Source organism: Microbacterium sp., from assembly GCF_046295495.1.
GTDB lineage: Bacteria > Actinomycetota > Actinomycetes > Actinomycetales > Microbacteriaceae > Microbacterium.
On record NZ_JBKBNC010000010.1, the window covers coordinates 1 to 56,058 of the forward strand.

At 69.5% G+C, this 56,058-nt stretch carries 52 protein-coding genes and 1 tRNA gene (1 of these 53 only partly in view); 27 read left to right on the plus strand and 26 right to left on the minus strand.

All coding sequences use genetic code 11. From position 1 onward, the window contains the following. Positions 1–322 precede the first annotated feature (322 nt). From nrdF to nrdH, 4 genes are read right to left on the minus strand one after another with little or no spacing between them, the layout of a single operon-like run. A complete protein-coding gene (gene nrdF / locus ACK4LS_RS05750) occupies positions 323–1,297 on the minus strand; it encodes a class 1b ribonucleoside-diphosphate reductase subunit beta (RefSeq protein ID WP_409714514.1) in 975 nt (324 codons plus the stop codon). Between the two features lie 38 nt (positions 1,298–1,335). Then, positions 1,336–3,492 (minus strand): class 1b ribonucleoside-diphosphate reductase subunit alpha, encoded by a 2,157-nt coding sequence (gene nrdE, locus ACK4LS_RS05755; RefSeq protein ID WP_409714517.1) that lies wholly within the window; start codon positions 3,490–3,492, stop codon positions 1,336–1,338. Next, positions 3,474–3,914 carry a class Ib ribonucleoside-diphosphate reductase assembly flavoprotein NrdI gene (gene nrdI / locus ACK4LS_RS05760; RefSeq protein WP_409714520.1) on the minus strand — a complete coding sequence of 147 codons (441 nt, stop codon included), beginning with the start codon at positions 3,912–3,914 and terminating at the stop codon, positions 3,474–3,476. The genes nrdE and nrdI overlap by 19 nt, the downstream gene beginning before the upstream one ends. A gap of 28 nt (positions 3,915–3,942) precedes the next feature. Continuing rightward, positions 3,943–4,176, minus strand: a complete 234-nt coding sequence (gene nrdH / locus ACK4LS_RS05765; protein ID WP_055838040.1) for a glutaredoxin-like protein NrdH — start codon at positions 4,174–4,176, stop codon at positions 3,943–3,945. A 385-nt stretch (positions 4,177–4,561) separates the two neighbouring features. Here nrdH and ACK4LS_RS05770 point away from each other — a divergent pair, with 385 nt between their 5' ends. Further along, a complete protein-coding gene (locus ACK4LS_RS05770; RefSeq protein WP_409714525.1) occupies positions 4,562–5,767 on the plus strand; it encodes an MFS transporter in 1,206 nt (401 codons plus the stop codon). Between the two features lie 85 nt (positions 5,768–5,852). On the opposite strand, the gene ACK4LS_RS05775 is transcribed toward ACK4LS_RS05770, so the two are convergent. Then, positions 5,853–6,257, minus strand: a complete 405-nt coding sequence (locus ACK4LS_RS05775; protein WP_409714528.1) for a pilus assembly protein CpaE — start codon at positions 6,255–6,257, stop codon at positions 5,853–5,855. Between the two features lie 176 nt (positions 6,258–6,433). Between ACK4LS_RS05775 and ACK4LS_RS05780 the strand changes: the two genes are divergently transcribed. From ACK4LS_RS05780 to ACK4LS_RS05800, 5 genes are all read left to right on the plus strand, one after another. Continuing rightward, the gene (locus ACK4LS_RS05780) at positions 6,434–7,594 is read left to right on the plus strand and encodes an acyl-CoA dehydrogenase family protein (RefSeq protein WP_409714531.1); all 1,161 of its coding nucleotides are present in this window, start codon (positions 6,434–6,436) and stop codon (positions 7,592–7,594) included. Continuing rightward, positions 7,594–8,868 carry a DUF445 domain-containing protein gene (locus ACK4LS_RS05785; protein ID WP_409714534.1) on the plus strand — a complete coding sequence of 425 codons (1,275 nt, stop codon included), beginning with the start codon at positions 7,594–7,596 and terminating at the stop codon, positions 8,866–8,868. Before ACK4LS_RS05780 ends, ACK4LS_RS05785 begins: the two co-directional genes overlap by 1 nt. Before the next feature lie 123 nt (positions 8,869–8,991). Beyond that, complete coding sequence (locus ACK4LS_RS05790) at positions 8,992–9,342, plus strand: gamma-glutamylcyclotransferase family protein (protein WP_409714537.1); 351 nt, start codon at positions 8,992–8,994, stop codon at positions 9,340–9,342. Then, complete coding sequence (locus tag ACK4LS_RS05795) at positions 9,339–10,412, plus strand: arginase family protein (protein WP_409714540.1); 1,074 nt, start codon at positions 9,339–9,341, stop codon at positions 10,410–10,412. Before ACK4LS_RS05790 ends, ACK4LS_RS05795 begins: the two co-directional genes overlap by 4 nt. An 8-nt stretch (positions 10,413–10,420) precedes the next feature. After that, the gene (locus tag ACK4LS_RS05800; RefSeq protein WP_409714543.1) at positions 10,421–10,873 is read left to right on the plus strand and encodes a SixA phosphatase family protein; all 453 of its coding nucleotides are present in this window, start codon (positions 10,421–10,423) and stop codon (positions 10,871–10,873) included. 60 nt (positions 10,874–10,933) lie between these two features. Here ACK4LS_RS05800 and hutI read toward each other — a convergent pair whose 3' ends face one another. Genes hutI through hutH form a run of 3 tightly spaced genes read right to left on the minus strand, consistent with a single transcriptional unit; the run spans position 10,934 to position 15,578 of the window. Beyond that, a complete protein-coding gene (gene hutI, locus ACK4LS_RS05805; protein WP_409714546.1) occupies positions 10,934–12,235 on the minus strand; it encodes an imidazolonepropionase in 1,302 nt (433 codons plus the stop codon). Further along, a complete protein-coding gene (locus ACK4LS_RS05810; RefSeq protein WP_409714549.1) occupies positions 12,232–14,037 on the minus strand; it encodes a urocanate hydratase in 1,806 nt (601 codons plus the stop codon). The genes hutI and ACK4LS_RS05810 overlap by 4 nt, the downstream gene beginning before the upstream one ends. After that, a complete protein-coding gene (hutH, locus tag ACK4LS_RS05815) occupies positions 14,034–15,578 on the minus strand; it encodes a histidine ammonia-lyase (protein WP_409714552.1) in 1,545 nt (514 codons plus the stop codon). The genes ACK4LS_RS05810 and hutH overlap by 4 nt, the downstream gene beginning before the upstream one ends. Positions 15,579–15,639: 61 nt before the next feature. Here hutH and ACK4LS_RS05820 point away from each other — a divergent pair, with 61 nt between their 5' ends. Next, complete coding sequence (locus ACK4LS_RS05820; protein ID WP_409714555.1) at positions 15,640–16,413, plus strand: IclR family transcriptional regulator; 774 nt, start codon at positions 15,640–15,642, stop codon at positions 16,411–16,413. Between the two features lie 19 nt (positions 16,414–16,432). Here the strand turns inward: ACK4LS_RS05820 and ACK4LS_RS05825 are convergent, their stop codons facing one another. Further along, positions 16,433–17,431: a LacI family DNA-binding transcriptional regulator gene (locus ACK4LS_RS05825; protein WP_409714558.1), complete on the minus strand. Its 999-nt coding sequence runs from the start codon at positions 17,429–17,431 to the stop codon at positions 16,433–16,435. 249 nt (positions 17,432–17,680) lie between these two features. On the opposite strand from ACK4LS_RS05825, the gene ACK4LS_RS05830 reads away from it, so the two are divergent. From ACK4LS_RS05830 to ACK4LS_RS05845, 4 genes are all read left to right on the plus strand, one after another. Continuing rightward, positions 17,681–18,931 carry an extracellular solute-binding protein gene (locus tag ACK4LS_RS05830; RefSeq protein WP_409714561.1) on the plus strand — a complete coding sequence of 417 codons (1,251 nt, stop codon included), beginning with the start codon at positions 17,681–17,683 and terminating at the stop codon, positions 18,929–18,931. 2 nt (positions 18,932–18,933) lie between these two features. Next, on the plus strand, positions 18,934–20,049 hold the full coding sequence (locus ACK4LS_RS05835; protein ID WP_409714564.1) for a carbohydrate ABC transporter permease: 1,116 nt from the start codon (positions 18,934–18,936) through the stop codon (positions 20,047–20,049). Between the two features lie 77 nt (positions 20,050–20,126). After that, positions 20,127–20,960 (plus strand): carbohydrate ABC transporter permease, encoded by an 834-nt coding sequence (locus ACK4LS_RS05840; protein ID WP_409714733.1) that lies wholly within the window; start codon positions 20,127–20,129, stop codon positions 20,958–20,960. Then, on the plus strand, positions 20,957–22,915 hold the full coding sequence (locus ACK4LS_RS05845) for a glycogen debranching N-terminal domain-containing protein (protein WP_409714567.1): 1,959 nt from the start codon (positions 20,957–20,959) through the stop codon (positions 22,913–22,915). Before ACK4LS_RS05840 ends, ACK4LS_RS05845 begins: the two co-directional genes overlap by 4 nt. 157 nt (positions 22,916–23,072) lie before the next feature. On the opposite strand, the gene ACK4LS_RS05850 is transcribed toward ACK4LS_RS05845, so the two are convergent. After that, positions 23,073–23,549 (minus strand): YbaK/EbsC family protein, encoded by a 477-nt coding sequence (locus tag ACK4LS_RS05850; RefSeq protein ID WP_409714570.1) that lies wholly within the window; start codon positions 23,547–23,549, stop codon positions 23,073–23,075. 237 nt (positions 23,550–23,786) lie between these two features. Here ACK4LS_RS05850 and ACK4LS_RS05855 point away from each other — a divergent pair, with 237 nt between their 5' ends. Further along, on the plus strand, positions 23,787–24,860 hold the full coding sequence (locus ACK4LS_RS05855; protein ID WP_409714573.1) for a Glu/Leu/Phe/Val dehydrogenase dimerization domain-containing protein: 1,074 nt from the start codon (positions 23,787–23,789) through the stop codon (positions 24,858–24,860). Between the two features lie 62 nt (positions 24,861–24,922). Here ACK4LS_RS05855 and ACK4LS_RS05860 read toward each other — a convergent pair whose 3' ends face one another. The 3 genes from ACK4LS_RS05860 to ACK4LS_RS05870 form a co-directional block, all read right to left on the minus strand. Beyond that, entirely contained in the window at positions 24,923–25,261 is a 339-nt protein-coding gene (locus ACK4LS_RS05860) for a histone-like nucleoid-structuring protein Lsr2 (protein WP_409714576.1), read from the minus strand. A 93-nt stretch (positions 25,262–25,354) separates the two neighbouring features. Then, positions 25,355–26,077 (minus strand): acetolactate decarboxylase, encoded by a 723-nt coding sequence (locus ACK4LS_RS05865; RefSeq protein WP_409714579.1) that lies wholly within the window; start codon positions 26,075–26,077, stop codon positions 25,355–25,357. A gap of 28 nt (positions 26,078–26,105) precedes the next feature. Next, positions 26,106–26,456, minus strand: a complete 351-nt coding sequence (locus tag ACK4LS_RS05870) for a histone-like nucleoid-structuring protein Lsr2 (RefSeq protein ID WP_409714582.1) — start codon at positions 26,454–26,456, stop codon at positions 26,106–26,108. Between the two features lie 168 nt (positions 26,457–26,624). Between ACK4LS_RS05870 and ACK4LS_RS05875 the strand changes: the two genes are divergently transcribed. From ACK4LS_RS05875 to ACK4LS_RS05920, 10 genes are all read left to right on the plus strand, one after another. Next, the gene (locus ACK4LS_RS05875) at positions 26,625–28,124 is read left to right on the plus strand and encodes an amino acid permease (protein WP_409714585.1); all 1,500 of its coding nucleotides are present in this window, start codon (positions 26,625–26,627) and stop codon (positions 28,122–28,124) included. A 72-nt stretch (positions 28,125–28,196) separates the two neighbouring features. Then, positions 28,197–28,565 carry a hypothetical protein gene (locus ACK4LS_RS05880; protein WP_409714588.1) on the plus strand — a complete coding sequence of 123 codons (369 nt, stop codon included), beginning with the start codon at positions 28,197–28,199 and terminating at the stop codon, positions 28,563–28,565. Between the two features lie 63 nt (positions 28,566–28,628). After that, positions 28,629–29,714, plus strand: coding sequence for a hypothetical protein (locus ACK4LS_RS05885; protein ID WP_409714591.1), 1,086 nt, complete (start codon positions 28,629–28,631; stop codon positions 29,712–29,714). Further along, positions 29,711–30,628, plus strand: coding sequence for an ABC transporter ATP-binding protein (locus ACK4LS_RS05890; RefSeq protein WP_409714593.1), 918 nt, complete (start codon positions 29,711–29,713; stop codon positions 30,626–30,628). The genes ACK4LS_RS05885 and ACK4LS_RS05890 overlap by 4 nt, the downstream gene beginning before the upstream one ends. Then, positions 30,628–31,920: an ABC transporter permease gene (locus ACK4LS_RS05895; protein ID WP_409714596.1), complete on the plus strand. Its 1,293-nt coding sequence runs from the start codon at positions 30,628–30,630 to the stop codon at positions 31,918–31,920. Before ACK4LS_RS05890 ends, ACK4LS_RS05895 begins: the two co-directional genes overlap by 1 nt. Before the next feature lie 177 nt (positions 31,921–32,097). After that, entirely contained in the window at positions 32,098–32,841 is a 744-nt protein-coding gene (locus tag ACK4LS_RS05900) for an ABC transporter ATP-binding protein (protein WP_409714736.1), read from the plus strand. 44 nt (positions 32,842–32,885) lie between these two features. Continuing rightward, positions 32,886–34,409, plus strand: coding sequence for a hypothetical protein (locus tag ACK4LS_RS05905; protein ID WP_409714599.1), 1,524 nt, complete (start codon positions 32,886–32,888; stop codon positions 34,407–34,409). Positions 34,410–34,622: 213 nt separating this feature from the next. Next, on the plus strand, positions 34,623–35,057 hold the full coding sequence (locus ACK4LS_RS05910) for a VOC family protein (protein ID WP_409714602.1): 435 nt from the start codon (positions 34,623–34,625) through the stop codon (positions 35,055–35,057). Positions 35,058–35,128: 71 nt separating this feature from the next. Then, positions 35,129–35,566 (plus strand): helix-turn-helix domain-containing protein, encoded by a 438-nt coding sequence (locus ACK4LS_RS05915; protein ID WP_409714605.1) that lies wholly within the window; start codon positions 35,129–35,131, stop codon positions 35,564–35,566. A 183-nt stretch (positions 35,567–35,749) separates the two neighbouring features. After that, positions 35,750–39,688, plus strand: coding sequence for a helix-turn-helix domain-containing protein (locus ACK4LS_RS05920; RefSeq protein ID WP_409714609.1), 3,939 nt, complete (start codon positions 35,750–35,752; stop codon positions 39,686–39,688). A gap of 234 nt (positions 39,689–39,922) precedes the next feature. Here ACK4LS_RS05920 and ACK4LS_RS05925 read toward each other — a convergent pair whose 3' ends face one another. The 6 genes from ACK4LS_RS05925 to ACK4LS_RS05950 all read right to left on the minus strand — a co-directional run bounded on the left by ACK4LS_RS05925 (position 39,923) and on the right by ACK4LS_RS05950 (position 44,493). Continuing rightward, the gene (locus ACK4LS_RS05925; RefSeq protein ID WP_409714612.1) at positions 39,923–40,969 is read right to left on the minus strand and encodes a hypothetical protein; all 1,047 of its coding nucleotides are present in this window, start codon (positions 40,967–40,969) and stop codon (positions 39,923–39,925) included. 452 nt (positions 40,970–41,421) lie between these two features. Next, positions 41,422–42,069, minus strand: coding sequence for a hypothetical protein (locus ACK4LS_RS05930; RefSeq protein WP_409714615.1), 648 nt, complete (start codon positions 42,067–42,069; stop codon positions 41,422–41,424). Further along, complete coding sequence (locus ACK4LS_RS05935) at positions 42,059–42,214, minus strand: hypothetical protein (protein ID WP_409714618.1); 156 nt, start codon at positions 42,212–42,214, stop codon at positions 42,059–42,061. The genes ACK4LS_RS05930 and ACK4LS_RS05935 overlap by 11 nt, the downstream gene beginning before the upstream one ends. Before the next feature lie 74 nt (positions 42,215–42,288). Continuing rightward, a complete protein-coding gene (locus ACK4LS_RS05940; protein ID WP_409714621.1) occupies positions 42,289–43,287 on the minus strand; it encodes an ImmA/IrrE family metallo-endopeptidase in 999 nt (332 codons plus the stop codon). A gap of 14 nt (positions 43,288–43,301) precedes the next feature. Further along, positions 43,302–43,967, minus strand: a complete 666-nt coding sequence (locus tag ACK4LS_RS05945) for a hypothetical protein (RefSeq protein WP_409714624.1) — start codon at positions 43,965–43,967, stop codon at positions 43,302–43,304. A 4-nt stretch (positions 43,968–43,971) separates the two neighbouring features. Beyond that, a complete protein-coding gene (locus ACK4LS_RS05950) occupies positions 43,972–44,493 on the minus strand; it encodes a sigma-70 family RNA polymerase sigma factor (protein ID WP_409714627.1) in 522 nt (173 codons plus the stop codon). Positions 44,494–45,184: 691 nt separating this feature from the next. Here ACK4LS_RS05950 and ACK4LS_RS05955 point away from each other — a divergent pair. Next, positions 45,185–45,307: a hypothetical protein gene (locus ACK4LS_RS05955; protein ID WP_409714630.1), complete on the plus strand. Its 123-nt coding sequence runs from the start codon at positions 45,185–45,187 to the stop codon at positions 45,305–45,307. A 419-nt stretch (positions 45,308–45,726) separates the two neighbouring features. Here the strand turns inward: ACK4LS_RS05955 and ACK4LS_RS05960 are convergent. The 4 genes from ACK4LS_RS05960 to galU form a co-directional block, all read right to left on the minus strand. Continuing rightward, positions 45,727–45,799 (minus strand) — tRNA-Ala (locus tag ACK4LS_RS05960). A gap of 221 nt (positions 45,800–46,020) precedes the next feature. Then, positions 46,021–47,091: a large exoprotein gene (locus tag ACK4LS_RS05965; protein WP_409714633.1), complete on the minus strand. Its 1,071-nt coding sequence runs from the start codon at positions 47,089–47,091 to the stop codon at positions 46,021–46,023. Between the two features lie 81 nt (positions 47,092–47,172). Then, positions 47,173–47,796: a GNAT family N-acetyltransferase gene (locus tag ACK4LS_RS05970; protein WP_409714635.1), complete on the minus strand. Its 624-nt coding sequence runs from the start codon at positions 47,794–47,796 to the stop codon at positions 47,173–47,175. 14 nt (positions 47,797–47,810) lie between these two features. Further along, a complete protein-coding gene (gene galU / locus ACK4LS_RS05975; protein WP_409714638.1) occupies positions 47,811–48,701 on the minus strand; it encodes a UTP--glucose-1-phosphate uridylyltransferase GalU in 891 nt (296 codons plus the stop codon). 63 nt (positions 48,702–48,764) lie between these two features. Here galU and ACK4LS_RS05980 point away from each other — a divergent pair, with 63 nt between their 5' ends. From ACK4LS_RS05980 to mscL, 3 genes are read left to right on the plus strand one after another with little or no spacing between them, the layout of a single operon-like run. Then, positions 48,765–49,361, plus strand: coding sequence for a 5-formyltetrahydrofolate cyclo-ligase (locus tag ACK4LS_RS05980; RefSeq protein ID WP_409714641.1), 597 nt, complete (start codon positions 48,765–48,767; stop codon positions 49,359–49,361). 16 nt (positions 49,362–49,377) lie between these two features. Beyond that, positions 49,378–49,647, plus strand: coding sequence for an FmdB family zinc ribbon protein (locus ACK4LS_RS05985; RefSeq protein WP_409714644.1), 270 nt, complete (start codon positions 49,378–49,380; stop codon positions 49,645–49,647). Between the two features lie 46 nt (positions 49,648–49,693). After that, positions 49,694–50,113, plus strand: coding sequence for a large conductance mechanosensitive channel protein MscL (gene mscL, locus ACK4LS_RS05990; protein WP_409714647.1), 420 nt, complete (start codon positions 49,694–49,696; stop codon positions 50,111–50,113). Between the two features lie 165 nt (positions 50,114–50,278). On the opposite strand, the gene ACK4LS_RS05995 is transcribed toward mscL, so the two are convergent. Together ACK4LS_RS05995 and ACK4LS_RS06000 are read right to left on the minus strand one after the other, a co-directional pair. Beyond that, positions 50,279–50,509, minus strand: coding sequence for a hypothetical protein (locus ACK4LS_RS05995; protein ID WP_409714650.1), 231 nt, complete (start codon positions 50,507–50,509; stop codon positions 50,279–50,281). Positions 50,510–50,515: 6 nt separating this feature from the next. Next, positions 50,516–54,196: an AAA family ATPase gene (locus tag ACK4LS_RS06000; protein WP_409714738.1), complete on the minus strand. Its 3,681-nt coding sequence runs from the start codon at positions 54,194–54,196 to the stop codon at positions 50,516–50,518. Positions 54,197–54,421: 225 nt separating this feature from the next. On the opposite strand from ACK4LS_RS06000, the gene ACK4LS_RS06005 reads away from it, so the two are divergent. After that, complete coding sequence (locus ACK4LS_RS06005; protein WP_409714653.1) at positions 54,422–54,955, plus strand: methylated-DNA--[protein]-cysteine S-methyltransferase; 534 nt, start codon at positions 54,422–54,424, stop codon at positions 54,953–54,955. An 84-nt stretch (positions 54,956–55,039) separates the two neighbouring features. Here ACK4LS_RS06005 and ACK4LS_RS06010 read toward each other — a convergent pair whose 3' ends face one another. Further along, positions 55,040–56,058, minus strand: the 3' portion of a protein-coding gene (locus tag ACK4LS_RS06010) for a cation acetate symporter (RefSeq protein ID WP_409714656.1). It continues 598 nt past the right edge of the window; 1,019 of the gene's 1,617 nt are visible here — the last part of the coding sequence; its start codon lies off the right edge, out of view — the gene reads right to left on this strand; the stop codon is at positions 55,040–55,042.

A 56,058-nucleotide genomic window follows, 5' to 3' on the forward strand; every position in this document is an offset into this window, starting at 1 on the left:
CGGGTTGGCGCGACGCGCGAGCGGGCGTGACGAGTGGGGCGGCACGGGGCCTCGGACCGGCGGGGCGCACGAGCAGACGCGATGTTGCAGGCCGGCGCGACGCTTCGGACCGGCGGAACGCTGCGGGCCGGCGGAACGCGTCGGACCGACGCGGCGAGCGACCCGATGCGATGCTCCGGGCCGGACTCCGGAGAAATCGCGCCGCGGACGGCGAAGACCGCGGTTTCACCGTTCCGGGCCGCGAGATGTCCGGAGTCCGGCACGGCGCACACAGCGAAAAGCCCCGCACGGTCATCCGTGCGGGGCCTTCAGCGTGACCGGATCAGAAGTCCCAGTCGTCGTCTTCCGTCGCCTCGGCCTTGCCGATGACGTACGACGAGCCCGAGCCACTGAAGAAGTCGTGGTTCTCGTCGGCATTGGGCGAGAGCGCCGACAGGATCGCCGGGTTCACGTTCGTCAGCGACGACGGGAACATCGCCTCGTAGCCGAGGTTCATCAGCGCCTTGTTGGCGTTGTAGTGCAGGAACTTCTTGACGTCCTCGCTCAGGCCGACCGAGTCGTAGAGGCTCTGGGTGTAGCCCACCTCGTTGTCGTAGAGCTCGTACATCAGCGAGAACGTGTAGTCCTTGATGTCCTGGCGACGCTCCTCGCTGACGGTCTCCAGTCCACGCTGGAACTTGTAGCCGATGTAGTAGCCGTGCACGGCCTCGTCGCGGATGATGAGGCGGATCAGGTCGGCCGTGTTGGTGAGCTTCGCCCGGCTCGACCAGTGCATCGGCAAGTAGAAGCCCGAGTAGAAGAGGAACGACTCCAGCAGGGTCGAGGCGACCTTGCGCTTGAGCGGGTCGTCGCCACGGTAGTAGTCCATGACGATGCGCGCCTTCTTCTGAAGGAACTCGTTCTCGGTCGACCAGCGGAAGGCCTCGTCGATCTCCTTCGTCGAGCACAGCGTCGAGAAGATCGACGAGTAGCTCTTGGCGTGCACCGACTCCATGAACGCGATGTTCGTGTAGACGGCCTCCTCGTGCGGGGTGATCGCGTCGGGGATGAGCGAGACCGCGCCGACCGTGCCCTGGATCGTGTCGAGGAGCGTGAGCCCCGTGAACACGCGCATGGTGAGGGTCTGCTCCTCGGGGGTGAGCGTGTTCCACGACTGGATGTCGTTCGACAGCGGCACCTTCTCGGGGAGCCAGAAGTTGTTCACCAGACGGTTCCAGACCTCGAGGTCTTTGTCGTCTTGGATGCGGTTCCAGTTGATGGCCTGCACGTGGTTCAGCAGCTGCAGCTTCTCAGCCATGGCGTTCCTGCGTCCTCTATCGGTGGATGGTCAGCGGCTCAGAGCATGCACGAGACGCACTCGGTCATGTCGGTGCCCTCGAGCGCCAGCTGACGCAGACGGATGTAGTAGATGGTCTTGATGCCCTTGCGCCACGCGTAGATCTGGGCCTTGTTGATGTCGCGGGTGGTGACGGTGTCCTTGAAGAACAGCGTCAGCGACAGGCCCTGGTCGACGTGCTGCGTCGCGGCGGCGTACGTGTCGATGACCTTCTCGTAGCCGATCTCATACGCGTCCTGGTAGTACTCCAGGTTCTCGTTCGTCATGAACGGCGCCGGGTAGTAGACGCGACCGAGCTTGCCTTCCTTGCGGATCTCGATCTTCGAGGCGATCGGGTGGATCGAGCTCGTGGAGTTGTTGATGTACGAGATCGAGCCGGTCGGGGGCACGGCCTGCAGGTTCTGGTTGTAGATACCGTGCGCCTGCACCGAGGCCTTGAGCTCGCGCCAGTCGTCCTGCGTGGGGATCTGGATGCCGGCGAACAGCTCCTTCGCCTTCGCGGTCTCGGGTGCCCACACCTGGTCGGTGTACTTGTCGAAGAACTCGCCCGAGGCGTACGTGGAGTTCTCGAAGCCGTCGAAGGCGGTGCCGCGCTCGATCGCGAGGCGGTTCGAGGCCCGCAGCGCGTGGAAGAGCACCGTGTAGAAGTAGATGTTCGTGAAGTCGATGCCCTCGTCGGAGCCGTAGTAGACGTGCTCCCGGGCGAGGTAGCCGTGCAGGTTCATCTGGCCGAGGCCGATCGCGTGGGAGCGGTCGTTGCCGTCTTCGATCGAACGCACGGAGGCGATGTGGCTCTGGTCGCTGACCGCGGTGAGCGCACGGATCGCGGTCTCGACGGTGAGGCCGAGGTCGCGACCGTCCATCGCCAGAGCGATGTTCATCGACCCGAGGTTGCAGGAGATGTCCTTGCCGATGGCGTCATACGAGAGGTCCTCGTTGTACGTCGTGGGCGTGTTGACCTGGAGGATCTCCGAGCACAGGTTCGACATGTTGATGCGGCCGGCGATCGGGTTGGCCTTGTTCACCGTGTCCTCGAACATGATGTACGGGTAGCCCGACTCGAACTGGATCTCGGCGAGGGTCTGGAAGAACTCGCGCGCGTTGATCTTCGTCTTCTTGATGCGCGGGTCATCGACCATCTCGCGGTACTTCTCGGTGACCGAGATGTCGCCGAACGGCTTCTTGTAGACCTTCTCGACGTCGTACGGGGAGAAGAGGTACATGTCCTCGCCGTTCTTGGCGAGCTCGAACGTGATGTCGGGGATGACGACACCCAGCGACAGGGTCTTGATGCGGATCTTCTCGTCGGCGTTCTCGCGCTTGGTGTCGAGGAAGCGCAGGATGTCGGGGTGGTGCGCGTTGAGGTACACCGCGCCGGCGCCCTGACGGGCACCCAGCTGGTTGGCGTAGCTGAAGCTGTCTTCGAGGAGCTTCATCACGGGGATGATGCCCGAGGACTGGTTCTCGATCTGCTTGATCGGCGCACCCGCCTCGCGGATGTTCGACAGCAGCAGGGCGACGCCGCCGCCGCGCTTGGACAGCTGCAGGGCGGAGTTGATGCCGCGGGCGATCGACTCCATGTTGTCTTCGATGCGCAGCAGGAAGCACGACACGAGCTCGCCGCGCTGGGCCTTGCCCGCGTTGAGGAAGGTGGGGGTCGCGGGCTGGAAGCGACCCGAGATGATCTCGTCGACGAGCTGCACGGCGAGGCGCTGATCGCCGTCGGCGAGCGCGAGGGCCGTCATGACGACGCGGTCCTCGAAGCGCTCCAGGTATCGCTTGCCGTCGAAGGTCTTCAGCGTGTAGCTCGTGTAGTACTTGAACGCGCCGAGGAAGGTCTCGAAGCGGAACTTGGCGCCGTAGGCACGGTCGTTCAACTCCTGGATGAACTCCATCGAGTACTTCGCGAGCACGGTGGGCTCGTAGTACTCCTTCTCGACGAGGTAGTCGAGGCGCTCCTTGAGCGAGTGGAAGAACACGGTGTTCTGGTTGACGTGCTGCAGGAAGTACTCCCGCGCGGCGCGCTTGTCGGCGTCGAACTGGATCTTGCCGTCGGCGTCGTACAGATTCAGCATCGCGTTGAGGGCGTGATAATCCAGCCCTTCGAAACGCGCCTCTGTCTTGAAGTCCACGTCGGTCAGCTCAACTTCCACCATCGTTCCAATCCCTCGGTGACCCGCTCGACGTCGTCGGGGGTGCCGAAAACTTCCAGCCGGTATAGGTGCGGCACCGCGCACTTGCGCGCGACGATGTCGCCGGCGAGGCAGAACGCATCGCCGAAGTTCGTGTTACCCGCGGAGATGACCCCGCGGATATTGCGTCGGTTCCGCTCCTCGTTGAGGAACCGGATGACCTGCTTGGGGACCGCGCCCTTCTCGACGCCCCGGCCGGCACCCCCGCCGTATGTGGGGGTGACCAGCACGAAGGGCTCATCGACGTGCAGGGGCGGATCGGTCGGCCGGAGCGGAATACGCACGGCCCGCTTGCCGAGCTTCTCGATGAAACGTGCCGTGTTGCCCGACACGCTCGAGAAATAGACCAGCAGCGGAGCCTCGGTCGCCGACATGACAGCGCTCATGACGGGGGTCGAAGAGCGTGTCGCCGGATCAGGCGAGGCGCGACGCGAGCTCGTCGATCTTGTCGGGGCGGAAGCCCGACCAGTGGTCTTCGTCGGTGATGACGACGGGTGCCTGCAGGTACCCGAGCGACTTGACCTGCTCGAGCGCCGACGGGTCTTCGGACAGGTCGAGCACGTTGTACTCGATGCCCTTCGAGTCGAGTGCGCGATAGGTCGCGGTGCACTGGACGCAAGACGGCTTGGTGTAGACCGTGATCGCCATGTCGTTCTCTCTCTCCCCTGGAAAATCGTCGTCCGGACGGGCTGCGCTCGCCGGGACCTCAATACTACATATGGGTGCGGACATCGGAAGGCACCACAAGGGGTAGTAGTTACATCCGTGTGATTTTCCACCGTCTCTCCCCAGGTACAACACAGGTTGTCCACGATTTCATCCACAGATCGACCCCCTTTCGGCGTGGTGTTAACAAGCGCGATTCCGCGGTTGTCGCGGCAGCCGTCGCCTTCTGTCCACAGATCGGAAGCTAGACGGGGGTTCCGACATTGCACAGGCCGGGCAAAACACCCGTCGGCGTGTCGCGGCGTGTCGCTTCGACCGCGTCCACTCCCGCTCACCGCATGTCCGAGGTCGGCTGTAGCGTTGTGCGGTGGCCGGCTACCGCGAACTCCTCAGAACCCCTGGCGTGGGGCGCATCATCGCCGCGCAGCTGACGGCGCGCTTTCCCAATGGCATGACGAGTCTCGCCGTGCTCCTGCACATCGAGCACGTCACGGGCTCGTACGGCGCGGCCGGTCTCGTCCTCGCGGCCACCAGCATCGGGCAGGCCGTCGCCGGTCCGGTCACGAGCCGCTGGATGGGCCGCTGGGGCATGCGTCGCGTCCTCACGGTGACGCTGCTCGTGTGCGCCGCGGCGATCGCCACCCTCGCCCTCATCGAGATGCCGCTCCCGCTCTACATGACGCTCGGACTCGTCGCCGGGCTCTCGACACCGCCGGTCCAATCGGCCGTGCGCACCATCTACCCCAAGATGGTGCCCTCGAAACAGCTCACGCCCCTGTACTCGCTCGACGCCTCGCTGCAGGAGATCATCTGGGTGCTCGCACCCGTGCTCATCACGCTCGTGGCCACGCAGATCGGCACCGTCCCGGGCCTCCTGCTGGTGGTCGTCATCCTCATCGGCGGCGGCGCGTGGTTCATCCTGAGCCCCGAGGTCGGCCGCGTGCGCATCCCCCGCAGCCGTCGCGGCCTCGGCCGCGTGCTCAGCAAACCACCGGTCGTCCTGGCCACCGCCACGGGGTTCCTCCTCATCGGCGCATGCGCCGCGGTCGAGGCGGGTGTGGTCGCCACCTTCGACCACGGTGGGCTCGAGGCCGGGCTCGTCCTCGCCGTGTTCGCCGTCGGCAGCCTCGCGGGCGGACTGTCGTTCGGGCACATCCCCATCGGACCGTGGGCCATGGCGCGCCGTTTCGCGATCGTCGCCCTCGGACTCTCGCTCACCATCGTCTCGCTCAACGCGTGGTGGCTCGGCGCCACCCTCCTGGTCGCGGGCGCCGGTATCGCGCCCGCCCTCGCGGTGATGTTCGCGATGACCTCGGCGAGCGTCCGCTTCAGCGAGACCGCCGAGGCCTACGGCTGGATCGGCACCGGCCAGCTGATCGGCGCGGCCGCGGGGTCGGCCGTGGCAGGCTTCCTCGTCGACGGGGTCGGCCCCACGGGTGCCTACGTCGCCGCCGCGGGCTTCGCCGTGGCCGGGTTCATCGTCTCAGCCGTCTTCGTGCGCGGCTTCCCCGACCTCCGGCACCGCGACGCCAGCCCCATCCCCGATACCGAGCCGGTCCCGACCATCACCTGAGCGGATGCCGGGCGTGCCGGCATCCCCTCCACGGATGCGTCGCCGGACCGCCGCCGTGACAGCGGGCGAGCCGGCGGCGGTGCCGTCAGTGGGTGCGGCGGAGCAGCTCCAGCACGGCGAGCGCGTACGCGTCGGCGGGCGCGGGGTGGTCGAACACCAGCGTCGCCCCGCCCACCGCGATCTCCACCTCGTACGTGTCGGACAGACGCCGGAGCGAGCGGAACGTCGCGCGAAGGAGCTCGCGCAGCTGCGACTCCGACGGCAGCCACAGCGCGTCCTCGGTCGCGACGGAATCCAGCGCCCACTCCGTCGTGCCGTTGAACGCGAGGATGCGCCCGGTCGGATAGTCACGCGGTTCGACCGTCATGTCGCTCACCGTGAACACGTCCGCCTCGAACTCGGGCTCGTCGAGCTGGAAGCGGTCGCCGGAAATCGGATGCCACACCAGGCCGGCCTCACGCAACGCCAGCGCCATCTCGGTCGAGATCATGGCATCCATTCTGGGGGCGATCCGGAGCCGACGGCCCTGTTGCGGTCATTCGAGGGGGGAGGGGGCGCGCACGAGGCTCGCGCACCACTCCTCCACAACGTCGACCCCCTGCCGGTTCGCGGCCCCGCTGTCACCCCCGGCCCGCGATGTCGGTGGTGCCGAGCAGAATGGATGCCATGACCTCGTTCGATCCGGCTCGGTATCTGCCCGACGATCTCCTCGCGCGCATCCGCGACCGGGCGGCCGTGCACGACCGCGAGAACACGTTCCCGCACGACGACCTCGACGACCTGCGCGCGGCGGGGTATCTCGCCATCCTCGTTCCGACGGAGCGGGGCGGGGCGGGGCTCACCCTCGCCGAGGCATCCGTGTTGCAGCAGCGGCTGGCGGGGGCGGCACCGGCGACGGCGCTCGCGGTGAACATGCATCTCGTCTGGACGGGCGTGGCGAAGGTGCTGCGCGACCGTGGCATCGACGACCTCGCCTTCGTCGAGGCGGGCGCCGCGGCGGGAGAGGTGTTCGCGTTCGGCGTCAGCGAAGCGGGTAACGACCTCGTGCTGTTCGGCAGCGACACCGCGGCCGAACCCGATGGCGAGGGCGGGTACCGCTTCACCGGTACGAAGATCTTCACGTCGCTCTCCCCCGCGTGGGACCACCTGGGCGTCCACGGCCTCGACACCACCTCGGCCGACGCGCCCAAGATGGTGTTCGCCTTCGTCGACCGCGACGAGACGGTCGTCTCGCGCGACGACTGGGACACCCTCGGCATGCGCGGCACCCAGAGCCGCACCACCGAGCTGCGCGGCGCGCACGCCCGGGCTGATCGCGTCGTGCGCCGACTCGATCCCGGTCCGCAGCCCGACCCGTTCGTGTTCGGCATCTTCGCGGTGTTCGAGATCCTGCTGGCGTCGGTCTACACCGGCATCGCGCGACGGGCGATCGACCTCGCCGTCGAGGCGGCGACCTCGCGTCGATCGAAGAAGACGGGCGCCACGTACGCCGACGACCCCGACATCCGCTGGCGTGTGGCCGACATGGCCCTCGCGTACGACGCCCTGCCCCCGCAACTGGCGGCTCTGGCGCACGACGTCGACGCGGCGACCGACCACGGCGGCCGCTGGTTCTCGCTGCTCGCCGGCGTGAAACACCGCGCCGTCACGATGGCCAAGGCTGTGGTCGACGACGCGATCCTCGTCGGCGGCGGGTCGGCGTACTTCTCGCGCAACGAGCTGAGCCGTCTTTACCGCGACGTGTTGGCCGGGATGTTCCACCCCTCCGACCCCGAGTCCGCCCACTCCACCGTCGCGGCCGCCTGGCTCGGACCGGTGAGCTCCTGATGGCGCGCACCCCCACGGCCACGCTCAGCCCGGCCGATCAAGAGCGGCGCCGCGCGCTGCGGGTCATGAAAGGCGTGGCGCTCGGCGCGCTGCTCGGCATGGCGCTCGTCTTCGCCGTCTCGTTCTCGTTGCAGCGCGAGGTCGAGTGGCTGCAGTACGTCCGGGCTGCCGCCGAGGGCGGCATGGTGGGTGCGCTGGCTGACTGGTTCGCGGTGACGGCGCTGTTCCGGCACCCGCTCGGCCTTCCCATCCCGCACACCGCGATCATCCCGAGACGCAAAGACGAGATCGGTCGCCAGCTGGGCGAGTTCGTCGAGACGAACTTCCTCGAGAGCGACGTGGTGCGCACGAAGCTCGAGTCGACGCCGCTGTCGGCCCGCGCGGGTGCCTGGCTCGCCGAGCCCGCACACGCCGAACGCGTGGCGGCCGAGGGCGCGACACTCGCCGCGAGCGTGCTCACCGCGCTCGACGATGACGACGTGCAGGGCCTCATCGAAGACCTCGCGCGCGAGCACCTGCTCTCCCCCGACTGGGGCCCCTCCCTCGGCGGATGGCTCCAGCGCGTGGTCGGCTCGGGCGCGCATCACGGCGCCGTCGACCTCGCGCTCGACAACATCGCCGTCTGGCTGGGCAACAATCGCGACACCTTCCAGGGGCTCGTCTCCCGACGCCTGCCGGCGTGGGTCCCGAGCATGGCCACGCGCCTCGTCGACGACACCGTGTACCGCGAGGCCGTGCAGTTCGTCGACGCCGTCCGCGCGGATCCCCGGCACCAGGCGCGCGGCGCGATCGACGGCTACCTCGTGCGACTGGCCGACAATCTGCAGCACGACCCCGCCACCATGGTGCGTCTGGAAGAGGCCAAGGCGGCCGTGTTCGACAGCCCCCGCGTGCGCCAGCTCGCGGCCGACGCGTGGAACACCGCAAAGGCCGGGCTGCTGCGCTCCCTCGCCGATCCCGACAGTGCTCTGCGTCGCCGTGCGTCCACGGCCCTCTCGGAGGTGGGTGAGCGTCTGCAGCACGACGAGACCCTGCAGAAGCGCGTCGACGGCTGGATCACCGATGCCGCCGTCTTCGTCGTGGGCCGCTACCGCCACGAGATCGCCTCGATCATCACCGACACGGTCGAGAGGTGGGATGCCGAGGAGACCACCGAGAAGATCGAGCTCATGGTCGGGCGCGACCTGCAGTACATCCGCCTCAACGGCACGATCGTCGGCGCCCTCGCGGGCCTCGTGATCTTCACGGTGGCGCACTTCGTGTGGGGGGCGTGAGGCGGCTGTGACACGCGCGGCGACCTCCACGCGCATCGGGTCGTGGTTCGGGACGCGCCGCCCGCCCCGGAACGATTCGCGTCGCACCGCCCCACGACCCGTCGGGGTCGATAGCCTGGGCCCGTGAGCGACGGTTCAGGGCCGGAGTCCCTCTTCACCTACGGGACGCTCCAGCTGCCCGACGTGCAGCTGGACACCTTCGGCCGCCGCGTCGAGGGAGAGGAAGACGCCCTCCCGGGTCACCGCCTGGAATGGATCGACGTGGGCGACGAACGGGTCGCGCAGCTGTCCGGCCTCAACGAGCACCCCATCCTCCGCCGCACCGACGACCCTCGCGACCGCGTGTTCGGCCGCGTGCTGACCCTCACCCCGGAAGAGCTCGACGCGGCCGACGAATACGAGGTGGCCCTGTATCGCCGCACGTCGGTCGTGCTCGCGAGCGGTCGGCGCGCCTGGGTCTACGTGGCCGTATGAACGCCCTGTCCGTCGATCCGCTGTGGCCCCGCGCCGGCGACTGGCCGCCGCCGAGCGACCGCCCCGATGCCGTGCTGCTGGGTGTCCCGGCGTGGCGCACCTCCCTGTCGCCGACCGGTGCCGACACGACGCCGGCGACCGTGCGGGAGGCGCTGCGCCGCTTCTCGCCGACGCTCCTCGGACCGCCCCCTCGCGATCTGAACGACATCCTGCGGATCGCCGACGCCGGCGACGTCAGCGAGCCCGACGGTCGAGAGGGGGAAGCGCGCGTGCGCTCCGCCGTCGCCGCCCTCGATGCGGCACGCCTCGTCATCGCCCTCGGCGGCGACAACTCCGCGACCTATGCCGTCGCCCAGGGCCGCGGTGCCCGCGGGCTGGTGACGCTCGACGCCCACTTCGACCTGCGCGACGGAGAATCCAACGGCTCCCCCGTGCGCCGGCTCATCGCCGACGGCCTCGACCCACGTCGCATCGTACAGATCGGCATCGCCGACTTCGCCAACTCCGCCGTCTACGCACGGCGTGCCCTCGACGCGGGCATTACCGTCATCACGCTCGACGAGGTACGCAGGCGGGGAATCGACGACGTCGTGGCGCAGGCGCTGTCCATCGCGGGCGGCGGCGACGCGGGCGGCGGTCACGCGGGCGACGGTCACGCGGGCGACGGTCACGCGGGCGACGACGAAGTGCCCGACGACGGCGACCGCACCGGGGCCGGCGACGACGGTGCCGGCAGAGCCCCCAGCCCCGACACCCGCACCCGCACCCGCACCCGCACCGACGACAGCGGCCTCACCCCCCGCGCAGCGGACGGCGGTGGCATCCACGTCGACATCGACGTCGACGTCTGCGATCGGGCTGTCGCCCCCGGATGCCCCGCGAGCGTCCCGGGCGGGCTCGCCGCCTGGGAGCTGCGCGCCCTCGTGCGCGGGCTCGCCCGAGACCCCGGCGTGCGCAGCGCCGACATCGTCGAGGTGGATGCCACGGCAGACACCGCCGACGCCCGCACGGTGCGACTCGCCGCCCTGTGCGTTCTGGAGCTCCTGGCAGGATTGGCGGAAAGACGATGATCCAACTCGTGCTCGCGCGACACGCGAAATCGGACTGGGCCGACGAGGGCCTCGACGACCACGACCGCCCGCTCAACGCCCGCGGCCGCCGCGATGCGCCCGCGATGGCGCGCACCGTGCTGCGCGCCGGCGTGCGACCCGAGGTGGTGCTCGCGAGCACGGCCCGCCGGGCGCGGGAGACCGCGGAGGCGTTCGCGCGCGCTTTCGACGCCGACGTCACCGAACAGCCCGAGCTCTACCTCGCGGAACCCGCGACCCTGCTCGCCGCCGCCCGCGCCGCGGGGGTCGACGAGGTCATGGTGGTCGCGCACGACCCGGGGATGAGCGCGCTCGTGTCGCGTCTGGCCGACCGCGACGAGCGCATGGTCACGTGCGCCGTGGCCGTCTTCACGTGGAACGACGGCACGTGGGACGACGTGGATGCCGTGCCGCCCGACGAGTTCGAGCTCTACACGCCCTGACCGGCGGCGCGTACGCGGCCGCTCCGGCATCCCGCCGCGCTCCCCGCTGCTCGCTGCGGGTCACGCCCCCGTCGCCACTCCGACCTCGACGCCGTCCTTCCACACCCGGTCCACGAGCGGGACGCCGGGTCGATAGGCCAGGTGCGCGCGCGTCGGGGCGTCGAGCAGCACGAGGTCGGCACGGGCTCCCGCGGCGACGACGCCGATGTCGGTGCGCCGGAGGGCGCGCGCGCCGCCCGCGGTCGCGGCCCACACCGCCTCCGCCGTCGTCATGCCCATCTCGCGCACGGCGAGCGCGATCACGAGCGGCATCGAGCTGGTGAAGCTCGACCCCGGGTTGCAGTCGCTCGCGAGTGCCACGGTGACGCCCGCGTCGAGAAGTCGCCGCGCGTCGGGATACGGCTGGCGCGTCGAGAACTCCACGCCCGGCAGCAGTGTCGCAACCGTCTCAGAGCCCGCGAGCGAGCGCACGTCGTCGTCGGAGAGGTACGTGCAGTGGTCGACGGCCGCTGCGCCCAGCTCGACGGCGAGGGCCACCCCCTCCCCGTAGCCGAGCTGGTTGCCGTGCACCCGGATGCCGAGGCCCGCCGCGCGACCCGCCTCGAGCACACGCCTCCCCTGGTCGGCGGTGAACGCGCCGTCCTCGCAGAACACGTCGATCCATCGCGAGAACGGAGCGACGGCCGCGAGCATCTCACCCGCGACCATGTCGACGTACGCGTCGGCACGCCCCGCGAACGCGGGCGGGACGACGTGCGCGCCGAGGAAGGTGACCTCCTCGGTGACCTCGGCCGCAAGTCGTGCGAGGCGCGTCTCGGACTCCACGTCGAGCCCGTACCCGGTCTTCACCTCGAGGGTCGTGGTGCCCTGCCCCCGGCACTCGGCGACGAGTGCGGCCACCCCCGCCCGCAGCTCCTCATCGGAGGCCGCGCGCGTCGCCGCCACGGTCGTGCGTATGCCCCCGGCGGCATACCGCTCCCCCGCCATCCGCGCCTCGAACTCGGCCGCGCGATCCCCGGCGAAGACCAGGTGCGTATGACTGTCGACGAAGCCCGGCAGAACAGCCCGCCCGCCGGCGTCGACGACGACGGGGGCGTCTCTCATCGACGCGTGATCCGTCGGCGCGTCACCCGCTCGCACGTTCCCGCCGGGAGCGGCATCCATCGAGCCGACCCACGCCACGCGCCCCTCCCGCACGAGCACCGCCGCATCGCGGAGGGTGCCGCAGGGGTCGCCGTCGGCGGTGCCGCGCGTCGCGTCGCCCCTCGCGTCGCGCGTCGCCCCGCCTCGAACGGCGGAGACCCCGCCGCCGGCGACGTTCGTCGTCAGCTCGCCGATGTTGGTCAGCAGCAAGGTGCTCACGGCATCGGCACCGTCAGTCCGCGCTCGGCGGCGACCTCGCGGGCACGCTCGTACCCGGCATCCACGTGGCGCATGACGCCGGTTCCCGGGTCGTTCACGAGCACGCGCGCGAGCTTCTCGGCGGCGAGGGTGGAGCCGTCGGCGACGCACACCTGACCCGCGTGGATGCTCCGGCCGATGCCGACGCCCCCGCCGTGGTGGATCGACACCCACGACGCCCCGCTCGCGGTGTTCAGCAGGGCGTTGAGCAGCGGCCAGTCGGCGATCGCGTCGGAGCCGTCGGCCATCGCCTCGGTCTCGCGGTAGGGCGAGGCGACGCTTCCCGCGTCGAGGTGGTCGCGCCCGATCACGATCGGCCCCGAGAGCTCGCCCGCGGCGACCATCTCGTTGAACCGCAGGCCGGCGAGATGACGCTCTCGGTAGCCGAGCCAGCAGATGCGGGCGGGGAGCCCCTCGAACCGCACCGTCGAACCGGCCTTGTCGAGCCACCGGTGCAGGGCGGTGTCGTGGGGGAACAGCTCCGCGACCGCCCGGTCGGTCTTGGCGATGTCGTCGGGGTCGCCCGAGAGCGCCACCCAGCGGAACGGCCCCTTGCCCTCGGCGAACAGCGGACGGATGTAGGCCGGCACGAAGCCCGGAAACGCGAAGGCGCGATCGTAGCCGCCGAGTTCCGCCTCGCGACGGATCGAGTTGCCGTAGTCGAACACCGCCGCCCCGGCATCCTGGAACTCCACCATCGCGCGCACGTGCGTCGCCATGCTCTCGCGCGAGCGGCGCGTGAACTCCTCCGGGTCTCGCGCGGCCGCGGCGGCCCACTCGTCGACCGTGACGCCGACGGGGAGGTACGACAGCGGATCGTGCGCGCTCGTCTGATCGGTGACGACGTCGATCGGGATGCCGCGCTCCCGCAGCTCCGGGAAGACCTCGGCCGCGTTGCCCTCCACGCCCACCGACAGCGCCTCACCCGCCTCGCGTGCGGCGGTGACCCGCGCGATCGCGGCGTCGAGGTCGTCGGCGACCTCGTCGAGGTAGCCGTGCGCGACGCGGCGATCGAGCCGCGACCGGTCGACGTCGACGATGAGCACCGCCCCGCCGTTCATCGTCACGGCGAGCGGCTGCGCACCGCCCATGCCGCCGCAGCCGGCGGTGAGGGTGAGGGTGCCGGCGAGCGACTCGCGTCCGAGCGAACGGGCGACCGCGGCGAAGGTCTCGTACGTGCCCTGGAGGATCCCCTGCGTTCCGATGTAGATCCACGAGCCGGCGGTCATCTGGCCGTACATCGTCAGTCCCAGCTCTTCGAGGCGGCGGAACTCGGGCCACGTCGCCCAGTCCCCGACCAGGTTGGAGTTGGCGATGAGCACGCGCGGCGCCCACTCGTGCGTCCGGAAGACGCCCACCGGCTTGCCCGACTGCACGAGCAGCGTCTCGTCGGGCTCGAGCTCGTCGAGCGTGCGCACGATCGCCTCGTACGCCGCCCACGACCGGGCCGCCTTCCCCGTCCCGCCGTACACGACGAGGTCGTCGGGGCGCTCGGCGACCTCGGGGTCGAGGTTGTTCATGAGCATGCGCTTCGCAGCCTCGGCGCCCCAGCTCTTGGCCGTGCGCTGAGCGCCGCGGGCAGCGCGGACGACGCGGGGTCCCGGCGCGGGCGGGACGGATGCCGCGGGGGCGGGCGCGGCGGTGGATGCCGCGGCGCCGTGCGCGGGCGGGGTGGTTGCCGCGGATGTGGGGGCGGCGGGAGCCGGCGTCGAGACGGCGGCCTCCGCTCCCCGGCCGTGATCCTGCGTCGTGGCGTCGGTCATGCGCGATCTCCTTCGATCGGGGTGAGGGCGGCCGCAGCGACGGCCCCCGAGAGCACGAGGTCGGTGACGGCCTCGATCTCGGGCGAGACGAACCGGTCGGGGCCGGGGCCCTCGACGCGGGTGCGCACCAGCGCGCGGACCGCGCCGGTGGCCCGCGCGGGCTCGAGCGGGGCGCGCAGGTCGAGGGCGCGGCATCCGGTCAACACCTCGATCGCGAGCACGCGCGCGAGCCCGTCGATCGCGCGGCGGAGCTTGCGGGCGCCGGCCCAGCCCATCGAGACGTGGTCTTCCTGCATGGCGCTCGAGGGGATCGAGTCCACCGACGCGGGGGCGGCGAGGCGCTTCAGCTCCGACACGATGCCGGCCGCGGCGTACTGCGCGATCATGAGCCCCGAGTCGACCCCCACCTCGGCGGCGAGGAACGGGGGCAGGCCGTTGCTGCGGGCCGCGTCGAGGGCGCGGTCGGTCCGCCGCTCCGACATGGATGCCACGTCGGCCACGGCGATCGCGAGGAAGTCCAGCACGTAGGCGACGGGCGCGCCGTGGAAGTTGCCGTTCGACTCGACGCGTCCATCGACGGTGACGACCGGGTTGTCCACCGCCGAGGAGAGTTCGCGCTCGGCGACCTGCGCCGCGTGGTCCAGCGTGTCGCGCGCCGCGCCGTGCACCTGCGGGGCGCAGCGCAGCGAGTACGCGTCCTGCACCCGCGTGCACTCGGGACCGCGATGACTCGCGACGATCGGCGAGCCGGCCAGCAGCGCGCGCAGGTTCGCGGCCGAGGCCGCCTGCCCGAGCTGCGGACGCAGGGCCATCAGGTCGGCCGCGAAGACCGCGTCGGTGCCGAGCTGCGACTCGATCGAGATCGCGGCCGAGACGTCGGCGGTCGTCAGCAGGAGCTCGAGGTCGTGCAGGGCGAGCAGCAGCATCCCGAGCATGCCGTCGGTGCCGTTGATGAGGGCGAGTCCCTCTTTCTCCCGGAGGGCGACCGGGGCGATCCCGGCGGCGGCGAGGGCGTCGGCGGCGGCTCGCGCTCGGCCCTCGGCGTCGCGCACCTCGCCCTCCCCCATCACCGCGAGTGCCACGTGCGAGAGCGGCGCGAGGTCGCCCGAGCAGCCGAGCGAGCCGTACTCGCGGACGACCGGCGTGATCCCGGCGTTCAGCAGCGCGGCGTAGGTCTCGACGACCACGGGGCGCACCCCGGTGCGACCGGTCGCCAGGGTCTGCAGGCGCAGCAGCATGAGCGCGCGTACGACCTCGCGCTCGACCTCGTCGCCGGTTCCCGCGGCGTGCGAGCGGATGAGGCTCGCCTGCAGCTGCGCACGGCGGTCCTCGGCGATGAAGGTCGTGGCGAGGGCGCCGAAGCCGGTCGAGATCCCGTAGTGCGGCTGCGGGTCGTCGGCGAGTCCCTCGATGAGCGTGCGCGTGTCGGCCACCCGCCGCAGGGCGTCGGCGTCCACGCTCACCTGGGCGCCGTGGCGGGCGACGTCGACGACCTCCCGCGGGGTGAGGGGGGTGGATCCGATGGTGACGCTCGCGTTCATACGCCGATTCCACCGCGCCGGGGTGCCCGCCACGACCGGCGCGTGGCATCCTGTGTCTGTCATGCCAGACATTCCGCGACCGCAGGTGCCCGCCGCCGATCAGACGCTGCGGATCCTGTCGCTGCTCGCGCGCCAGCCCGGCCCGGTCGCCGCGCAGACGATCGCGTCGGCGCTCGGCATCCCGCGCTCGAGCACGTACCACCTGCTCGCGACGCTGGAGCAGCACGGCTACGTCGTGCACCTCCCCGGCGATCGGCGCTGGGGCCTGGGCACCGCGGCCTTCGAACTCGGCGGCGGCTACGCGCGGCAGCAGCCCCTCGCGCGACTCGGGCGACCTCTGCTCGCCGCGCTGTCGGACCGGGTCGGCGAGAGCGCGCACCTGGCCGTCCTCGCCGGGCGCGACGTGCTCTACATCGTGGAGGAACGCGCTCCGCGCCGCCCCGCGCTCGTCACCGACGTGGGCGTGCGCCTTCCCGCCCACCTCACGGCGACGGGTCGAGCGATGCTGGCGGCCCTGCCCCGCGAGCAGGTGCGCGCGCTCTTCCCGGATGCCACGACCCTCACCGAGCGCCACGGCCTGGGCCCCACGACCCCTCGCGCGCTGCGCGAGCTGCTGCGGGACGTGCGGGCGCGGGGCCACGCGAGCGAGAACGGCGAGGTCACACCCGGTTTCCGCTCCGTCGCCGCCGCCGTGCTCGATCACACCGGATGGCCGGCTGCGGCCGTGGCGATCACCTGGCCGGTCGAAGGCCCCGAGCGCGATGCCGTTCTCCTCGCCGCGGCCGCCGCCGACACCGCTCGCGAGCTCGCCCGCCGCATCGGCCGCCACGCCTGAGCCGCTCGCGCCGAGGCGCTCACCGCACGACGAGCCGCGGCTCCACCAGCACGTGGGCCGCCCCCGCCGTGGCCGCACGCGGCGCGACGACCGTGCCGTTCTCGCCCATCAACAGGTCCAGGGCACCGGATGCCACCCGCTCGGGCAGCTGCTCCACGCTCGACAGGCCCAGCGCCTCGACGGCCGGGGTGTTGTCGAAGCCGATCACGGGGAGGTCGGGGCGGCCGGCGAGGGTCACGGCGAGGTGGGCGCCGATGGCGAGGGAGTCGCTCGCGCAGACGATGCCCGTCACACCGGGATCGGCGACGAGCCCCGCGGCGACGACGTCGCGGGCGGCCGCGACGTTCTCCTCCACGACCCAGCGGGGACCCGAAGCGACGCTCTCGCGCCATCCGCGCTCGCGTTCGTCGCCGGTGCCCGACCCCGAGGGCCAACCCAGGAAGGCAATGCGCGACGAACCCCGGTCGAGCAGATGCCGCGTCGCGGCGCGCGTCCCGGCGGCGCCGTCGACGTCGACCCACAGGTGCGCGGGCGCTTCCACGTCGTCCTCGCCCCACGGCCGCCCGAACGACACGAACGGCAGTCCCCGGTCCATCAGCCAGCCGGTGCGCGGGTCGCCGTGGAACGTGCCGGTGACCACGACGGCATCCACTTCTCCCCCCTCGAGCAGATCCCCGAGCCGGGCGATCTCCTCCTCGAGCGTGCGCGCGGCGTACAGCAGCACGCGCATGTCGCGCTCCCCCGCGCGCTCGGTGAGGGCGTGCACGAACCGGTCGAGCACCACGCCCGAGATGCCCCCCGCGTAGGGATCGAGATGGATGCCGATGGTCGAGCTGCGCCGGGTGCGCAGGCGCCGGGCGGCCGCGTGCGGGCGGTAGCCGAGCTCGGCGATCGCGGCCTCGACGCGCAGGCGCGTGGCATCTCGCACGATGTCGGGGGTGTTCACGACGTTCGACACGGTCTGCCGCGAGACGCCCGCGATGCGGGCGACGTCGTCGACGGTCGGCGCCTTCGCCATGTCTGTCCTCCCCCGCGGTCGCTCGGCCCACCCTTCGGGGCCGACCGGTCCGGGGTCGTCCCGGCAGCATCCGACCCCGGACGCTCCCCGGCGCGCGCCCCGGCCAGACCGTCAGCCTAGGGCGCGCGACAACGGCTTGACACGGCGGCCCGCCGTTCCTTACCGTTGTCGAACCGTCATTTGAACGTTCAAAAGATGGCCCTCCGGCACCGCGGAGGGGTCGCATGCCTCATCGAAGGAGAGAGACACATGACACGGCACATCCCCACCGGCCGCACGCGCACCTGGCTCGGAGCGGGCGCGCTCCTGGCCACCGGCGCCCTCACCCTCACCGCCTGCGGGTCGGGCTTCGACGACGACGCGGGCGGAGGCGACGCCGGCGGCGACGGCTCGCTCAGCATCCTCATCGGCTCCTCGGGCGACGCCGAGACGGCGGCCGTCACCGACGCGGTCGCCGCCTGGAGCGAGCAGTCCGGCGTCGAGGCCGACGTGCAGACCGCGAACGACCTCCCCCAGCAGCTGTCGCAGGGCTTCGCGGCCGGCTCCCCGCCCGATCTGTTCTACCTCGCCCCCGAGGCCCTCGCCGGCTACGCCGCGAACGGCTCCATCGCGCCTTACGGCGACGACCTGGCCAACAAAGACGACTTCTACCCCTCGCTCGTCGACAACTTCACCGTCGACGGCACGTTCTTCTGCGCGCCCAAAGACTTCTCCACACTGGCGCTCATCATCAACGCCGACCTATGGACCGCGGCCGGACTCACGGACGCCGACATCCCCACGACCTGGGACCAGTTGGCCTCCGTCGCGCAGCGTCTGACGGCCGACGGCCGAGTGGGTCTGGCCTTCGGCGCCGAGTACCAGCGCGTCGGCGCGTTCATGGCGCAGGCCGGTGGCGGCCTCGTCACCGACGGCGCGGCCACCGCCGACAGCCCCGAGAACCTCGAGGCGCTGACCTACGTCAAGACGCACCTGAACGACGGTTCCTTCGCCTTCGCCTCCGACGTGGGCGCGGGATGGGGTGGCGAGGCGCTCGGCACGCAGAAGGCCGCGATGGTCATCGAGGGCAACTGGATCACCGGCGCGATGTCGGCCGACTACCCCGACGTGAACTACACCGTCGCCGAGCTGCCCGCCGGCCCCGGCGGCAAGGGCACCCTGCAGTTCACCAATTGCTGGGGCATGGCGGCCGACGGCGGCAACCAGGAGCAGGCGCGCTCCCTCGTGGAGTACCTCACCAGCACCGACCAGCAGCTGGCGTTCTCGGAGGCCTTCGGTCCGATGCCGTCGATCCAGTCCGCGGCCGACGCCTGGACCGCCGCCAACCCCGACCTGGGTGCGTTCCTCGCCGGCGCGGAGTACGCGCAGTTCCCGCCGAACATGGCCGGAGCCGCCGAGGTCATCACCGACTTCAACGCGCAACTGGAGTCGCTGAAGACCGGCGACCCGCAGGCGCTGCTGTCGACGGCGCAGTCCAACCTCGAGGCCGTCGTCGAGTAATCATGAGCGCTCTCACCACCGCGCCCCGTCGCGCCGGATCCTCCTCCCCGGGGATCCGGCGCGGCGAGGCCGCCGCCGGCTGGCTGTTCACCGCGCCCGTGCTGGTCATCCTGGGCGTGTTCCTGCTCGTCCCCGTGCTGATGGCGCTGTGGGTGAGCTTCTCCGACTGGACCGGGCGCGGCAGCCCCTTCTCCTCCGACGTGGACTTCGTCGGGGTCGACAACTACGCCGCCGTCACCACCGGCGGTGGTCTCGCCGAGCGCGACTTCGGCACGGCGCTGCGCAACAACGCCTGGTACGTGCTCCTGGTCGTGCCTCTCCAGACCGCTCTGTCGCTGTTCCTCGCGGTTCTGGTCAACCGCGCGGTCCTGCGCGGACGCGGCCTGTTCCGCACCGCGTTCTACTTCCCCTCGGTCACCAGCTCGGTGGCGATCACCGTGCTGTGGCTCTTCCTCTTCTCGGCCTCCGGTGCCGTCAACGAGGTGCTCTCCTGGCTGGGCATCAACGGCCCCAACTGGTTCAGCGACCCCTCCGGCGTCGTGCACAACCTGCTCGGCGCCGTCGGCGTCACGAGCGGGCCCGCCTTCCTCACCGGCAACACCTTGCTCGGGGTCTCGTGGTGGGACTGGCTCGCCGGCCCCTCGGTGGCGATGTCGGCGTTCATCCTGATGGCGATCTTCACCACGTCCGGCACCTTCATGCTGCTGTTCATCGCCGGGCTGCAGAACATCGGCGGCGACGTGCAGGAGGCCGCCATGATGGACGGCGCCAACGGGTGGCAGCGTTTCTGGCGCGTCACGCTCCCGCAGCTCAAGCCCGTGCTGTTCACCGTGCTCACCCTGGGCCTGATCGGCACCTGGCAGGTGTTCGACCAGATCTACACCGGCACGCAGGGCGGCCCCGGCAAGACCACGCTCACCCCGGCCTACCTCAGCTACTCTTCGGCCTTCCTCTCGCAGGAGTGGGGTCAGGGTGCGGCGATCGCGTTCGTGCTGTTCGTCATCATCGTGGCGCTCACGATCCTGCAGCGCTTCGTCCTGCGCGACCGCCCGGTGTCGCGCCGGCGCCTGCGGCAGTACGAGGTGCCCGGCACCGACACGAAGGGAGGCGTGCGATGACGACCACGGCATCCCCGCAGACCACCGTCCTGGCCCGACAGCGCGTCGACGGTCCTGACCGCCCCGCGAAGCACCGCATGTCGGCCAAGGCGTTGCGGTGGCAGATCGGCCTCTACGTCCTGCTCATCGTCCTCGCGGTCATCTACATCTATCCCTTCCTCGTGCAGGTGGCGACGTCGTTCAAGACGGATGCCGCGGCCGCGGCCGATCCGATCTCGCTCGCGCCGCAGCCCTTCACGTGGGCCGCCTACGAGCGGCTGTTCCTGAACTCCGACTTCCCCGTCTGGTTCGGCAACTCCGTCGTGGTGACGGTGTTCGTCACCGCCGGGCGGGTGTTCTTCAACTCCCTCGCCGGTTACGCCCTCGCGCGCCTGCAGTTCCGCGGGCGCGGGCTCGTGTTCGCGGGCCTCGTCGCCGTCATGGCCGTGCCCGCCGTCGTGCTGCTGATCCCGAAGTTCCTCGTCATCAACCAGCTCGGCATCTACGACTCCTACGCCGGCATGATCCTGCCCCTGCTCGTGGATGCCGCGGGCGTGTTCATCATGAAGAACTTCTTCGAGTCCATCCCCCCGTCGGTCGAGGAGCAGGCGCGCATCGACGGCGCGGGAACGTTCCGCATCTTCTGGTCGGTGGTGCTGCCGATGGCCCGACCCGCCCTGATCACGATCGTCATCCTGTCGTTCCAGGGATCGTGGAACGAACTCAGCCATTTCGTCATCTCCACCCAATCGCCCGAGCTGACCACGCTGACCAAGGGCGTCGCGTCCCTGGCCAGTGGACAGCTCAGCCAGGGCAGCCAATTCCCCCTCAAGCTCGCGGCCGCCGCCATCATGACGATCCCCGTCGCCGTGGTGTTCCTCATCTTCCAGCGCCGCATCATGAACGCCAGTGAAGGAGCCGTCAAAGAATGACCACCGCCCCCGCCACCTCCTCGACCCCCCGCCCGCTCGAAACGGAGACCACCCCTCTGCAACCGCTGCTGAGCGACGCACTCGTCGTGCTGCGGGCCCCCACCCAGGTGTGGTCCGACGATCGCGGCGACGTGGGCGACGCCGCGGTGCACGGCGTCTACCACGGCGACGTGCGGCACGTCGGCGCACTCACCGCGAGCTGCGACGACTCACCCATCGAGTGGATATCGACCGCTCCCGACGGCGCTTCACGGGTGGTGTTCGGCGGCCTGCTGCGCGGAGTCGACGACACCACCCCCGACCCGAAGGTGCGCCTGCTGCGAGATCGCCGCGTCGCCGACGGCCTGGTGAGCGAGGCCTGGACGGTGCACTCGCGCGTGGACCGCCCCCTACGCACCACTCTTCGACTGCGACTGCGGCCCGAGTTCTCGCAGCTGCACGAGGTGAAGTCCGGTCACGCGCACGCCCGACACGGTGAGACCTCGGTCGACGGCGACACCGTGCGCGTCGACGCGGGCCCCCAGGGCCTCGACCTCACCGCCCCGGGTGCCCGGCTCTCCGCCGACGCCGACGGCGTCGAGGCCGTCTGGGAGGTGGAGGTTCCCGCGTTCGGCGCGGCCGAGATCGGCTGGACGCTCGCGCTCCGCGACGACACCCTCGTCGTCGGTTCCGCCGCCGCTTCCGCGCGGTGGGATGCCGCGGCGGTCGCCGCCACGGCCGACGATCCCCGCCTCGCGCGCTGGCTGCACCGGGCCCTCGACGACCTCGATGCCCTCCGGCTCGTGCTGCCCGAGCAGACCGACGACGAGTTCTTCGCCGCCGGCGCGCCCTGGTTCTTCACGCTCTTCGGGCGCGACGCGATCTGGGCGGCGCGCCTGGCGCTTCCGCTGGACCGCGAGATCGCGGCATCCACCCTCCGCGTGCTGGCGCGCCTGCAGGGGAGCGACGACGACGCGCAGACCGCGCAGGAGCCGGGCAAGATCCTGCACGAGCTGCGGGCGTCGGCGCTCGAGATCCCGGGCGAGGGCATCGTGCTGCCGCCCAAGTACTACGGCAGCGTCGACTCGACGCCGCTGTGGATCTGCCTGCTCGCCGACGCCTGGCGGGCGGGCATGCCCGAAGCCGAGGTGCGCGCGCTGCTGCCGACGCTGCGCGGTGCCCTGGGCTGGATCCGCGACAGCGGCGACAGCGACGGCGACGGTTTCCTCGACTACATCGACCGCCTCGGCACGGGGCTGTCGAACCAGGGGTGGAAGGACTCCGGCGACTCGATCCAGTGGCGCGACGGAAGCCTGGCCGAGGGGCCCATCGCGCTGTGCGAGGTGCAGGCCTACGCCTACGAGGCCGCCCTCGCCGGGGCTTACGTGCTCGAGGCCCTCGGCGAGAGCGCGGATGCCGCCGACGTCGCGTTCTGGCGCACCTGGGCCGCCGACCTCAAGGACCGCTTCGCCCAGACGTACTGGGTCGAGACGCCGGAGGGCCGCTACCCCGCCGTCGCCCTCGACCGCGACAAGCGTCCCGTCGACACGCTCACCAGCAACATCGGCCACCTGCTCGGCACCGGCATCCTCTCCCCCGACGAGGAAGCGCACGTCGCCGGGTTGCTCCGGGGCGAGAGCATGTCGAGCGGCTATGGCATCCGCACGATGTCGACCGGGGCCGCCGGGTACTGGCCGCTGTCGTATCACGGAGGCAGCGTGTGGGTGCACGACACCGCGATCGCCGCACACGGCATGCTGCGCGCCGGCCTCGTCGCCGACGCCCGCGCCGTCGTGGAGGGGCTCCTGGATGCCGCCGAGGGCTTCGCCTACCGCGTGCCCGAGCTGCACTCCGGCGACCCGCGCACGCACTCGTCAGCGCCCACGCCCTACCCCGCCGCGTGCCGCCCGCAGGCGTGGTCGGCGGCCGCCGCGGTCGTGTGCCTCACCGCCCTCACGTCCACCCCCGGGGCGTGAGCCCGCCGGGCGGCGGCGTTTCCGAGCGCCGCCGCCCGGCCTGTCCCTCGCCGCGGGACGTGAGACACGGCCCCCGGGCGTCGCCCGCGGACCCGCGGCCCACGCCCATCGCCGCCCGTTCCCACCCCGCCGAGCTCTCCCCGACGGCGACCAGACGTCAGGCGACCCGCATCACCGTGCCCCCGGTCAGGCGCACCAGCTCCTCGAACGTCAACGGGAACACGGTGTGCGGGGTGCCACCCGCTGCCCAGATCTCGGGGTGGGCCGCGAGGTCTTCGTCGACCACCGTGGTCAGGGGCGCGGGGTGTCCCGTCGGCGCCACACCGCCGATGGGCTGACCCGTCGCCGCGAGCACCTGCTCCGGCGTCGCTCGACGGATGCCGCCGCGCGCGAGCCGCGCGGCCAGCGCCGCCGTGTCGACGCGGTGGGCACCGCTGGTCATCACCAGCAGCGGCTCGTCGTCGCTCCAGAACACGAGACTGTTGGCGATCGCCCCCACCTCGACGCCGAGCGCCGCCGCGGCCAGCGCCGCCGTCGAGGCGGCATCCGGGAGGACGACGATCTCTCCGACGATGCCCGCCTTCGCGAGAGCGGCTGCGACGAGACGACTGCGGGTGGGGAGGGCATCTGTCATGCGGTCAGCCTAGAACGCCGGCTCCTCCCCTCCCGCGGGCGTCGATGCTCCGGCATCCCCGCGGCCCACCGCGCGGCCCCGCCCCGCCTCGAGTCACCCCCGCTGCCGGCTCCCCGGGCCGGCCGCCGCGCGCCCCTCGCGTACGCCTCCCCCGCGCGTCAGAATGGAGGGTGGATGCCGCAACGCCGCGGCATCCGGAAAGTGCCGCCCACAAGGCGACCGACGACAAGGAACGCGATGACCAACGCCCTGCCCCTGCCCGATTTCACGCACGAGCGCGTGGAGGTGATGACGGGACGACGCAGCGGTCTTCTCATCGCCGTCGCCCTGCACTCCTCCGTGCTCGGTTCCGCTCTCGGGGGCGCCCGCCTCTGGACCTACCCGTCGTGGACCGACGCCCTCGGCGACGCGCTGCGCCTGTCGGCCGCCATGACGCTGAAGAACGCCGCCGCCGGACTCGACGCGGGCGGCGGCAAGAGCGTCATCGGCCTCCCCGAGGGCACGGTGCTCGACGCCGATCGCCGCCGCGCGGCGTTCCTCGACCTCGGCGATGCCGTCGAGAGCCTCGGCGGCCTGTATCGCACGGCCGAAGACGTGGGCTCGACGACCGACGACATGCTCGTCGTCAGCGAGCGCACGGCCCATGTCGTCGGTCTTCCCGACACCGTCGGCGGCTCCGGCGAGCCCGCCGGCCCGACGAGCCTAGGGGTGTACGCCTCGCTTCTCGCGACGATGGAGCGCGCCGTGGGCACCGGCGACGTCGCCGGCCGCCGCATCACGATCGCCGGCCTGGGGCAGGTCGGCGGCCGCCTCGCCGAGCGTCTCGCGACCGAGGGCGCCGTGCTCACGGTGACCGACGTCAACCCGGCCAAGCGGGCCCTCGCCGCCGGGATCGGCGCCGCGTGGGTCGAGCCGAGCGAGGCCCACCTGGTGCCCGCCGACGTGTTCGTCCCGGCCGGCATCGGCGGTGTGCTCACCGACGCCGTCATCGACGCCCTCGACGCCCGCGCGGTGTGCGGCCCCGCGAACAACCCGCTCGCCGAGCGCGCGGGGGCCGAGCGTCTTGCGCAGCGCGGCATCCTCTACGCACCCGACTTCGTCGTCAACGCGGGCGGCGTGATCTACCTCGACCTCGTCGCCAAGGAGCGCGGTACGCGGGAGCAGATCATGGGTCGCGTCGCCGGGATCGGCGACACCGTCCGCCGCGTCTTCGACGAGGCCGAGGCGCGCGGTGTCACCCCGCTGGCTGCGGCCGAGGGCCTCGCCGCCGAGCGTCTGGCGGTCGGGGCGGGCAGCACTGCGCTCGTCTGATCGCGCGAATGAGAAAAGCCGGATGCCGCCCCTCGGCGGTGTCCGGCTTTTCTCGTGCCGCCTCAGTGCGCGGCGTCGTAGGCCTCGAGCACGGCCGCCGATATTCGACCGCGTGAATTGATGGGGTGGCCGTTCTCTTCAGCCCAGGCGCGCACGTCGACAAGGTCGCGGGTCGGTAGCGCCCGGGGGCGGGAGCTTTTCTTCACGAGCACGGGGTTCGCGGCGACGGCCCGCCCCGCGGAGATGTAGGGACCGAAGTCGTCGCGCAATCTCCTGGCATTGTCGTCGGAAAGATCGATTTCGTATGCACGCCCCTCGAGGGAGAAGTGCACGGTCGTTCCGCGATCGATGACCGAACCGTCGAGATCGTCGATCAACTGCGTGATGTGCTTTTTCGCCATGCGCCGATGGTAGATCGACCTAACCGCGTCATCCCGGCCCCGATATTGCGATTTCACCCGCTAATCCGTCCGCTTTCACCGGCTCCTGCGGCGTTACCGCCCGCCCTCCACGGCGACGATCCGGTGATCATCGTCATGCGTGAGTTCGGTGTTCAGGAATTGCTCGTCTTCGGGAAGGACGAGGACGAACCTGCGGTGTGCGGTCATGCGCAATCGCCCTTCCCGCACCCGCGCGTCGAGCACGTGTCCGCCCACGGCGCGATCATCGCTGAGGAAATGCAAGTGCAGACCGGCGACCGAGATGCCCTGGTAGATCCGCGGCATCCAGAATCCCACGAGCGACCCCGCGCATTCCTCGATGTCGGTCTCGATCTGCTCCGCCGCCACCTCCGCGAGGGGACGGAACGGGGGCTCCTGCTTCGCCGTCACGCGCGTGCGCACGCGCGCCATCACGCCGTCCACGCGCACGGCGTGGAAGAGGTTGCGGCTGGCCAGTCGATCCTCGACCGCCCTTTCGAGACCGGCGAGGTCCAGGTCGGCGACGGCCGACCCGCGGGATTCGTCGAGCACGCTCACGTCGACGAACGGGAGGGACTCCCCGGCATCCATCCGTCGCGGTGGGTTCTCGACCGTGCATTCGAAAGCGACGCCGTCGAGGATGACGACCTCACCGCCCAGACCCTCGCAGCATCCGATGCCGGTGTCGCCGAGCGCGAGGACGTCGGGTACGGGGATGCCCGCCGAATACACGCCGCCGAGAAGCGCGTCGAGAACGGCGAACTGCGTCACCGCGCTCGACGCGATCTCGGCTTTCACCGGGTGCACCGGTAGAACCGCGTGCGATTCAGGAATTCGCTTCGGCGTATGCGTCGAGAATCGTCGACGGAACACGACCGCGGTCGCTCACGGTGTGACCGTTCGCGCGCGCCCATTCGCGGACGGCACCGAGGTCGACATCGCTGGAGCGACGCGTCGTCGACCGGGTACGGCGCGCCGACGAGGTACCGCGCGAAACCGATCGAGCCGCGTCCACGAAAGGCGCGATGGCCGAATAGAATTTGTCGGCGTTGCGATCGGACAGATCGATCTCATACGCGCGACCTTCGACGGAGAAGGTGATCTGCTTTCCCTGACCGTCTTCGAGGACCGTTCCGTCGAGATCATCGACGAGGTGCGTGATGTGTTTCATAGCCATAATACGAGAAACTTTACACCGACATTCTTTGGATTACCCGCACGGGTATTCATCTGATAGTGCACAACCCGCACGACACGGGGGCGATAGGCGTGAGACGCGACAGGGACTATTCTCCCTGGGTGGTGTTCGCTCCTGGGACATCAGCCGAGACAGAGGAAGCGTCGCGTGAGTCTTTTCCGTACCAAGTCGGTGGAGCAGTCCATCGCCGACACCGATGAGCCGGAGTTCCGGCTCAAGAAGTCCCTGAGCGCGGTCGATCTGACCGTCTTCGGCGTGGGCGTCGTGATCGGCGCCGGCATCTTCACCCTGACCGGGCGCGCCGCGCACGACGTCGCCGGCCCGGCCGTGGTCATCAGCTTCGTGATCGCCGCCATCGCCTGCGGTCTCGCAGCCATGTGCTACGCGGAGTTCGCCTCGACCGTGCCGGTGTCGGGCTCGGCGTACACGTTCTCCTACGCCTCGCTCGGCGAGCTCTTCGCGTGGATCATCGGGTGGGATCTGATCCTCGAGATGTTCCTGGGAGCGAGCGTGGTCGCCCAGGGATGGAGCGCCTACCTCGGCACGTTCCTCGGGCAACTCGGCATCGTGCTCCCCGAGGCGATCTCGTACGGCGGGGTCGTCGACCTGCCCGCGATCCTGCTCGTTCTCGTGCTGGGCGGTCTCATGACGCTGGGCATCAAGGAGTCGCTGCGCGTCAACCTCGTGCTCGTCGCGGTCAAGCTCTTCATCGTGCTGTTCGTGATCATCGCGGGCATCATGTTCATCAACCCCGCCAACTACAGCCCGTTCGTGCCCGAGTCGGTCCCCACCGAATCGGCCTCGGGCCTGACGCAACCGCTGCTGCAGTTCCTGTCGGGCCTCGAGCCCGCGACCTTCGGCGTCGGCGGCATCCTCGCCGGTGCGGCCCTGGTGTTCTTCGCCTACATCGGCTTCGACGTCGTGGCGACCACCGCCGAGGAGACCCGACGCCCCCAGCGCGACCTGCCCATCGGCATCATCGCCTCCCTCGTGATCTGCACGATCCTCTACTGCGCGGTCGCCGTCGTCGTCACGGGCATGGTCCCCTACTCGGAGCTGAACCCCTCGGCGGCCCTGGCCAACGCCTTCGCCTTCCACGGGCAGACCTGGATGGCGACGGTCATCGCCGCCGGCGCGGTCGCGGGCCTGACCACCGTGGTGCTGACGCTCATGATCGGCGCGACCCGCATCATCTTCGCGATGTCGCGCGACCGCCTCCTGCCCGGCGGCCTCGCCAAGGTGCACCCGCGTTTCCGCACCCCGTGGGTCATCTCGATCGTCGTCACCGTGATCGTCGCGATCGTCGCGGGCCTGACCCCCATCGGCGTGCTCGAGGAGATGGTGAACATCGGGACCCTCTCGGCGTTCGTGCTCGTGTCGATCGGCGTGATCGTGCTGCGGCGCAAGCGTCCCGACCTGAAGCGGGGGTTCCGGGTGCCGTTCAGCCCGGTGCTGCCGATCCTCTCGGCGCTCATCTGCACCTACCTCATGCTCAACCTCTCGGTCGAGACGTGGCTGCGCTTCCTCATCTGGCTCGCGCTCGGCTTCGCGATCTACTTCGCCTACTCGCGCCGCCACGCCCGCGTGGGAACCGGCGCGCCGCTGGACCCGACGAAGCCGCACGTCGTGGCCCCGCCGAAGGAGTAGCCGCCGCCCCGGCACCCTCCGGGTGGACGACCCCGGATGCCACGACCCCCCCCGTCTCGCACGGTCGGGGTCGTGGCATCCGTCGTTCAGGGCGAGGCGAGGCGTTGCGTGCCGAGGACGCCGAGCAGGCGGATCTTCTCCTCGGCCGCGCTGCGGGGCTCGGGCGTGAGCGAGTCGCTGCGCCTGCAGCTGGAGGGGACCTCGGTCGCCGTCAAGGAACTGATCCCGCCCTCCGTGGCGACCGACCTGCTGCCGGGTCAGCGCGAGTGCGCCTTCGCGATGCCGCTGGACGACTTCGCCGACGAGGTGATGTCGATCCTGCGCGACACCCCGGGTGCCGACGAGGTGCGGGTGAACCGCGTCGAGTTCCTGAGACGCGCCGAGGCACGGGGGGACTACGCCCGCACCGTGGGGGCGGTGAACGCCGCGGACCCGCACTGATCGGCCGGCCCCCTCCCGTCCCGGGCGATACATCGCCGATACATCCCGCCCCCTAGGGTGAGGGTGTTCGACGACGATTCCGTTCCGGGGGGTTTCATGGGGATCGCACGCACGTGGGTCTTTCCGATTCTGCGCATCCTTCTCATCGCCGTGGTGGCCGCGGCGCTCATCAAGCTGGCGTTCTTCCCCGATCGACCGATCGACGACTCGCCGGCCCTGCCCACGGGGTCGGTGGTGGAACCGGTCATCGCCGCCGCCGCGGGCACCATCACGAACGACGTCGTGGTGGCCGCAACCGTCTCGGCCGATCCGGCCGTCCCGGTGAAGGCGACCGCAGCGGGCACGGTCAACAAGATCTTCGTGGCCCAGGGCGCCACGGTCGCGCAGGGCGACGTCGTCTTCGACGTCAAGGTGCCCATCGAGCGCGACCCCGCCGACAGCGTGGATGCCGAGGGCAAACCGAAGCCGGCGATCTTCCGCTACCAGGAGGTGACGGCGCCGGCGGCCGGCGTCCTGAGCTCGCTGTCGGTGATCCCGGGGCAGGACGTGACGATCGGCCTGACCGCGGGGACGGTGGCCCCGCCGACGTTCTCGGTGAGCGGCACCCTGCAGCCGGCGCAGCAGTACCGACTGCTCGACCGTCCCACCGAGGCCACGGTGACCATCACCGGCGGCCCGGCCGCCTTCACGTGCGGCAACCTGCGCATCACGACGCCGCTGTCCGGCAGCTCCGGCGACGAATCGGCACCGGCGGGCGGTTCCTCGGCCGCCGCCTCCGGCGGGACGACGGGCGGGTCGGGCACCACGGCGACGTGCACCGTGCCGGGCGACGTGACCGTGTTCTCGGGCCTCGCGGCCGAGATGACCATCGCCGGCGGCCGCGCCGAGAACGTCATCGTCGTGCCGACCACCGCGGTGCGGGGTGCGGCGCAGAGCGGGACGGTGTGGGTCACCGCGGCCGACGGCGCGACCGAGGAGCGCCCGGTGGCGCTGGGTCTCACCGACGGCACGCAGGTGCAGATCACGCAGGGCCTGACCGAGGGCGAGGAGATCCTCGAGTTCGCCCCCGGTGCCGCGGCGGTGCCCGACGACGGGTGCACCAGATTCCCCGACGGCGGCATGTACTGCGACCCGGCGCCGGCCGGATGAGCCTGCTCGCGCTGCGCGAGGTCACCCGCACGGTGATCCCGCAGGATCAGCCCGCCCTGACGATCTTGAACGGCATCGACCTGGTCATCGAGCCGGGCGATCACGTGTCGATCGTCGGGCGCTCGGGATCGGGCAAATCCACCCTGCTGAACATGCTCGGCCTGCTCGATCTGCCCACCAGCGGTGAGATCACGTTCGACGACCGCCCGGTCCGCTCCTACTCGGCCGCGCAGCGCGACCGGCTGCGCGGCGCGGCGATCGGGTTCGTGTTCCAGCAGTTCAACCTGCTCCCCGGGCGCACCGCGCTCGAGAACGTCACGATGCCGCTGCTGTACGCCTCGGGGCGCACGTTCTGGCGTCGCACGCGGATCGCCGCCGACATGCTCGCCCTCGTCGGCCTGGAGCACCGGCTGCACAGCCTGCCCGGCCGACTCTCGGGCGGCGAGCAGCAGCGCGTCGCGATCGCCCGCTCGCTCGTGCGAGGTCCGCGCCTGATCCTCGCCGACGAGCCCACCGGCGCCCTCGACCTCGACACGGGGCAGAGCGTCATGGAGCTCATCGACGACGTCGCGGCCCGCACCGGCGCCGCGCAGGTCACGATCACGCACGACCCCACCATCGCCCGGCGCGCGCGTCGGCACTTCCGCCTCGACCGCGGGGTGCTCACGCCCGTGGACGACCCCTCCCTCGAGCCGCTCACGCGCCGCGATCGCCGCGAGATGGCGCCGGTCGGCGACGACCCGGCATCCGCCGACCCGGATGTCGACCGACCGGCGTCCGACCGATCGGCATCCGACCACGACGACGCGCTCGCACGGCTCGGTCTCGACGAGCCCGTGACCGTGACCGCCGGCTCCAGCGACGATCCGACAGCGCCGGCGGACGGCCGCCTCGCCGACCGAGAGGACTCCTGATGCGCGCGCTGACCGCCGTCGCCGGCGCCCTGCTCGAGGCGTGGCAGGAGGTGCGCGTGCACCGCACCCGCGTGCTGCTGTCGCTCGTGGGCGTGGCCGTCGCCGTGTGCTCGCTGACGACCGTCGTCGCGCTCGGCGCGATCGTGCAGCAGGCCAACCAGGAGTTGAGCGAGCGCCAATCGGGCCGCCCCGCCAGCCTGACCGTGTCGGCCTACCGCACCGACGGCGCCACCCTCGAGACCTCGGCGATGGATGCCGCGTGGAACGACGTGATCGAGCGCTACGACGTCTCCTACGCCAGTCGCGCCCTCTCCACCGTGCAGGCGGTGCCCTTCACCGACGGGATCGTGCAGGTGAGCACGCAGGCGGTCGATCAGCCGTACGGTGAGATGCACCGGGTGCAGCTCACGGAGGGTGAGTGGTTCACCGACCTCGACGCTTCACAGCTGGCCCCGCGGCTCATCGTGAACCAGGTCTTCTGGGAGCGCATGGGCCGGCCCTCGCTGGACGCGCACCCGGTCGTCGCCCTGGGCGGGCAGGGGATCCCGAACGCCGCCTCGGGCATCCCCGCCGGAGGGGTGCGCGCGGTGGTCGTCGGGGTCACACCGTCGTCGTCGTGGGACACCGAACCGTCGATGTTCATGCTGGCCGACCAACTGCAGGTGATGCAGCGGGCCGCGGCCGGCGAGCGCGGGGCGTCCGCCGCGGAGCTCGCCGATCCCTACGGCGGAGCGGCGATGCCGCGGTACGAGATGTGGGTGCCGCCGGAGCTCTCGGCCCAGCTGACCGACATGGTGAAGCGGGATCTCGCCGGCGCCCTCGGCGACGGCGTCGAGGTGACGGTCGACCGCCAGGACTGGGCCACCTACGGCGAGGACCCCTTCCTCGTCACCAAGATGGTCGTCATCGGCATCGCCGTGCTCGTGCTGCTCCTCGGCGCCCTCGGGCTGGTCAACATCGCGCTGGTCACGGTGAAGCAGCGCGTGCGCGAGATCGGTATCCGTCGCAGCTTCGGCGCCACGGCGAACCGGGTGTTCTTCGCGGTGATGCTGGAGAGCGTCGTGGCCACGGTGGCGGCGGGCGCGGGCGGGGTCATCGTGTCGATCCTCGTCGTGCAGTCGCCCGCCGTTCGAGACCTCATCGGTCAAGGAATGGTGAGCGACTTCCCGCCGTTCCCCGTGGATGCCGCGATCACCGGCCTCGTCGCCGCCACCGTCGTGGGTGCGATCGCGGGGCTCCTCCCCGCCCTCGTCGCCGTGCGCGTGAAGGTCATCGACGCAATCCGGTACTGAGAACGAACTCCTTCGCCCCGAGGCTGGGAATACGCCGGGGCCCGCCGATAGGTTCGAGACGTGACCGACACTCCGCGAGAGACACCGCAGCCGTCCGTGCTCCCCGAGACCGTGAGCCCGCCGACGGCTCTGCCCCAGGCCGTCGCCCCGCCGACGACCACCGACTCCCTGCCCGCGATGCAGGTGAACGGCCTGCTCAAGCGCTTCGGTCAGAAGACCGCCGTCGCCGGGCTCGACCTGACCGTTCCGGCCGGGTCGTTCTACGGCTTGGTAGGGCCGAACGGCGCCGGAAAGACCACGACCCTGTCGATGGCGACCGGCCTGCTGCGCCCCGACGCGGGGACGGCGCAGATCCACGGAGTCGACGTGTGGGCCCAGCCTGTCGAGGCGAAGCGACTGATCGGCAACCTCGCCGACGGCGTGCGCCTGTTCGACCGGCTCACCGGCGAGCAGCTCGTCACCTACACGGGGATGATGTTCGGCCTCCCGCGCGAAGAGGTCGCCAGCCGCACCGCCGACCTCCTGCGCATCATGGATCTCACCGAAGCCGCGGGCACGCCCGTGGTCGACTACTCGGCGGGTATGACGAAGAAGGTCGCGCTGGCGTGCGCGCTCGTGCACGCCCCGCGCCTGCTCGTGCTCGACGAGCCGTTCGAGTCCGTCGACCCCGTCTCGGCGGCGAACATCGAGGACATCCTGCGCGGTTACACCGCCTCCGGCGGCACGGTCATCGTGTCGAGCCACTCGATGGACCTCGTGCAGCGCATGTGCGACCACGTCGCCGTCATCGCACAGGGCCGGCTCCTGGCATCCGGGACCGTCGAGGAGGTACGCGGCACGCAGACGCTGCAGGACCGCTTCGTCGATCTCGTCGGCGGCCGCCACCACTCGGAGGGACCGCAGTGGTTGCGACAGTCCTGAGAATCCGGTTCCGCGTCCTGGGGAACACCCTCACGCGGAGCCCGATGCAGCTGGTCGGCTTCATCTTCGGCGTGCTCGGCGCGCTGTGGATGCTGCTGCTGATCGGGGTGGGCCTGTTCTTCGTCGGCGGGCTCGACTTCGACATCGCGCGGGGTGTCGTGACGGCGGCCGGTGCGCTGCTCACGCTCGGGTGGGTCATCGGGCCCGTGTTCGTCGCGGGCGTCGACACCACGCTCGACCCCGCGAAGCTCGCGCCGTTCCCGATGACCACGCGACAGATGATGGTCGCGATCACCGCGGGCGGGATCACCGGCGTGCCGGGCATCGCCACCTCCCTCGGCGCTCTCCTGACCTTCCTCGTGTGGGCTCGCGAACCCCTCGCCGCGCTCGCGGCGATCGTGTGCGTGCCGCTCGGCGTACTCATCTGCGTCGTGGCCTCCCGGGCCGTCACCGCTCTCGCCGGAGGGCTCGGCGGTGGTCGCCGCACGCGCGAGCTCGTCGGACTCGTGGGCTTCCTCGCGCTGATCTTCGCGAGCCCCCTTCTGATCGGCATCCTCAACGGCGTCCGTGCCGCCACCGACCAGGGTCTGCAGCTGCAGAGCCTGGTCGAGGGCGTGTCGTGGACCCCGATCGGCGCGGCCTGGGCCGTGCCCGGCGACCTCGCCACCGGCTCCTGGCTGGTAGCGGCCGCGCGGTTCGCCATCGCCGTCGCGACCCTCGCGGCGCTGTGGGTGCTGTGGTATCGGAGCCTCTCGGCATCCGTGGTCGCTCCCCCGGCGCGCTCCACCGCGCGTCGGCGCTCGGGGTCCCTCGGCCTGTTCGGCGTCATGCCCTCGACCCCCGTCGGGGCGACCTGGGCGCGGTCGCTCATGTCGTGGACACGCGACATGAGGTACCTGCGGCAGCTGCTCATCCTGCCGCTGCTGCCGGTGCTCATGCTCTTCTATTCCGGCGGTGACCTGTCGGGTTCGCTGTTCGCCATGTCGGGTCTGGCGGTGGGTTTCTTCGCCGGCATCCTGGCGTACAGCGACGTCTCGTACGACGGGACCGCGTTCGCGACGGTGCTGCAGACCGGCATCCGCGGGCGCGACGACCGCCTCGGCCGCATGCTGGGGGCGGCGACGGTGAGCCTGCCGCTCGTCGTGATCGCCACGGTCGTGACCGTCGGGCTCGCGGGGCGGTGGGAGATCCTGCCCGCCGTGCTGGGCGGCTCCCTCGCCCTGACCCTGGTGGGCCTCGGCGTCAGTGCCGTCAGCTCCGCGATCATCGTGGTGCCCACGCCCGCGCCGGGCGACTCGCCCTTCAAGCGCGTGCCGGGGTCGACGTTCTCGATGTTCCTGGCGTTCCTGGTGTGCTGGGTGCTCGTCGCCGTGCTGTCGCTTCCCGCGATCGTCCCCGCCCTGATCTCCGTGATCGGCGGGTCGGGCCTCGCGGGGTGGATCGCTCTGGCGGTCGGGGTGGTGTTCGGCCTCGTGGTCTTCGCCGTCGGCGTGGTGGTGGGCGGGCGTCGCTTCGACGCCGCCGCCCCGGCGCTGCTCGCGCAGCTGCGGACGTTCCGCGGGGCGTGAACGGGATGCCGCCCGGCACACGTCGGGCGGCATCCCGTTCCTTCCGGTTCCGCCGCAGGGAGCGGTGTCACCGGGTCCGGTGTCGCGACGTCGCGGTTGCGCCCGGCGAGGGGTGTGGGGCCGCGGCGTCGGGGGTCGCGGGTGTCCTTCCCCGCGACCGCTCGCCGGGTCTAGGGTGAGGGCCACTCGTCCCTCGACGCGAAGGAAGCCCCGATGTCGACCATCCTCGTCGTCTACCTGTCGTTCGCCGGCGCGACCCGCGACGCCATGACCTTCTACCAGTCCGTCTTCGGCGGCGACCTGACGATCGGCACCTTCGCCGAATTCGGGATGCCGGACGCCCCCGCCGACGCAGTGATGCACTCCGAGCTGCGCGCCGACGGCTTCACCGTGATGGGCGCCGACGCCTTCGATGAGCCCGCCGAGGGCGGGGGGAGGAACCGCGTGCACGCCGCCTTCATGAGCGACGAGCTCGACCGCGTGCGCGGCTTCTACGAGCGATTCGTGGAGCGCGGCAGCGAGGTCGTGCAGCCGCTCGAGAAGCAGGTATGGGGCGATCTCTACGGGGAGATCGTCGATCCGTGGGGCGTGGCGTGGATGTTCAACATCGCCGTGCCGGGCGGGTGGGCGGAGGGCAACGAGGACTGATCTCGGCCGTCGGCTCCCGCCCCACAACGCGAACGGCCCGCGACAACGTGCGTGTCGCGGGCCGATTTCTGGTGGACCTGCTGCACGCTTACTCCAAACATTTCGATGGCCACGCGACGGCGGAAGTGGCGCGCGGGGCGGCCCAATCTCGGCGACCGGCGACGGGTGCACGACGGACCAAGACGGCTCGCCAGCTTCGGCCATCGGAAGTGGATGACCTGGTCGTTCGGTATCAGAAACTCGGCAGCGTCGCCGACGTCGCACGGCAGTTCGGCGTCACTCGCCAGACAGTCGGCATGCACCTCGCCTCACGCGGGATCGAGACTGTTCGACGGATGAGCGAAGCGGACATCACGGCCGCTGCTGAGCTCTACCGCGAGGGCCACTCCGCCGCCACCATCGGACGCAGGTTGGGGTTCGATCCGCAAACCGTGCTCAACGGGCTGCGTAGAGCTGACGTCCCCATACGGCCGCACCCCGGACGCACCCGACCTCACGACATCGCTTGACCAGTGAACACGAGAGGCGAGGAAGGCTCGGATGGCGGGAACTCGACCAGGACCGCGCGCACCGAATTGACAGCCTGCGCCTAGGACAGGCTCGCGACGCCAAGCTCAGAGGCGGTCGCACCGGCTGATTGGTGGGACGCGGTACGAAAACACACAAAGTCCACAAGACGATAGATTGCTGTTGTGAATGAGGCCCTCAGCGCGTTCCTGAATGTGCGGCAGACCGCCGCTCTCCTCGGCGTTCACGAGAACACGGTGCGGAACTGGGTGAAGTCAGGTGTCCTGGTCTCCTCTCGCGTCCCCGGCGCCTCAGCACACCGCTTCTCGCGCGAGTACATCGAACGAGTGGCACGGGAGCGAGGCGAATCAAAGTCAGTGGCCGCCCCGTCTTTCAGCACGATCGGCCCGGAACTTGCTCGCGCTGTCGACATCGATCGATGGGGTGCAACGCTAGACGCCAAGGGGGCGTTCCCTGACCTCATCCGCCGCCTCCTCGCCAGTACGCCTGGTGTCACGAACCTCGAGATGCGCACCCATGAGGGTGTGGCAGCAGCGGGTTGGGACGGCACCGCGACCTCGACCGGAGCCGTGGTTCTGCCAGACGGACCGCTCCTCTTCGAGCTCGGCACGGATGCAAGACCGAAGCAGAAGGCGCAGAGCGATTACGACAAGCGCGTCCCTCCAGCTGCGGAAGACTCTGGGGCCACTCTGGTGTTCGCAACGCCTCGAAACTGGGCGGGGGGTCAAGACTGGGCCATCCAGCGAGCTCGCGACGGCCATTTCGCCGGCGTACGCGTACTGGACGCTCACTCCATCGAAGCATGGTTACTCACGGCGCCCGCCGTGCACTACTGGCTGTCCGAGCGCCTGGGCTATCGGCCACGCGACGCCTACACGATTACGACATGGTGGGATCGGTTCTCGTCGCGCACCAACCCGAGGCTTCCGGAAAGCTTCTTCCTTGCAGGTCGCGAGTCCGAATCCGACATGCTCGCGGGCTTCCTCAGCGCGGGATCGAACGCCGAGCCGATAACGATCTCTGCCCCGTGGCCCGACGAGGTCATCGCGTTTGTCTATGCTGCAACCGCGAATGTGGAACATGCTCGCGAGCGGATTGTGGTCGTGCAGGACGATACTGCGTGGCAGCGAATCTTGGAGTCGCGTGAGCAGCTCGTTCTCATTCCCCTTCACAGAGACAGCCTCGACCTGGCCGCAGCCATTGATCGCGGCCATCAGGTGATTTTGCCGGCAGGCACAGACGACATCGTGCGCGGAGACCGTCATATAGCTCTCCCACGAATCGGGCGTGTTGAGGGCGCTGCAGCATTGCGAGAAGTGACTGATGGGGATGTCGGGAGCCTCGTTGCGCTCGCTCGCCGTAGCATGCCAGCCCTGTTCCGAAGAATTGGGCGCGACTCCCGTTACCAGCTTCCGCCTTGGGCCGAACAATCAGACACAGCCGCGGTCATTGCGCCGCTGATCTCTGCTGGTTCGTGGACGAGCTCGGACGGCGACCAGGAGGTCATCGAACGGCTCACCGGGGCGCCAAAGGCACAGATCGAACGACTCCTGAGTTCACTCGCCACCAAGCCGGATCCCCCGTTCGTGCGCTCCGGGGGCAGCTGGACTCTTGCGTCTCCGGTGGAGGCGGCATTGGGTCTCCTGCCGAAGCTCACCTCGGACCAGTACCGGGTCTGGTCCGACGTCGCGTTGGAGGTGCTCCTCGAAGCAGACCCATACGACGGGATGGGCAGCTTCGAACGGATGCAGGCACAGGCCAGCGGGATAAGGCCACCCACCTCCGAGACCTTGAAGCGTGGGATCGCAAACGCCCTCGCCCTCGCTGCAGCCACGAGCGAAGACCTGCCCACTTTCCGGATTCAACTTCAGATCGACCGGATCGTTCACGGAATCCTTAAAGAGTCGAGCACCCGCGGCGGTAATGGTTGGCGTTTGCTCTCAGCATCGTTGCCCGCCCTTGCCGAAGCGTCACCGGACATCTTCCTCGATGCGGTCGACAACGATCTCAGCGCCGTCGACCCGCAGTTGGCCGCCCTCTTCCAGGACAAGTCCGCCGACTTCTGGGGCCCGTCGTCCCCGCATCCCAGTCTGCTCTGGGCGCTCGAACTGCTCTGCTGGTCCCCCATCTATTTTTCTCGCAGCGCATCGATGCTAGCCAAGCTCACACGCATCGACCCGGGCGGACGACTCAGCAATCGCCCCGCCGAGAGTCTCGCAAGTGTCGAGCTCGGTTGGCTCGTGAACAGTGGTGCAAGCATCGACGACAAGATCCAGTTCGCTCGCCAGCTCCACCAACGAGATCGGGAGGTGGCGTGGAAGCTCATCCTCGCCCTGCTACCCACTCGACACGCCGTGGCGTCACCGCCCCAGAAGCCGAAACATCGGGATTGGACCGCCTCGAGGGAATCGGTGACGTGGGCGGACTGGGGCCGATTCACCGAGTCAATGACAGCGCTATCCGTCGACGCCGCCGGAGTCAACGCCGATCGATGGCGTGACCTCATTCCGAGAATCGATGAGCTACCCCGGGCCTTCCGAGATACGGTTTTCGACGCACTCGACCAGGCCGCACATGAAAGCGTCTGGTCGCAAAGTGAACGAACGTCCATCTGGCGGACGATAGAGACGGAAACTCTCCAACATCGCGAGTTCAGCACGAGTCAGTGGGCGATGCCCGAAGAACATGTGCAGCGTCTCGAGGCCATCGCTTCTGCTATCGAACCAGTCGATGATCCGGAGCGCTTCGTGAGTGCCTTCGGTTGGCGGACCCCAATCCCGGATGTGCCTCGGTCAACCGACGAGTACCGGATCGCGCGAGATCGCCTGCAGCGCGAAGCGGTAGATGCTGTTCTTCCGCAAGGGATCGAAGCACTCACCAAACTTGCCCTAGCCGTCGACGACGCTCGCTCGCTCGGCGCCGCCCTCGGCGCTCGAAGCGATGCGCCTGGCGACGAACTTCTCGATTGGCTCGACAGCGAACAGCAGAACCTTGCCCAGGTCGCTATGGCTTTTGTAGGGCGGCGCATCGCCGAGAACGGCCTGTCGGGGCTCGAGAAAATTCTCGACTCCGGCCACGTCGAGACTGAGCGCGCCCAGATGAACGCCTTGGGCATGCTTCCGTTCGGACGGGCTGAGTGGGAATGGGCTTCGACTCTTACGGATTCGCTCCAGGACCGCTATTGGAGGAGCGTCCGCCCCTTCCAGGTCGAGCCGGACGAACTCGAGGACGCCCTTCGCCTCCTCTGCGAACGTGGCCGTCCGTGGCAAGCGCTCGAACTTCTTTCGTCCTCGCTGACCAAGGAGCCGAAGCCGAAAATCTCGATCGTCGAGTTCGTCGTGGACGCACTCGTGATGACGCATGAGCCACTCACGGACCATCAGATGACGTCGTATCACCTGGAGCAGGCGCTCACCTTCTTAGAGCAAGAGGCACCCGATCACCCACGACTGCCGGTGTTCGAGTTCACTTTCTTCGAGCTGCTTCATGATCATCGGCCATCTGCAGCCCTCTACAGGCTGCTGAACGCGGACCCTGCGGAGTTCGTCGCGCTCGTCAGCATGGTGTACCGAGGCGAGAACGAGCCGGCTGGCAATCCATCCGCCCATGACCAAGCGCGAGCGCACCTTTCGTGGAGCGTGCTTCACGAATGGAGTGCAATTCCTGGTGCGCAACCTGACGGCACGATCGACGGCGACCATCTCACGACCTGGGTCCGAGCAGCACGGCTCGCCTTCTCGGAGAGCGCGCGGACATCTATCGGCGACGAGGTCATTGGTGAAATTCTCGCCGCCAGCCCGATCGGCGCCGACGGCGCGTGGCCTGCCGAGCCAGTGCGGGAGATCGTCGAGAGCGTCGGCAGCGCACGGCTTGACACGGGTCTCGCGATTGGCCGCTTTAACCAACGCGGCATACACTCGCGCGATCTCTTTGACGGCGGAGCCCAGGAGAGGACATTGGAAGACACATACCGAGCATGGTCGACGCAAACCACCAACAGATGGCCCCGCACAGCGAGGATTCTTCGCGGAATGGCTGAGGACTACGCGCATGAAGCCGAACATCACGATGCCGACTCTGAGCGACGTTCCGACGAAGGATAAAGCGCGTCCTGCTACATCACCTCAATCGCGCGACCGGAGCGCTAACAAACCTTCGTGCTATCTACTGAGCGGCACTTGCTGGGACCGAGAACAATTCCCCACCTGAAATGTCCTCGCCAGGATAGGAAACCTTGTGGCCTTGTGGTGCTCTCAGCTACTCCATGAATGCGGAAAACGGGGCCACGCATGTACCAGTTCTGACGACGCGTCGATCGATTCACGCAGAGATCTCTATCACTGTCGGGCAATCCACTCGACATAATAGCGCGGTGGCCAGCGTCCGACGAGCTCGTCGATGGGTGAGCCGCCGGACGACATCACGTTGTAGTCGAGCATGTCTCGGACAACTTCCTGGAGCGGATCGTCGTAAACGCCGTCTGCGGCCATCCTCGCGATCTCTCGTCCCGTACCCGCGAGGATGTCGGCGACCTGAACGCGGGCATCGAGCTTCGAGTCGATCACACGAATTCCCCGGAGGTCAGCTCGCGGCATTTTCACGTCGCCGACTGGAACTTGCATGCGAGATCCCTCCAGGATTGCTTCGAGCACGGACGGCGTTAGCAGGCTGTGCCGGTCGTGCAGAATCTCGAACGGAACACCAAGGCGGGCATGCCAGGTCCGGACCACCGCATCGAGTGACGAGGCAAGAGGATCCAACTCGCGGAACTCGATGGGGTCGGGATCAACAAGCTCCAGCGCCAGGTGCCGGGCGTCCCAGAGCATCTCGAGAGCCTCAGCAACATCGCCGCGAGGACACTGTGCTCGTGCGTCGTGCAGGGCGTGGATATATGGCCAAACCGACGGTGCCCTCGCACGCTCGCGTGCGTAGGTTTTCACGAGATCGTTGAACGCGCTGATCAGCGCATCCCATCGACCCGACCCGACCGCGCGCGACCCATCCCGGTGAAGGACGTTGGTGATCTCGCGACCGAGGCCGCTGAAATGGATGTCGAATCCCCGCCTCGCCGCGAATTCGCCGTAGGTCAGAACGACCATCTTCGCGGTGATGAAGAAGGCCTTGTCAACGAGATAAATGTTTGCCTGTCCATCCAGCATAGGAAGCGCATTGAGCAGAGCGCGACGGTTACGCAAGGCGAGAAGCGGACCGGACTTAAGCTCGGGAGCCTGCGCCTTAGTGGCCGCACGTAGCTGAACCATGAAGTCCTCAGCATTGGCCAGGGGCAGGCTCGTGCTCCCATGGACAAACACCGGGTGCTTGCTCGCGACGAGGTTCTCGCCCTCGGACGCTGACTCATCGCAGGCGATGACTGTTACCGACATGCAGAACCCCTTTGGCCTCGCAGTCTAGAGGCTGAGTCGTCACACCACCGAGCCCGCGCCGCCGAAAAAACTTTGGGTCGGCGCTCAAGGACTAACTCGTGGCTCGCAGAAGAGCAAACCTCTTCTGCGATCACCCGGCACCCGGGAGGTCGAGGATGGGAGCATTAGTCAACGCCTGAGGCTCCTCGCCCTTGTCATGCCTCTCTGGAGAGCTCTAGCATCACCCTGCAATTGCGTCCGTAGCGATGGAGGCAGATGTCTTCCTTGCCGCAAATCCAAGATAGGGTCCACGACATCGGCGATGTCGACGCCGTTCAGTACGAGCCGCTCCATCTCCTCGAAATCTGCCTTCGATCAACCTCCTGCTGGGCGTGCCCGCGAACGCGGTGTCGATAAACTCTTTCAGTTCATGGCCGAGCAGGTCTGCTTGCCCGACCAGCTGATGAATACCCTTATGCTGCGGACGCCCACAGGTTGAGGTACTCGTCCAGATACGCGGTAATCGAGGCTTCGCTAGCGCGCACGACGGCGGACTGGGGGACGATGACCGCTCCCCGCCGCGCGTCTATAACGGCGACCCGCCCACCGGGGTACGCGCCCGCCAGGAGGGCGAGCAAGACCCCCGCCGCAACGGGGGTGAGCGGTTCCTTTGCAGTGTGTACGTGCACGAACATGTCCGTACCGTCATGCAAAGTGAGAGCGAACTGGGGGTATACAGATATCAGGTGCTCCCCGTCGGCAGCATCGTAGTAACCGCGCTGACGGACGGTGCGCCCGTCAACCGCACCAAGGCCCTTCAAGGCGGGCACAAGACCGTCAGCGACCTCCACGAAGGACGGGCGCTGCTGCGCCGACGCGCCGGTGATCGCGCGGTCCACTTCGTCAGTGTCGAACCCCGCCCGCACGTGCCGACGAATCGCGCCGAATAGGCGCCCATAGAAGTACGCGAACTGTCGCTGATCGGTGGGCGCCTCGACCTGACGGTGGTGCTTGCGGACGCACGCGGGGCGGCGCGTGCTCTTCAGCATCACAAACTCCGCGAGGTGGGTCGCGGAAGGGATGTGCCGGCGGGCGTCCTCGTCAGCGCTGTCAGCGCTCATTGCGGACCCCCTTGTGCTGCTTCTCAGACCCGTTCATGATTCGGCCTGTGGCGGCGTCGCGCTTGAACCACATGCCCTGGTGCTGGAATTCGCTACGTGAGCTGACGGCTCCCTTGCGGTAGCCCTTTCCGGTGTTCTTCGCCATGTTCATCTCCGATCAATGCGAGGAAGGAGTTCAGCCCCGCACTAGGTAGTCGGATGAGGGTGACGAAGAGTTAGTCAGCCCCGACATTCCGCACACACACCATCGACGACGGTCGCAGGGGGCCTGAGCACAAAGCACTCCATGCACTGCACGTCCCGTGCGTCCCTGCGTTGATGCGCGCACTTCCCGCACCGGGGACAGAACGGCGCACCACACTCCGAACACGGGAACCCTCTCGTCTCAAACGTTGTCCCGCAGCATTCACCCCTGAGGGTGAGCCGGTCATCCCATTCACGGTCTAGAACCCGCGGCAGTCCGGGCGCACCCCAGAGGTCCTCGGCGGCGAAGACCACAACGATCCCGTGGGGGGTTCCGATGGCATTGACGAAGAAGTCCTCACTCTTGCCGAAGCGCCCCTGCCAGCTCACCCGCCGTGTCGACTCCACCCCGTCGCTGACGTTGCGAAGTTGATGACCCGGAGGAAGCTGCTGGCCGGGCCAGGGATAGATGAAAGACCAACCGTTGTCCGGGTCCGGACTTACGCTGGAGCTGGTCACTTGCATCGTGGCGCGTTCGATGAGCGCTACGGCCCCGAACTTCGGCAGATAGTGGGCTATTGCTATCGAACAGACGGGTCTACTAGCCGATGAGCCGTCGAACAGGTCCAGCACATCTCGCGCTCGGGGGACCCGACCTTCCAAGAACTCGGCGACCGCGGCCGTGGGGAGCAGGAGCTGCTGGGCAATCTGATCACAGATCGTCTCGAGGATCGCCTCGTGGTCCTCCTGGTCGTAGACCCAGTCCGACACGCGGTCGTCGTTGTTCACCAGGTGGTGACCCACCTCGTGCGCGATGGTGAAGTTATGTCGCCTACTGAACTCCGTCGGAGCGTAGAACAAGACGCCGTCGTCCAGGAAGGAAACGCCATCGCACGCGCCGCCCGCACCGCGGCGCTCGGCGAGACCATCAGAAGGCACGGCCCGGATGCCAAAGATGTCCTCGACTGTCCCCACAGGGTCAGCGGCGAAACGGAGCGCCCGCTCCTGCGTCACTCGCCGGAGGATGCGCTCCACTGCCTGCGCGACATTCATGGCATGGGCGGGTGGTCGTCCCCTGGCGACACCAGGTGGGCGAGAAGCTCATGCACCTGCTCTAGGTCCGGTTCCTCCCCGCGATGCACTGTGGCGCCCGCGCGACTCAGCAGTTGAGCTTCGGCAACAGACCTGGCAACACTCCGCATCTGGCGCCATTGGTCCACAAGCGCGTCAAACCAGTCTGTCGCACGCAGGGTCGTGTACAGAGACGGCGTATTGCCGCCTTGCCTGACAGTAAACGCATCAGGCGATGTCGACAAGGCGGCACCAATGTCCTCCAGCAGAGCCGGGGAAAGCTCTATACCGGTCCGTGTCTGCCAACTGGCGACCTGTGGGCCGGTGACCCCCCACCCGCGTCCTGCGAGGTAGTCCCGCAGACCGCTGACGCTCAACTTCGATCTCACCCGGGCGGCCTTGAACCCCGCTGGGTCGAGGGTCAATCCCGGGGTCGGGGCGACACCCAGCATCGCCGCAATCGGGTCTTCCTCCAGTGGGGGGATCTCCAGATTCGCGACCCATACGGCATCCGCAGTGCGGGCAAGTAGGAGAAGTTCTTCCCGCTCCGAGGCTGTGGCGCCGGCCTGCTCCAGAATAAGACCCCGGTGGGGTGGGTTCCCGATGAGCCGTTCCAGGAGCTCAGCTTTCTGCTGCTCGTTCACGACATCACTCTTTCTCCATGAGCGCGCGGAGCTTCTCCAGCGCGGACTTACGTATCTGGCTGATTCGAGGAGGCGTCACGCCGAGCTCATCGGCAAGCTCTGTTCGACTCGCTTCGTCGTACTCCTGTCGCGTGAGCACATATCTCTCGTTGTCGTTCAACTGACTCATCGCGTCCATCAGCTCACCTCTGCGGGCAGCGATGTCGATGGCGGTGTCCGCACGCTCGATGGCTTCCTCAGCTGTAGGGTCATGGAGATCGAAGTCATCGTCGAACGAAGGCCCCCTCTGGTCGGCGTGCTGTTTACGTCCGTGGTCAATGGCGCGCTGTTTCGTGCGCTGCACGAGCAACGCTTCCCACGAGTTGACGTGTCCCATCGGCGGTTTCTGCTGCAGTTCGACGAACACCTGCTGCACCACGTCCTGGGCTCCATCATGCAACCCGATCTGTCGCAGCACCGCTGCAGCAACTCGGATCAATTTCTCCCTGTGCTCGAGGTAGAGCGCACCAAGGTTCGGCGTCGTCATCGTCGAATGTTCCTATCCGGCGTCAGCTTGCTCCGTTGCATAGTGTGCTCCTTCGAGGAGTAGTCGTGCGAGTGGGGCAAAGAGTTAGCACCCCGACGATTACCTGGACTGCACTCTATCGAGCAGGCTGAACCTATGCGCCACGCAGCATTCGGCGCGGCACTATCTTGGGAGCGACACCAGGCCGTCGTTCCGGTGGAGGAGACGCTCCGGCCATCAGACCTTCCGCACCCGTGCCAACGGGTGGCCGAGGATGCGACTAGGTACTGGCAACCGCCGGCGAATTACGGCCCACGCTCACGTCTCGGTAGGCAAGACTTCGAGCGCACGCCGGCGGGCGGGACAATGGCAGATGCCAAGGATCAACAACACCGACTACCGCAACCGCCGAGCCGCACTGCAGGCAGACTGAGAGAACGGCGGCCCGCTTCTTGCGCACCTCACCGGCGAGCAGCAGGAAGCGCTGCGTGCGTTCTACCTCTTTGACGTCCTACTGCGCAGTACCGACTTACCTAGCGCGAGACACGGGGCCATCAAACGCGACGCAAACCTCATCGGACGGGCGGGGCTCGCGTATCGAACCTTCGCCAAGCTCTCGGCGCCACGAAGGACGGCAGGCCAACCCGGTCACCTCTCAGCCCCGTCGTTGCCCTCCGCCACCGCACGCCGATCGCCGACACCGCGACGACGGATGACCGTCTTCTCCGAGCTCCATCGGGATGTCGAGCCGGACCAGATCGCGCGCATCATCATCGCGATGGCCCAGGAGCAGCTGCTTCGGGAACGGGCACAGGACGATTACAAATCGAGGTGACGACCACCAGTCCAACCTGACCCGCTTGCGTCCGGGATGGGCCGATCCCGTCCCACCGCGTATCCAAGTTCGTGAGCCATGCCGAAAACGCTTCGACCGGGGGTTTCGGTGGATCGGTAGTCAGGTGTCTTATGCCTGGTCGCGATCGATGACGAGGTTGCCTTAAACGATCTTTTCTGGCGGGTGTCCCACGAGCGGGCGCCGAGTGATGTACCGATACCGTGAGACGTACCCGTAGACACCAGGCGGGATCCAAAGCCAGGGGGTCGAAAAAACCCAGTTCAGTGGACAAACCCTCATTCGACCGCGCTTCGCAAGATCGTCCAAACCAAAGAGGTCGCTGCCGGATCGGTACGCACAGGGAAGCAAAAACGGCCGATCAGACATGATTTCTCATGTCCGATCGGCCGTCTGCTCGGTGGACCTGAGGGGATTCGAACCCCTGACCTCCTCGATGCGAACGAGGCGCGCTACCAACTGCGCCACAGGCCCGGAAACCTCGACAACACTATCACGACGCCCACGCGTTACCTGACGCGGGTCGTACCCCGGGCGCGCCGCGGGCGGGGCGGTGAGACATCGGACGCACACCCCTCGGGCCACCCCTCCACGCCCCGGCGACGCCGAATGGACGGCACGACCACGTCATCGTCTGCCCCTTCGACGAAGCAGAGGGCCGCGCCGACGCGACCCGGCGCCGGCCGAGGAGAGGTCTACTCCCCCGACGCGCGGCGATCCAGCAGACGACGCACGTGATCCTCGATCTCGGTGTCGTCCACGTAGCCCATCGCCGCGTACGGCGAGGGGGTGGACGCGGCGGGACGCGCGGTCTCGATCGGGGTGGGAGCCTGCTCGGCGGCGATCTCGCGAGCGGCCTCTTCGCGCGCGGCGGCACGCAGCGCCTCGCGGGCCAGCTGCTCGTCGACGACGGCGGCGGCGCGGGAGCCGACCGAGGCGACGAGCGGACGGGGCAGCTCGCGCGGGGTCCACGTCGGCCGCGGCTCGGGCACGAGCGAGACGTCCTGCACCTCGGCGGCCACCTGTCGACGCACGGCGACCTCGACGGGGCGCGCCGACGTACGCGCGGCCACGAGCGACAGGCGGCGCAGCATCAGCAGGGAGGCCGCGACGACGCTCACGCCGGCGATCAGGAGGATGGGCGCTGCCCCCGTGACGATCTGCGCGGCTCCGACGACGGCCGTGATGAGTCCCGCCAACGCCACCGTCGACACGACCAGGCGGAACCGGCGGCGCGCGCGGGCGCGACGAGCGGCAGGAGCGGCGACCGCGGCCGCCTGCTCGGCCCGTGCGCGCTCCACGGCCTCCGCACGCTCGGCACGCGTCTTCTCCAGCGCCGCGGCGCGCTCGGCGCGCGCGACCTCGACGGCGGCGGCACGCTCGGCACGAGCGAGCTCGATCGCCGCCGCGCGCTGCTCCTTCACGACGTCGCGATCACGAGCGCTCTCGACGCGCGCGACCTCGAGCCGGGCCTTGGCGGCGGCCAACTCGGTCTGCGCTTTGTGCGCCTGCACCTGACGCGCGAGCTTCTGCTGCTGGTGCGCGGTCCGGGTGGTGAGCTCGAGGTGTACTTCACGCGGCGTCTCGGCGGTCTCGGCCAGCACACGCAGCGCCTGGTTGAGACGGACGGCGTTGCGCTCGGCGGAGGTGAACCGGTGCCGGCTCTGCCATGACGGCAGGAGATAGACCAACCACAGCGCGACCGCCACGAAGACGATCACCCCGCCGCTCAGCACCTGGCCACCCATGGGATAAAGGTAGGTCACCGAGAGATCACACCTCGGCATCCTCCCGCGTGTCGTGCCGAGACTCCGGCATCCCAGACCTCGGCGGGAGGACGAAAGTGCTCAGAGGCGGTCGGACGGGGGGATGCGCGCCGCATCGGGCGGCACCTGGCCGCGCGCCCACCGGTCGAGCACGCCGTGCGGGACCTCCTCGCGCACCAGCGCGAACGCGTAGTGGTCGCGCCAGTCGCCGTCGATGTGGATGTACTTGCGCCGCAGCCCCTCGTAGCGGAAGCCGAGCTTCTCGACGACGCGCAGGCTCGCGTGGTTCTCGGGACGGATGCAGATCTCGACGCGGTGCAGGTTGAGATCGGTGAAGCACACGTCGGTCGCCATCGCGACGCTCACGGTCGTGATGTTGCGCCCCGCGAACTCCTCGGCCACCCAGTAGCCGATGGTGGCCGAGGCGAGGGAACCGCGCGAGACGCCCCACACGTTGAGCTGCCCGGCGACCTCGTCGTCCCACGCCATCACGAAGGGGACGCCGAGGCCGTCACGGTACTGCTGCAGAAGGCGACGGATGCCGAGCCGCATGTCGAACGACACGGGGCCGTCGGGGCTGGTGGCCTCCCACCGGCGCAACCAGGAGCGGTTGTCGATCAGCTGCTGCTGGAGGACGCGCGCATCGCGGTTGCGGATGAGACGGATCGAGATGTCGCCGTGCCGTCTCGGGACGGAGAGGTCCATACCACCCGGCCGGGTCAGAGACCCTGCGCGAACTCCTTGAACCACGGACGCAGGGCCGGACCCAGGTCGTCGCGGTCGGCCGCGAGCTGCACGATGGCCTTGATGTAGTCGACGCGGTCGCCGGTGTCGTAGCGGCGGCCGCGGAAGACCACGCCGTACACGCCGCCGCCTTCGCCGCCGCCCGTGGCGAGCTCTTCGAGTGCATCGGTCAGCTGGATCTCGCCGCCCTTGCCCGGCTCGGTGCGCTCGAGGATGTCGAACACGTCGGGGCCGAGCACGTAGCGACCGATGATCGCGAGGTTCGAGGGGGCGTCTTCGGCCTTGGGCTTCTCGACGAGCTGCGTGACCTTGACCACGCCGTCATCCTCGGTCGGCTCGACCGCGGCGACACCGTAGAGGTGGATGTGCTCGGGGTCGACCTCCATGAGGGCGATGATCGTGGCGTTGCGCTTGTCGTACTCCGACATCATCTGCGTGAGCAGGGGGTCGCGCTCATCGATCAGGTCGTCGCCGAGGAGGACGGCGAAGGGGTGGTCGCCGACGTGGCTGCGCGCGCGCAGCACCGCGTGACCGAGGCCCTTGGGCTCGCCCTGGCGCACCATGTGCACGTCGGCGAGGTCGGACGAGTGCTCGACCTTGGCGAGCTTGTCGTGGTCGCCCTTCTCGCGCAGCTTGCTCTCGAGCTCGGGCATCGAGTCGAAGTGGTTGGCGATGTTGTTCTTGTTGCGGCCGATGATGATGAGCACGTCGCTGATTCCGGCAGCGGTGGCCTCTTCCACCACGTACTGGATGGCGGGCTTGTCGACGACCGGCAGCATCTCCTTGGGCATGGCCTTCGTGGCGGGGAGGAAGCGCGTGCCGAGTCCGGCAGCCGGAATGACGGCTTTGAAGGGCTTGTGAGGCATGGCCATACCCTAGCGGGAACCGGCGACAGCGCCGGTATGACGCTCGCACGTAGACTGACGGGCATGCCGGATCGCATCGAGCAGGCCAAGCGCGCGCTGCGCGCCGATCTGCGCGAACGCCGCCAGACGATCTCCGCGCACACGCGGGATGTCGCCGAGGCGGGCGTCAAAGAACAGCTCGACGCTCTCGTCGAACGCCTGGGGGCGCGGAGCATCTCGTGCTTCCTGTCGACCCCCACCGAACCGGGAACCCACGCCTTCGTCGCGGGCGCCGTCGCGCGCGGCATCCGCGTGCTGCTGCCGATCACGCGGGAGGACGGACTGCTCGACTGGAGCGTGGCCACCCCCGAGACCGAGATCGCCGAGGGACTGTTCGGCCTGCCCGAACCCGTGGGAGACGTGCTCGGGCCCATCGCCGTGAACGACGTGGATCTGCTCGTCATCCCGGCCGCCGCCGTCGATCAGCACGGCATGCGCCTGGGCTGGGGACGCGGTTACTTCGACAAGACGCTCGGCTCCATGGAGAAGTGCCCGCCGGTGTACGCCGTCATCTTCGACTCCGAATTCGTCGACGAGGTGCCGCGCGACGTGCACGACCAGTCCGTCACGGGCGTGGTCACCCCCACGCGCACGCTCCCGATCGTCGCCCCCACCGCCTGACCACCGAAGGAACCCGATGCCTACCTACTCCTATGCCTGCAAGCAGTGCGGCCACCGCTTCGACGCCGTGCAGTCCTTCGCGGACGCCGCCCTCACCGAGTGCCCCGAGTGTGGCGGCGAGGTGCGCAAGCAGTACGGGTCGATCGGCGTGACGTTCAACGGCTCCGGCTTCTACCGCACCGACTCCCGCGGATCGTCCTCGGGCGCAAGCGCTGGCGACTCCGCCGGTTCTTCGACATCATCGAAGTCGGAAACGAAGACGTCCGCCCCCTCCTCGGCCTCCTGAGTCCCTCCTGAGTCCCGGGTCGGCGCGGCAGAAGGGGAGCCAGCGCATGATCAAGGGATTCAAGGAGTTCATCCTCCGCGGCAACGTCATCGACCTCGCGGTCGCCGTCGTCATCGGGGCGGCGTTCACGGCGATCGTGAACGCGATGGTGCAGGGGCTGATCAACCCGTTGATCGGCTTCCTCTTCCAGGTGGGCGACCTCAGCGACCTGAACGTCACGGTCCCGACCCTGCTGGGCGGGCAATCGACGTTCGAATTCGGGTCGATCGTCGTGGCGATCATCAACTTCCTCGCCGTGGCCGCCATCGTCTACTTCGTGTTCGTCTTCCCGATGAACCGCTGGAAGGCTCGCGCCGCCGCCCGCGCGGGTGTGAACGAGGCGGCATCCGAGGAGCCCAAGCTCCCCACGGAGCAGGAGCTGCTCGTGCAGATCCGCGATCTGCTGGAGCGTCAGAACAAGGCGTGACGGCCGCGGGCGGGTCTCCCCCGCTCACGGCCGGAGAACGGCGCCCGCAGCGCGGGACGAGCCTACGGGCCGTCCGCGAGCGGGCGCCGTTCGTCGTCTCCCGCTGACGCCGCGTGCATCTGCGACCCGCGGGTCTCGACATGCCCCCTGGGACGACGGGCCACGTCAGTAGTGCGGGGGGACCTCGCGGCGCATGCGCTCGTCATTGGGTCCGGATGCCGCCGGAGCCGGCGTCGCGCCCCGGGCGGGGTCGTCGGCCGGCGCCGGTTCGGCCGTCGTCCCCGGTGCAGGGAGCAACCGGGCACGCCGGGCGCCGCGGACGCGGACGACCGGCTGGCGCGCGGTACCCGCGCCGCGGCCGGCACCGGGGTCGGTGGCATCCGGGGTGTCGTGCATCGAGGATCAGCCCGGCAGGTCGAGGGGCTCGGTCGTCGAGTCGGGCGCCGCCGCGTCGTCGGGAGCCACTCCCAGCAGCTCCGCGATGCGTGCCGCGACACCGGCGGGGTCGCTGTACAGGTCGAAGGCGTGCACGCGCACGTAGTGCCAGCCGAGGCGGCGCAGGATCTGCGGGCGCAGCCGCAGTGTCTCGCGCAGCGACTCGCCGATCGTCTCGGGGTCGCTCTCGGCGACGACGGCCTTGCCCTTGTACCGGGCGACGAGCGGCAGGAGGCCCCGGTAATCGACGTCGACCTCGACGCCGAGCACGCGCAGCTCGCGGGCGAGGGCGCGGGTGAGGGGATCGGCGAGGTCTTCCAGGCGGCTCTCGCGACCGCGGGCTGCGACGTTGCCGAGGATGCCCATGAGGGTCGCCGCGCCGTGCTCGAGCCTGCCGTCGTCGAACGCCGAGGGGCGGATCGACGACACGATGACCATCGACCGGCGCGCGCGGGTCATGCCGACCGTGAGCAGTCGCTCGCCGTCGGGGGTGGACAGGTCGCCGAAGTCGCTCAGCACCCGGCCGTGTCGTGTGAGACCGAAGCCCAGCGAGAACACCACGCGGTCACGGCTCTCGGCCACCGACTCCTCGAGGGTCAGCACGGCGAAGGGCTCTGCGGCATCCCTCGAGACGAACTCGGCCACGTCGGACCGGCCCGCCAGCGCCGCCACGACCGACACCCGCACGCGCTCGGCGTGCTTGCGGCTCGCGGTGACGACCATGAGGGACTCGGACGCGCGGTTCACGGCGTGCTCGACGACGAGCGTGACCACGCGGGCCACCTCGGCGTCGGGGCTCTCGACGGCGCCGCTGACGGGGTCGGGGGCGCCGACGCCCCCCTCGACGTAATCGACGCTCAGGCTGCCGCGGCCCAGGTACGAACCGGCCCAGGGCAGCGACACGATCTCGCCGCCGTAGAACGCGTCGTTCACCAGCTGCGAGAGGTCTTCTCCGCCCGCGCGGTAGCTGCGGGTGAGGGTCTCGACGGGGAGGAGTTCGGCGATGCGCTCGAACACCGACGTGTCGTCGAACGCCACTTCGTCGGCCTCGTCGGCGACCGGCGCGATCGAAGCGCTCACGCGGAAGGGCGTGGGCTTCTGCACGACCGGGTCGCCGAACAGCACCACCTGGCGTGCGCGGCGCAGCGCCGGCGTGGCCTCGGCGAGACAGAGGGCGGCGGCATCCGCGATGATCACGACGTCGAACGCCAGATCGTGCGGTACGTCGGGAACCTCGTACGGCGACGCGAGCCATACGGGCGCGAGCGTGCGCAGCAGCGTGGGCGCGGCATCCGAGATCTCGGTCGCCGTGTGCAGACCGTCTTTCAGCGCGCGCTTGAGGGCGGCGGCCTCGTCGGCGTGGTCGACGATGCCGATGCGCCACTGCGTGGCGAGCTGGGCGGCGAGCAGGGGGCCCGCCGCGGCGGCGTGCGCCTCGTCGACGAGCCGGAAGTCGCGCTCGAGGCGGTCGACGACGCTCGTGTTGGCTCCGAGCAGGGCGCGGTCGGTGCGCAGCAGGTGCTCGAGGGCCGACTGCCACCAGGCGAACTCGAGCTCGGCGCCGACGCGTTCCTCGGGCACATGGCGCACGGAGAGCTCGACGAGCAGCTGCTCGAGGCCCAGACGCGCGAGCTCGGACCGGAGTTGCGCGCGCTCGACCAGGTTGTCGAAGAACGTGGATTCGGCGGCGAGGCCGGCGAGCGTGCGCACGAGACGCTGAACCGGCAGCGTGGCGAGGCGCTCGGAGCCCTGGCGGCCGAGGATCTGGTCGAGTTCGCCGAGCAGCGCGTCGGTGCGCTGCCAGGCCACGTGCACGTCGGCCAGGCCCAGCGGGACCTCGGGGGCGACGCCCGCCTCGACGAGACGGTGCCACTCGGTGCGCTGCTGCTGGATGCGCATGAGCGCCTCGTACATGTCGGGCACGTGCACGCCGGGGCGCACGTACTCCTTCGACAGACGTTTGAGGCGGCGGCGGTTCGGTCCGCTCATGGCCGAGGCGTCGCGACGCGGCGAGTGCGCGTCGATCAGCTCGCCGATGGGGCGTTCGAACACGCTGGGGCTGAAGCGGTCGAGCGACTCGCGCACGCCCTGCAGGAGCTTGAGGTAGGCCCCCAGCTCCGACACGGTCTGGAACGGTCGCATGCGCGTCTGCGCGATCAGCTCGTACCCGCGCTCGAGCAGGCGGGGCACGTCGTTCGCGTGGAGCTTGCCGGCGAGGTCGTGCGCGGCACGGGCGTCTTCCGTACGCGTGAAGCTGACTCCGTACCAGGGCGAGTCGTCGGGACCGAAACGGAACTCCCCCAGCCGCGCGGCCGTCGCGAGGGCGCGCGCCGCGGCGTCGCGGCGACCGGCGAGCCGCTCGAGGGTGGCGAGGTCGAACCGCGCCTCGGTCGAGGGCGGCGGAGAAGTGGATGCCAGCGACGTCAGCGCGCGCAGCACGTCGAGCGCCGAGACGCCCAGGGCCAGGTGCGGTTCGGTCACGGCCGAGCGGTAGTCGCGCAGCACGGTGCGCAGTCGCACCAGCGCGTCGTCGATCTCGGTGACCTTGGGCTGCTCGGCCTTCTCGTTGCGGCCGATCGCGCGGATGAGGTCGCGGCGCACGTGGCTCGGCGACACGGCGAGGCCGGTGAGACCGACACCGGCGAGGCGGTGACGGATGCCGTCGAGCGTCGACCGGCGTGCGCTCACCACGAGCACCCGCTTGTTGTCGTGGACGAGCTGGCCGATCGCGTTGATGACGGTCTGCGTGCCGCCCGTACCGGGAAGCGTGTGCACCGCGAGCGAGTGACCCGCCGAAATGCGGGCGAGCACGCGTTCCTGCTCGGCGTCGGCGTCGAGAAGGAGGGTGTCGGCGGCGGGGGTGCGCTCGTCGGGGCTGACCATGACCGGCTCGCCGCGGCGCACCGTGACACGCGCGCGGTCGTCGGGGTGGCCGGCGAGCGCGTTCAGCAGCGGGTCTTCGAGGTCTTGCGTGTCGCGGGCCATGCCCGAGCCCACGTCGGCGAAGGAGGAGATGACCAGCCGCGGGTGCACCACGAAGGTGGGCACGTGCGTGGTCAGGCGGCGGATGTGGTCGATCACGGGCTGCGGCTTGAAGACGCCCTGGTCGTACGCGAGGCCCGCCAGGGCGGCGCTGTCGATCTGGATGCCGAGGTGTGTGCGGAACGCGCGGGCCAGCTCGGGGTTCATCACGAACGCGCCGTGCAGCTTCAGCTCGAAGTCGCCGTGGTGGCGCCGGATGGCGAGAGGGCGCAGCAGGACCGGGGCGGACCACTCCACTCCCCCGATCTTCCACGCGGCGAGGCCCACGGCCAGGTGCACCGGCTCGAGGCCGCGCGCGGTGCGCAGCTCGACGTTCTTGGCGGTGATGCGATCGGCGGCCAGGCGTGCCGTGCGCAGCGCCACCTCGTCGCGGAAGAGGTTGGAGAGCATCGTCGCGCGGCCCGTGATGAACTGCGGGAGCGAGCCGGGGTGGGCTTTGGTGATGTCGATGCCGGCGTCGCGCGCGTCGTCGAAGCGCAGCAGCGTCGAGCGCCCGCCCAGCGCCGCCGCCTCCGCGCGGATGCGATCACGTTCGGGGTCGGCGACGTGGCGGACCACGATGCCGGGTTCCGACAATCGCAGCTCGCCCGGATCGACGGACGACATCGAATCGTCTCCGTCGGCACCGATCACGGTACCGTCCTCAGCTCGCCACACACCTGTCAGACTAAGCCGGGCGGCTCGGGATCGTGCGCAGCGGGCGCGAGTTTCGCGACATCGGCGACACGCCGCGTCACCGGCTCTTCCTCCCCAGGCGGCGGTTTCGACGCATTCTCCCCGGTCACACGCCCCCTCCCCACGGCGCCACGATCGCACGACGAGGATGAGGGCATGAACACCGTCACGAGCACCGTCTTCGAAGGTCCTCTGGGCCCGATCCTGCTGACTTTCATCGACGAGTCCCTCGTGCGCCTCGACGTCGCGCACGACGGGATCGACCTCGCCCGCGCCGACATCGCGCGGCGTCTGGGCGTCGTGCCCGAGCCCGATCCGGGGCCGGGAGAGCCCCTGGTCGCCGAGCTCGAGGAGTACTTCGCCGGCGAGCGACGCTCGTTCACGGTGGCACTGGACTGGCGTCTCGTGCGCGGGTTCACGCGCGCTGCACTCGAGGCGAGCTGCGCGATCCCCTACGGCGAAGTGGCGTCCTACGGCGAGGTCGCCGTCATGGCCGACAATCCGCGAGCAGCCCGCGCCGTCGGCACGGCCTGTGCGTCGAGTCCGTTCTCGATCGTGGTGCCCGTGCACCGCGTCGTGCGCGCCGACGGCTCGATCGGTGAGTACGGCGGTCATCGCGAGGTGAAGGAGTACCTGCTCTCTCTCGAGAGCGAGGTCGTCATGGGCGAACGGGTGCGTAGCTCGGCCTGAAGGGCAGGCGCCGGGTTCGCCCGGGTCCTCGGGCGGACGCGACGGCGCCCGGCCCCGCGACGGCGGAGACCGGGCGCCGGGGCCTCAGTGGTTCGTGGCCTTCTCGGCCCCGAAGCCCGTGAGCGATCGCACGTCCATCTCGGCCGCCTTGCGGCGGTCCTCCGCGGTGCGCGACGTGACCGAGCCGAGCCAGCCGAGGAAGAACCCGAGCGGGATCGACACGATGCCGGGGTTGTTCAGCGGCCAGATGGCGACCCCCGTGTTCACGAACACGCTGGTGGGCGTGCCCCAGAACACCGGCGACAGGAAGATCAGCACGAGGGCCGAACCGAGACCGCCGTACATGCTCCACACCGCGCCGCGCGTGGTGAACCGGCGCCAGAAGAGCGAGAACAGGATCGTCGGCAGGTTCGCCGACGCCGCGACCGCGAAGGCCAGCGCCACGAGGAATGCCACGTTCTGTCCCTGCACGCCGATGCCGCCGAGGATCGCCAGGATGCCGATCACGATCACCGTGCGGCGGGCCACCTTGACCTCGCCGTCGGGCGGCACGTCGCCCTTCTTCACGACGTTGGCGTAGATGTCGTGGGCGAAAGACGCGGCGGCCGTGATGGTGAGACCGGCCACGACCGCGAGGATCGTCGCGAAGGCCACCGCCGAGATGAAGCCGAGCAGCAGGGGTCCGCCGAGGGCGAGCGCGAGCAGCGGGGCTGCGGCGTTGACGCCGCCGGGGGCACCGAGGATGGCTTCCTCGCCCACGAGGGCGCCGGCACCGTAACCGAGCACGAGGGTGAGGATGTAGAACAGACCGATCAGCCAGATGGCCCAGACCACCGAGCGCCGGGCCTCCTTGGCGGTCGGCACCGTGTAGAAGCGCATGAGCACGTGCGGCAGGCCCGCGGTGCCGAGCACGAGTGCCAGGGCGAGCGAGATGAAGTCCCACGGGTTCTTGCCGTACTGCAGGCCCGGGGCGAGCACGGCATCGCCCTTGGGCGAGGCGGCCACGGCGCTCTCGAGGAGCGTGTTGAGGTTGAATCCGTTGATCGCGAGCACCCACACGGTCATGACGACGGCGCCGCCGATGAGCAGGAAGGCCTTGACGA

Bases quoted from the DNA above. Each gene is read 5' to 3' on its own strand.
- nrdF (WP_409714514.1), bottom strand. From the start codon at position 1,297: ATGGCTGAGAAGCTGCAGCTGCTGAACCACGTGCAGGCCATCAACTGG.
- nrdE (WP_409714517.1), bottom strand. From the start codon at position 3,492: ATGGTGGAAGTTGAGCTGACCGACGTGGACTTCAAGACAGAGGCGCGT.
- nrdI (WP_409714520.1), bottom strand. From the start codon at position 3,914: ATGAGCGCTGTCATGTCGGCGACCGAGGCTCCGCTGCTGGTCTATTTC.
- nrdH (WP_055838040.1), bottom strand. From the start codon at position 4,176: ATGGCGATCACGGTCTACACCAAGCCGTCTTGCGTCCAGTGCACCGCG.
- ACK4LS_RS05775 (WP_409714528.1), bottom strand. From the start codon at position 6,257: ATGATCTCGACCGAGATGGCGCTGGCGTTGCGTGAGGCCGGCCTGGTG.
- ACK4LS_RS05780 (WP_409714531.1), top strand. From the start codon at position 6,434: ATGACCTCGTTCGATCCGGCTCGGTATCTGCCCGACGATCTCCTCGCG.
- ACK4LS_RS05785 (WP_409714534.1), top strand. From the start codon at position 7,594: ATGGCGCGCACCCCCACGGCCACGCTCAGCCCGGCCGATCAAGAGCGG.
- ACK4LS_RS05795 (WP_409714540.1), top strand. From the start codon at position 9,339: ATGAACGCCCTGTCCGTCGATCCGCTGTGGCCCCGCGCCGGCGACTGG.
- ACK4LS_RS05810 (WP_409714549.1), bottom strand. From the start codon at position 14,037: ATGACCGACGCCACGACGCAGGATCACGGCCGGGGAGCGGAGGCCGCC.
- hutH (WP_409714552.1), bottom strand. From the start codon at position 15,578: ATGAACGCGAGCGTCACCATCGGATCCACCCCCCTCACCCCGCGGGAG.
- ACK4LS_RS05820 (WP_409714555.1), top strand. From the start codon at position 15,640: ATGCCAGACATTCCGCGACCGCAGGTGCCCGCCGCCGATCAGACGCTG.
- ACK4LS_RS05825 (WP_409714558.1), bottom strand. From the start codon at position 17,431: ATGGCGAAGGCGCCGACCGTCGACGACGTCGCCCGCATCGCGGGCGTC.
- ACK4LS_RS05830 (WP_409714561.1), top strand. From the start codon at position 17,681: ATGACACGGCACATCCCCACCGGCCGCACGCGCACCTGGCTCGGAGCG.
- ACK4LS_RS05835 (WP_409714564.1), top strand. From the start codon at position 18,934: ATGAGCGCTCTCACCACCGCGCCCCGTCGCGCCGGATCCTCCTCCCCG.
- ACK4LS_RS05840 (WP_409714733.1), top strand. From the start codon at position 20,127: ATGTCGGCCAAGGCGTTGCGGTGGCAGATCGGCCTCTACGTCCTGCTC.
- ACK4LS_RS05845 (WP_409714567.1), top strand. From the start codon at position 20,957: ATGACCACCGCCCCCGCCACCTCCTCGACCCCCCGCCCGCTCGAAACG.
- ACK4LS_RS05850 (WP_409714570.1), bottom strand. From the start codon at position 23,549: ATGACAGATGCCCTCCCCACCCGCAGTCGTCTCGTCGCAGCCGCTCTC.
- ACK4LS_RS05855 (WP_409714573.1), top strand. From the start codon at position 23,787: ATGACCAACGCCCTGCCCCTGCCCGATTTCACGCACGAGCGCGTGGAG.
- ACK4LS_RS05860 (WP_409714576.1), bottom strand. From the start codon at position 25,261: ATGGCGAAAAAGCACATCACGCAGTTGATCGACGATCTCGACGGTTCG.
- ACK4LS_RS05870 (WP_409714582.1), bottom strand. From the start codon at position 26,456: ATGGCTATGAAACACATCACGCACCTCGTCGATGATCTCGACGGAACG.
- ACK4LS_RS05890 (WP_409714593.1), top strand. From the start codon at position 29,711: ATGAGCCTGCTCGCGCTGCGCGAGGTCACCCGCACGGTGATCCCGCAG.
- ACK4LS_RS05895 (WP_409714596.1), top strand. From the start codon at position 30,628: ATGCGCGCGCTGACCGCCGTCGCCGGCGCCCTGCTCGAGGCGTGGCAG.
- ACK4LS_RS05900 (WP_409714736.1), top strand. From the start codon at position 32,098: ATGCAGGTGAACGGCCTGCTCAAGCGCTTCGGTCAGAAGACCGCCGTC.
- ACK4LS_RS05905 (WP_409714599.1), top strand. From the start codon at position 32,886: ATGCAGCTGGTCGGCTTCATCTTCGGCGTGCTCGGCGCGCTGTGGATG.
- ACK4LS_RS05910 (WP_409714602.1), top strand. From the start codon at position 34,623: ATGTCGACCATCCTCGTCGTCTACCTGTCGTTCGCCGGCGCGACCCGC.
- ACK4LS_RS05925 (WP_409714612.1), bottom strand. From the start codon at position 40,969: ATGTCGGTAACAGTCATCGCCTGCGATGAGTCAGCGTCCGAGGGCGAG.
- ACK4LS_RS05930 (WP_409714615.1), bottom strand. From the start codon at position 42,069: ATGAGCGCTGACAGCGCTGACGAGGACGCCCGCCGGCACATCCCTTCC.
- ACK4LS_RS05935 (WP_409714618.1), bottom strand. From the start codon at position 42,214: ATGGCGAAGAACACCGGAAAGGGCTACCGCAAGGGAGCCGTCAGCTCA.
- ACK4LS_RS05950 (WP_409714627.1), bottom strand. From the start codon at position 44,493: ATGACGACGCCGAACCTTGGTGCGCTCTACCTCGAGCACAGGGAGAAA.
- ACK4LS_RS05955 (WP_409714630.1), top strand. From the start codon at position 45,185: ATGACCGTCTTCTCCGAGCTCCATCGGGATGTCGAGCCGGACCAGATC.
- ACK4LS_RS05970 (WP_409714635.1), bottom strand. From the start codon at position 47,796: ATGGACCTCTCCGTCCCGAGACGGCACGGCGACATCTCGATCCGTCTC.
- galU (WP_409714638.1), bottom strand. From the start codon at position 48,701: ATGCCTCACAAGCCCTTCAAAGCCGTCATTCCGGCTGCCGGACTCGGC.
- ACK4LS_RS05980 (WP_409714641.1), top strand. From the start codon at position 48,765: ATGCCGGATCGCATCGAGCAGGCCAAGCGCGCGCTGCGCGCCGATCTG.
- ACK4LS_RS05985 (WP_409714644.1), top strand. From the start codon at position 49,378: ATGCCTACCTACTCCTATGCCTGCAAGCAGTGCGGCCACCGCTTCGAC.
- mscL (WP_409714647.1), top strand. From the start codon at position 49,694: ATGATCAAGGGATTCAAGGAGTTCATCCTCCGCGGCAACGTCATCGAC.
- ACK4LS_RS05995 (WP_409714650.1), bottom strand. From the start codon at position 50,509: ATGCACGACACCCCGGATGCCACCGACCCCGGTGCCGGCCGCGGCGCG.
- ACK4LS_RS06000 (WP_409714738.1), bottom strand. From the start codon at position 54,196: ATGTCGTCCGTCGATCCGGGCGAGCTGCGATTGTCGGAACCCGGCATC.
- ACK4LS_RS06005 (WP_409714653.1), top strand. From the start codon at position 54,422: ATGAACACCGTCACGAGCACCGTCTTCGAAGGTCCTCTGGGCCCGATC.